This is a genomic window from Bowdeniella massiliensis, assembly GCF_023634005.1.
GTDB classification, from domain to species: domain Bacteria; phylum Actinomycetota; class Actinomycetes; order Actinomycetales; family Actinomycetaceae; genus Bowdeniella; species Bowdeniella massiliensis.
In genome coordinates this window covers 56,206-111,081 of sequence record NZ_JALIQR010000002.1, presented here as the reverse complement: position 1 = coordinate 111,081, position 54,876 = coordinate 56,206, and the positions used below count along the sequence as shown (strand labels likewise).

Below are 54,876 nucleotides of genomic sequence, written 5' to 3'. Positions count from 1 at the left end.
TCGACGGCTCGAAACCCGTCATCGCCTATGACTCCGAGGGCGGCATCTTTGCGGCGCGACTCGTATGGATGCTGCGTACCCTCGGCCTCGAAGCCGCGGTGCTCGATGGTGGCCTGGCCGACGTCGATGTCGAACTTGAAACCGGATGGCCCACGCATGAGCCCGCCCATTTCGCGCCGCGACCGTGGCCGGGCGACGCGATCGTCAGCACGCAGCAGGTCCTCGCGGCCGCCAACGACGATGCCACGATTCTGATCGATGCTCGGCCCACAAGCCGTTTCGAGGGCGATGACGATGTCGATGCTCGGGCCGGCCACATTCCTAGCGCTGCCTCGGTGCCGTGCCGCGACCACGTGAGCGAATCGGGCCATTTAAAGGACGATGACGAACTGAGATCAACGTTCGCGCGGGCCGGCATTACGGCTGAGTCCCAGGCCCCGGTCGTGTCCTATTGCGGCTCGGGAGTGACCGGCTGCCACAACATTTTGGTGATGGAACACCTGGGCCTGGGAACGCCGAAACTCTATCCGGGCTCGTTTTCGGCCTGGGCGGCCGATGAGCGCCTCCCCGTCGAGGTGGGGCCCGGCCGACGCTAGTTCGGCTGCGCGATTCCTTCGACTTCGACGTACTCGATGTCCCTCACACCTTGGAGCGCCTCGGCGAGCAGACCCAGTCACCCTCATCGCTCGGGTTGGAATCACGACCGTTGCATCGCGAGCGATATCGGATCCGGCACTTGCCAGGCTCGGGGAAAGGGTGAGTGCGAGCGATGCGGAGAGCACCTCTACGGAGGTTTTCTTCTTCATGAAGGTCCTTCCGACATGGGTACCGCATGTGGCACTCCCGGGTGGGATGGCGCGGATTTCGCTCACACTGATGGCACGCTCGTCGCACAATCAAGCGATTCTTGTGACTCACACCTCCTGACTAGCAAAAAGTATACGTTTTGCTACGAAATTTCCCACCACTATTAGATTTCCGACAAATGTTCTCCACTGCCGGAAAGGATCCCAATCTCAAGGCGCAGTTTCGTTCGGAGTTCGCGTGCCCGATCCGCAAGCGCCCGCTGCCGGAAGACGTGCTCGGCTTTGCCCTCGGGGGTCTCGATCGCGATGTTCGGTAGGCCGAGCGACGTCGTGTCGTACGGGGAGGAGGCCATGTCTAACTCCCGTGCTTTGATGGCGTGTCGGAAACACTCAACGAGCAGGTCTGATGAGATGCCCGGCGAGAGTTTGAAGGCCCAGCGATACAGGTCCATGGAACCGGCGTGGATGCAGCCCGGCTGTTCGGTTTCGAGCTGGTTGTGGTACGTGGGCCGGCCAAGGTTCTTTGGTGCCGCAGCCGCGGTAAAAAAGCGGTAGGCATCGGCGTGGGTACACCGCAGCTCGTGGGCCTCAACGACAGCGTCGGTGCCGACTTGGCCTAAGCGAAGCGGGAGCGGGTGGCGGTGTTCGCCCTGGCGGTAGACCATCGCCCACTCGTGCAGACCGAAACAGGAAAACTGCGCGGGACGGGAATCGATATTGGCAAGGAGCTGGCCGATGAAGGCGAGAGCTCCCTTGCGCTTCGACCGATACGCGGCAAGATCCAGCTGGGCACCCTCCTGGCTGGTTTGGTACAGCGGCCAGTTCTCGCGCTCGTTGCACCCTTGTAGGAGGACACCGGCACCTGGATGCCAGCGGCGCATTTTGCCCGGCGTAAACCCGTAGTACTCAAACAAGAAATCCATCACCGGGTGTTTCTCGCCGCGCGAGCGCCGGAGCAGATGCTCCGATGTCAGCTCGTCGATAACGCGGTGGTGCGCCTGTTGGTGGCTGAGCCATTGGTCGCGGGTTAGTCGCTGCACCCTCCCAGCTTAGGTTTATCTCCTGGCCCGCCACCGCCCGGCCCCCTAGGCTTTCACCATGGGTCAACGCATGTTTGTTGGTATTAGGCCGCCCCACTCGATCGTTTCCGAGATCTCTGAGTTCTTGGCCGCCCGGCCCGATATGCCCTGGATCAACGAAGAGCAGTGGCACATCACGTTGGCGTTCATGAATTCGGTGCCGCACGCCCGCACCGATGAGCTCGTCGAGCGCCTGCGGGACGGCTTTGCTCGGCACGAGGCGCCGATGATCGCCATCCATGGTGCGGGGTGTTTTCCGAATCCTTCCCGGGCCAAGGTGTTATGGCTACGGATCGCGGAGCTGACGGGAGATCTAGGAGCGTTGTCAGTCACCGCCCGCAATGCCGCGAACCACAGCGGGGCGAGCCCCGATGGCAAGAAATTCGTGCCGCATCTCAGTGTCGCCCGACTCAAAAACCCGATCGAAGCCACCCGCTGGCTCCGGATCCTTGACACGTTCGCGACGGATCCATGGGAGGTCAGCGAAGTCGAGCTCATTGCTTCCTACCTTGGTGAGGGCCCGGCTGGTCGGCCGCGATACGAGACGATCGCGAGGCTGCCGCTTGCTTGACGGCGAGGGTAGCGTGGGATGTGGAGGGATCCGCAATGTCGCACGTACGCCCACCCGCGGTCGCGGGGTTGTTTTATCCAGCTGACGCTCGCGAGCTCGCCGACTCGGTTGATCGAATGCTCGCGGCTGCCCCCGAGCCCGATGCCTACTCGCGCGTGGTGATCGCGCCGCACGCCGGCCACATGTATTCCGGCGAGATTGCCGCCTTCGCTTATCACCAGCTTGACCCTGCCACCTCCCGGATCGCGGTGCTTGGCCCATGTCATCGAGTGGGGATCGACGCGATGGCGCTTACCGGGGCGAGCGCGCAGCGAACGCCGCTAGGTGAGCTGCCTACCGATACCGAGTTGACACAGCGGATCGCAGCAATGAGCGATGTCATTGAAGCGCCTGTCGTCCACGCCCAGGAGCATTCGATCGAGGTCCATCTGCCCTTTATTCAGCGTCGCTTTGGCACCGATACGCGGGTGTTACCGATCGCGGTGGGACAGACCGATCCCACGTTTGTCGCCGATGTCATCGAGGAGATCCTCGCCGAGGACGACACGGCGATCATCATCTCAACGGACCTGTCACATTACCTTCCCGAAGCCGACGCACACCAGGTTGATGCGGCGACGATCGGTCAGATCCTCGAGATGTCCGGCACCATCACGGGGTTTCAGGCGTGTGGTTGTTACCCGGTGAACGGACTGTTGGCCTATGGCCGGCGAGTCGGACTTCGCGGCAGTGTGCTCGCCGCCGGCACCTCGGCCGATACATCCGGCGACTCCTCCCGCGTCGTTGGTTATGTCGCGATGGCGTTCTCGTCCTCGCCGGCAGACTCGGCCCTTCCGGCGCTGGCGTATAACGCCATTGCACGCCAGCTGTCTGCGCCCGAGATCGACGTGGTAGGAAGCATTCCGGAGGGACTCGGGACGAGTTTCGTGACGCTCAGCGCCTTGGGTCGATTGCGCGGGTGCATGGGCGGCCTCGTGGCGGCACGAGAGCTTTCCGAGGACATCGCCGCCCATGCCGTGGCGGCCGCATTTTCTGATCCGCGCTTTCCCCCGCTGTCCAAGGATGAGCTTGCCACGCTCGATATTGACGTCTCGATCCTGTCCCCACCGAACCCGCCTCGCACGTTTGAAAGTGCGACCGAAGCGTGCGCAGCACTGCGCCCGGGAGTTGACGGCGTCATCATCTCCTACGGGCCGCATCGCGCGACGTTCCTTCCCCAGGTGTGGCACCAACTGCCGCAACCCGAAGATTTCCTGCGCCACCTTTTGGCCAAAGCCGGTATGGATCCCGAGTCCTGGCACCACGACATTGAGGTCTCAACGTATACGGTGACCTCCCACGAGCTGAAGGCCAGTGAGCGATGAGTGCGCCAGCGAAATGGTGGTCCAGATCGGATGATGGGCGCGTCCGATGCGAGGTTTGCCCGCGGTACTGCACGTTGCGGGATGGCCAGCGCGGGTACTGCTTCGTCCGAATGAACGTCGGCGGCCAGCTGGTCTTAGATACCTACGGCCGCTCCTCCGGCTTTGCGATCGACCCCATCGAAAAAAAGCCGCTCAACCACTTCCTGCCGGGAAGCCGAATCCTGTCCTTCGGGACCGCCGGGTGCAACCTTGGCTGCAAGTTCTGCCAAAACTGGACGATCTCGACCTCACGGCACTTTGATTCCCTCGCCTCCGTGGCAAGCCCGAGCGACATCGCCGAGGCTGCGCTCGCGCACGGCTGTACCGCTGTCGCGTTTACCTACAACGATCCCGTCATCTTCGCCGAATACGCGATCGACACGGCAGCCGCCTGTCGCGAACGCGGAATCCGTCCCGTCGCCGTGACCGCCGGCTACGTCTGTGACCCACCGCGCGAGGAGTTCTTCGCCGCGATGGATGCCACCAACATTGACCTCAAGGGCTTCACCGACGACTTCTACCGCAAGATCACCGGTGGCCGCCTCGCCACCGTTTTGGAGACGCTCGAGCACGTGGCAGCGACCTCATGCCACCTGGAGATCACGACCCTCGTCATCGAAGGCCACAATGATTCAGATACGGAACTCGCCGCCATGTCGCGCTGGATCGTGGAGCACCTCGGGCCAGACATCCCGCACCATTTTTCAGCCTTCCACCCCGACCACCGGATGCGAGACGTTCCGCCCACGTCGCCGGCGACATTGTCCCGCGCACGCCAGATCGCGATGGATGGCGGCGAGCGTTTCGTCTACACCGGTAACGTCTATGACCCACGCGGCCAGTCCACGTTCTGCCCGGCCTGCGATCACCTCGTGATCGAACGAAACCGCTACCGTCTGGGCAGGATCGACCTGTCGATCGCCCCCGACGGCAGCGGTTCGTGCGCCGCGTGCTCGACTCCCATCCCGGTAGTCTTCGCGTGAGTTAGTTCAGCGCCGCCAGTGCCGCGTCATAATCGGGTTCCTCGCCGATTTCTTTGCTGAGATTGGTGTAGCGCACGATCCCGTTCTCATCGACCACGACGACGGCGCGGGCACACAGCCCGGCGAGCGGGCCATCGACCTGCTCGACGCCATAGTCCTTAGCAAAGGAGGAGCGGAAGGTCGAGCCCGTCACGACGTTGTCGATCCCTTCGGCGCCACAAAAGCGCCCGAGCGCGAACGGCAGGTCCGCCGAAACGCACAGCACGACCGCGTTATCGAGGCCGGCCGCGCGCTCGTTAAACGTGCGGACCGAGGCAGCGCACACCCCGGTATCGACCGACGGGAAGATGTTGAGCACGACGCGCTTGCCGGCGAAGTCTGAGAGCGTAATCGATTGCAGGTCGGTGCCGACGACCTCGAATGCGGGGGCAGGAGAGCCGACGGCGGGAAGCTCGCCAGAGGTCTGGACGGGGTCACCTTTGAAAGCAGTTGTAGCCATGTGGCCACGGTAACAGTCACCGCACCGCGGCGGTAGGTGGGCGCAGTCCACGCTCACCGCATACAGTGTCCCTAAGCGGCATTTTCGTCGCCTTTCCTGAGGACCGATAAGGGGTATCCCATGAGCGGCGGACTCGTTGCGCTTCTAGATGACATTGCCACCCTCGCGCGTGCCGCGGCCGCGAGCATCGACGACGTTGCGGCCGCCGCGGGCCGTGCAAGCGCCAAAGCTGCGGGCGTCGTCGTCGACGATACGGCTGTCACCCCGCAATACCTCGAGGGTATCAAACCCGAGCGAGAGCTGCCGATCATCAAGCGCATCACGATCGGCTCGCTGCGCAATAAGCTCCTCATCATCCTGCCCATCGCCCTCCTGCTCTCGCAGTTTGCGCCATGGGCCCTGACCCCGATCCTCATGCTCGGCGGCTCCTACCTGTGTTTTGAGGGAATGGAAAAAGTCTGGGAAAAGATCTCCGGAAACGGCGACGATTACGCGACTCCGGTGATCGCGCGCGGGCCCGAGGCCGAGGACCAGATGGTGAAATCGGCGGTCCTGACGGATTTGATCCTGTCCGCCGAGATCATGGTCATCGCGCTGAACGAGGTGGCAAACGAACGCTTCGTGGCCCGCACCTTCATCCTCATCGCCGTCGCCATCTTCATTACTTTCCTCGTCTACGGCGTCGTCGCCCTCATCGTGAAAATGGACGATATCGGCCTGGCGCTGACGAAGCGCGAGTCGCCTCGCACCCAGAAGTTTGGCCACTTCCTCGTCGCCGCCATGCCGAAGCTGCTCACGACGATCGGCATTATCGGCACGTTCGCCATGATCTGGGTGGGCGGCCACATCATCTTGGTCGGACTGAACGATCTAGGCTTCACGCCCCCGCACGACTTCGTCCACCACATGGAGGGCTACGTCTCCGGGATCGCGGGCGTCGGCGGCTTCCTCGCGTGGGTCGTCAACACGATCTTCTCCCTGCTCCTCGGAGCGATCTGGGGCGCGATCCTCGTGGCCGTCATGCACGTCATGCCGTTCGGCCGGAAAGAACCCCCGTCAGCTGATGACCAGCTCCACCAGCCACACGGCGACGGCAGCGCCGAGCGCCACGGTGATCAAGGAGCGTCGAGCGAGCGCGAGACTCACCGCGACGACGAGTCCGAGGCTCGCTGACAGCGGGGATTGGGTCGCGAAGAATATCGCGGGAATCGTCATCGCCGTCAACACCGCCCACGGGACGTAAAACAGGAATGATCGAATCCACGCCGAATCGATCTGTTTGCGCATGAGAACGAGTGGGGTTGCGCGCAGCAAGTAGGTCACTCCCCCGGTGACCGCGATCGCAAGGGCGAGATAGCTCATGCGTGCCCCTCCGATACGGGCCGGATAGTGGCGCCGATGGCTGCGGCTACGCACGTCGCGATAATGATGCGCCAGCCGACCTCCAGCTCACGCAGCCCGGGGAGGAAGGCGAGCGCAATCGAGGCGGCGGCAGCGATCGCCATGACGATGCGGACGTCCCCAGAGGCTCTTGCTGGCGGCACGACGATCGCAATGAACATCGCGTAGAGCAAGATGCCCGCGGCGCTTTGCACGCTGGCAGGAATCACCTCACCGACGTAGGCGCCCGTGAGCGTTCCGCCCGTCCAGCCCAGGATCGGCAACACCATGGAGCCGAGGAAGTACGCGGCGGTGATCGGCGTGCGGGAAATATTCAGCGCGTAGATCTCGTCCGTCACGCCCGCGGCCATGAGGAGCCGCGTGCCCGTGGAGACCTTGGCCGGCAGGCGCTGGGCCAGTGACACGCTCATGAGCAAATAGCGCAGGTTCACGATGAGTGTCGTCGCGGCAAGCTCAACGAGGCCACCCCTGGCCGCGATGATCGTGATCCCCGCGAACTGGCTCGTCGAGGACATCGACGTCGCAGAAAAGATCGCCGAGGATAGCGGCGGCAGCTGGCCTTGCGCCCAATACAGCCCGATCGCGAGCGAGACCGCGAAATAGCCGAGCCCAATCGGCAGTCCCCCGCGTAGCCCGCGCCGCAACTCGGCTCCCCGCATTCGCTCACCCACGCCGCCAGTTTACGGCGATTATTCCCGCATCTAGGCCAGTCCAGTTGGCGGACAGCTGCGGCCAAAAATCCGCGCACAGGATCCAGCCTTGAGCGCCGGCTCCCAGCAGGCGAGGCCAGCGGTGGCCGTCTACGGTGGAGGTATGCCGTATGAGAAGAACACGGAACTGCCCGATGGCGTGCAGAACGTCCTACCGGCGCACGCCCAGACCATCTACCGCGAGGCCTACAACAGCGCCTTCGATCAATACTCCTCCCCCGACGATCGCGACGGGGATGACTCCCGCGAAGAAGTCGCGCACAAGGTCGCCTGGTCTGCCGTCAAGCAGACATACACGAAGGGCGACGACGACAAGTGGCACAAGAAATAAGGAGCCGCCATGACTGACCTGACCGGAAAAACTATCGCCTTCCTCCTGACCGACGGCTACGAAGACTCCGAACTGACGAGCCCGTGGGACGCCGTCGTTGAGGCCGGCGGCAAGGCCGTCCTCATCGCCCCCGAATCGGGCGAACTCGAAGGCAAGAAGGGGCACAAGGCGAGCGTCGATATCGTCACCTCCGATGCCAACGCCACCGATTATGACGCGCTCATGCTGCCGGGCGGCGTCGTGAACGCGGACCACCTGCGGATGGATGAGGCTGCGGTCGATTTCGTCCGCGGCTTCGTCTCGGACGCCAAGCCGATCGGCGTAATCTGCCATGGCGGATGGATCCTCACCGACGCCGAGGCCGTCGACGGCAAGAAGATGACGAGCTATGCCTCGCTCAAGACGGACCTGAAGAACGCTGGAGCCTCCTGGGTCGATGAGGAGGTCGTCGTCGATGGCGGCCTCGTCTCCTCCCGCACGCCCGACGATCTGCCGGCCTTCAACCGCGAGTTCGTTGCGGCTGTAGCCAAGGCTTAACCCCCTCAAGCTGTCCGCCGCGCCCGAGGCTTGGGCCGCGGCGGACAGTGCTGTGTGGCAGCGGTCCCGGCGCGTAGGGTGACACCCAAGGAGCCCACGGATTGAGGAGCAGGCAATGACACAGCAGGAAACGATCCGCGTCGCAATCGCTGGATACGGCAATCTCGGCCGCAGCGTGGAGGCCATCGTCGGCGCCCAGCCGGACATGGAGCTCGTCGCGATTTTTTCGCGCCGCGACTCCCTGGAGACTGCGAGCCGGGTGATCCCGGCGGCGGATGCGCCCGCCCACGCCGGTGAGATCGACGTGCTGTTCTTGTGCCTGGGCTCGGCCACAGATATCCCCGAGCAGGCGCCCGGCTTCGCCGAGCATTTCACGACGGTTGATACCTACGACAACCACCACCTCATTCCCGCCCACCGCGCTGCGATGGATGCGGCGGCCCGCCGCGGCGGCAGGCTCGCGGTCGTGGCAACGGGCTGGGACCCCGGGATGTTCTCCCTCAACCGAGTCCTCGCCGGGGCGCTATTTCCCGCGCCCCAGCAGCACACGTTTTGGGGCAGGGGCGTCTCGCAGGGGCATTCGGATGCGGTGCGGCGGATCGCCGGGGTGCGCAAGGCCGTGCAGTACACGATCCCCAGCGGCGAGGCGATCGAGGCCGCGAAGCGGGGCGAGGCCGCCGAGCTACGCCCCACCGACGCGCATATTCGCGATGTCTACGTCGTCGCAGACCCGGGTGAAGAAGAGCGGATCGAGCGCGAGATTCGGACGCTGCCCGACTACTTCGTCGGATACGACACGCGCGTGAGCTTCATCGACGACGCTGAGTTCGCCGCGCGCCACACCGGAATGCCGCACGGCGGCCACGTCATCACCTCCGGCGACCTCAACGGTTCCCACAGCGCCATCGAGTTCTCGCTGGAGCTCGGGCGCAACCCGGATTTCACCGCAGCGTGCCAGGTCGCCTATGGCCGGGCGGCGGCGCGGCTGGCTGCCGCTGGCGAAACCGGGGCACGCACCGTGCTGGAAATCCCACCCTACCTGCTTTCCCCCACCAGCCTCGATGACCTCATCAAGGGTTACGTCTAATGCGCTTTCCCACCTATCAGGACCTCGACGAGTTTGTTAAGCGCCCCTCGATCACCCGGCGCGTGATGAACCTGTGGCCGCCGTTTGCGGGCGCCTCGATCTCGGTTCGCCATATCTCCGAGGACGTTCGCCACGTCAGGGTACGCCTCGCGCTGCGCAAGCTGACGGCGAACTACCTCGGGACGCTGTATGGCGCCTCGCTGCTGTCGATGACGGATCCCTGGTGGGTGATGATGCTGGCTCGCAACCTTGGGCGCGGCTACCAGGTGTGGGATAAGTCGGCGCAGATCGACTTCATTGCCAAGGGCAGGGGCAACGTCTATGCGGAGTTTCGCCTCAGCGAGCAGACCCTGGCCGAGATCCGGGAGGAGACGCGCGATGGCGCGAAGCACCTGCGCTGGTTTACCACCGAGATTCGCTCGGCGAGCGGCGAGCTCATCGCGCGGGTGAACAAAGAGGTCTACGTCCGCGAGCGCCTACCCTAGCGCGCGCGTGACCTCGACGGCGATGAGGACGCGGTTGTCGACCTGGAGCTTGTCCTGGATTGCCGACAGGTGCGTCTTGACCGTCGAGGCGCTGAGGTAGAGCTCGCCCGCAATCTCGGCGTTCGAGAGTCCGCCGGCGACGAGTTTGGCGACGTCCAGTTCGCGGCCGGTCAACTGGGCCAGGGCACGCTGGGCGGCCTGGCGCCGGGCCCCCGTTTCGTCCGCACCGATGTAGTGCATGAGTTGCCGGGACGTGCGCGGGGACAGGGTTCCCTCGCCAGCCGCGACGTCCCGAATGCCCTGGATGTAGCGCTCCGGATCCTCGGATTTCAGCAAAAAGCCGATGGCGCCGGCGGCCGCGGCCCGCACGGGCTCGTCAGCGGTTTCCACCGTCGTGAGAATGAGGACCTGCGGCGGATCGGGCAGCGCTCGAATGTGCTTGGTTGCGGTGATGCCATCCATCTGCGGCATTTGGATATCCATGAGGACGACGTCGATGCGGTGAGACTGGACGGCGGTAATTGCCTCGGCCCCGTTATGAGCGGTGGCGACGACCTCGATCTCGCCGCGGGCGGCGTGTTTCAAGATGAAGGCGAGGCCGCTGCAGACGGCCGGATCGTCGTCGACAATGAGGACTCGGATCGGGGCACGCATACCGCATAGGCTACCCCTGCCACGGCAGGAATACCCGCACCGCAAAGCGCTTGTCGCCTCGGTCCATGGTGGCCCAGCCGCCCAGTAGCTCGGCGCGTTCGGCCACCCCGCGCAGGCCCGAGCCGGGACCTGCGGGCGCGGCGCTTTCGACGACATCATTCGTGACGTCGATCGTCACGCCCTGGCCCGGCCCGCCCTTGACGCTCAGCCACACTCTGGAGCCGGGCGCGTGGCGCGCGGCGTTAGTGAGGAGTTCTTGCACGATTCGGTAGGCGGCGCGTACGAGGGTGGCGCTTGCCTTGTCCGGGTCCGAGATGCTGACCGAGGAACTGCACTGCTGTGACGCGGCCAGCTGCTCATCGGCCAGGTGCGCAATGTCCGAAAGGGAGCGCGGCGCGGTAGCCGCCGAGTTGGCAGCAAAGGAGCCGGGCTGTCGCATCAGGCGCACGAGCGAGCGCAAATCGTCGACCGTTTTCTGCGTCTCGGTACGCACCAGCGTCGCATTCTCCGCGAGCTCCGGATCCGCCTCCTTCGCTGCCAGCTCCAGACCGCTCGCGTACAGGTGGATCATGGACAGCCGATGGCCGATCGCGTCGTGGACCTCGCGGGCGATCGCTTCGCGTTCATCCTTCAGCTCAAGTTCGGATACCACCCGTTCGGCGTGAGCCCGCTCTTGGCGCAGTTCACCCGAACGCGCGGCGAGCTCTCGGGTGGTCGCGGCGTTGCGTCCGAGCGCGATCGGGGTGACCGTGAAGAGCGCGAAGATGAGGACGGCGGAGGCGAGCGAGAACGGCACCGGAGCCGTCGGCGCGAAATCCGGCGATGATGCGGCGAGCATCCGGGTCACCGACGATCCGTGCAGCGTGCCAAGTGAATCGCGCACGATCCAGCCGAGCGTTCCGATGACGTGTAGCGCCGCAGCCTTCAGGCCATCGGCGCGGCTCGTGCGGCGCAGATATGCGGGCAGCACAAAGGCCATCACCGGACCAACGGGAAGCACGAGCTGGAACAGTCCGATGAGCCAGACCACGCGATCGCTGCGGTGCCGCCACCACACCATGACCGGCAGCACGAAGACGAGGACGAAGGAGCACACAAAGCTGATCGTCGCAAGCCACTGGATACTCGCCGGCCAGGCGGTTGCTTCCCACCGGCCCTGCGCCGCGCTCACGGCAAGGACGGTCGTCACGACGGTGCCCGCGGTCACGGCAACGGACCACATCACCGCATTCGTGCGGGAGCGGGTGGGAGACTCGGCAACCATCGACATACCGAGAGGGTATCGCGAGCTGCGGCGAGCCCCATCGGCCGATTGGCCAACCGGTTATGTCCACTCGGCTGATCCCCCAGCGCTGCCGGCAGCCAATGATGAGAAGCGTCAATTCCTGCGAAACCAAAGGAGCGCTCCATGAGCACGCCACAAGCCCCCGCCCCCGCGACCGAAGCGAAGAAGCAGAACTGGTTCGCGCGGCACAAGATCCTCACGGCGATCCTCGCCGTCATTGTCCTCGCGATCATCGGCAGCCAGCTGACCGGTACAAACGAGGCCGCCACGACTCCCGCGAGCACGACCGCCCCGGCGGCTACGAGCGCGGGTGGTGAGGCGGGCTCGTCGGATAACTCGCAGGAAACGACCGACGAGCCCGCCGAAGCGGAGGCCGCACCCGGAATCGGCGATACGATCACGGCCGGTGCCTTCGAGATCACAATTACCAAGATCGAGCCGGGCATCAGCAAGGTCGGGCCCTCCGGCTTTGAAGAAAAGGCCCAGGGCCAGTTCGTGAAGGTCTTCGCGAACGTGAAGAACACCTCCAACGAAGCGGAGTACTTCGTCGAAGGCGAACAAAAGCTCATCGATGATTCCGACCGCCAGCACTCGGCCTCTTCCTCGTCCATCTACCTGGACGAATCGCACCTGCTGTTCACCGAGATCAACCCCGGAAACACGGCTGAAGGTGTCATGCTCTTCGATATCCCGACCGACGCTAAGCCGGTCGCGATCGATCTGAAGGGCGGAATCTTCGGCTCCGCGACGCGGGTGTCGCTGCAACCGTAACCGCGCACCCGTTACGCGCCCGGACCTTTAAGCGAGGTCCGGGCGCGTTTATGGTTGAGGTATGACGAGCCGGGACCCTGTAAGCACGCGCCTGTTGGATGCGGCCGATTCCATCCTGTTCATCAACGGCCCCGTCTCTACCCGGGTCGAGGAAATTCTGCAGGAGGCGGCGGCATCGCCGGCGAGCCTTTACGCCCACTTTGGTTCCAAGGATGGACTCATCGTCGCGGCCCTGCAGCGGCGGCTGGAGGTATGGGATCGCGCGTGGAGCGAAGCGATCATTGCGGCGCCCGCCCCAGAGGACAAGCTCCTCGCGATCTTTCCCGCGCTCGCCACGTATCAGCGCGAGTACCTGCGTGAACGCTGGTGCGCCTTTTGCGCCACGACGGCAACCTACCCGCATCCCGGCGCCGACCTCGAAGAGGTCCTGGCCGCCGAAGACGCGCTGTTGACCGGGCGGCTGCGCGAGCTCGCCCAGCCGATCGCGGGCGATAGCGCCGCCGATCTCGCCGAGCTCATCGAGGTCGCCTACTGCGGAACCCTCACGCTTATGCTGCGCGGTAGCGACGAGGTGGCCGTCGAGCGGGGATGGCGCGCCGCTCGGCTCTTGCTTCAGTCTTTCAATGCCTCCCAGGCGCGGTAGCTGCCCTTCAACTCGGTCACGTCAAAGCCCGCCCGCCGCAGGGCCGCGGCAGCGACTGCGTTGCGTACGCCGGTTTGACAGTAGGTAACAATGCGGCCGGTGCGCGGGAGTTCCGCCGTCTGCCACAACACCCGCGCGGCACTGAGCTGCTTGGCGCCGGGAATATGCCCTGCGGCGTATTCCGTTTTGTTTCGCACATCCAGCAGTAGGTCATAAGAAGCGTCGTCCAGGTCCTTGGGGTCAAGAATCTCAGGCCTCACCTGTGGTAGTCCCGCAAGGCTTGTCACATATCCTGCGACGTTATCGACTCCGACTCGCACCGTGTGGTCCCACAACCGCTGGGCCTCCTCCTGGTCGGCGGCGAGGAGGATGAGCGCTGCGTCATCGGCTTCCGGGTCGAAGGCCCAGCCTGCGTAGGTGGCAGGTTTTGTGGCCGGGATATTGAGGGAGCCTTTCACCGTGGCCTGATGGACGGCATCGGCGCTTCGCGTGTCGACGAAGACATGGCTGCCGTCCTGCAGTGCGTCGGCGGCCTCCTGGGAACCAAACTCCCGAAGCGGCGCACGCTGACCAAGGATGGCGGGACCAGACCGGTTCTGCCGCTTCATCCGGCCAAAATAGGCGTGGGCATCGGGTTGTCCCTCGAGCAGCTCGGCGACGAAACCCGCTTCGTCGTCGTTCTTCACGTAGTGAGCCCACCAGGCGAAGGTCTTCTCGTAGCCGACAGTCGTAAAGGGCACCGAACCGAGCGCCTTGCCGCAGGCGGAGCCGGACCCGTGGGCGGGATAGACCTGCACGTAGTCAGGCAGGGTCACAAACGAGCGCTGCAGCGAGGCAAAGACCTGCCTAGCGCCAGCAAACCTCGTGTCGATGCCTCCGGCAGCTTCATCCAGCAAATCGGGACGACCGAGGTCTCCAGCAAAGACGAAGTCACCCGTAAAGAAGTAGGCCGGCTCATCAGCAAACGCGCCATCGGTGAGAAGGAAGGAAAGGTGTTCGGGAGTGTGCCCCGGGGTGTGGACAGCCTTGAGCGTGAGGTTGCCGATGGAAATCTCATCGCCATCAAAAATCCGGGTGCCCTCGAACTCGTACTGCCAGTCCCGACCGCCTTCCCCCGAAACCAGCACCTGCGCGCCGGTGGCCGCGGCGAGTTCACGAGTGCCGGACAAATAGTCGGCGTGGATGTGGGTTTCGGTGACATGCGTGATGCGCATGCCATTGCTTTCAGCGAGCTTGAGGTAGTCCGCGATGTCGCGGCGGGGATCGATGACGAGGGCCCCGCCCTTGGCTTGGCAGCCAATGAAGTAGCTCGCCTGCGCGAGATCCTCATCGTAGAGACGTTCTAACAGCATGACTTCTCCTTGGGGTAGCTCAATACCCTCACGATACCCCAGGGGGTATAAACATGCTAGCGTCGTGCCGCGCTATGACCCGTGGAAACTGCTGTTAGTCGTCCAGCCCGTAGGCAAGCTCGTGGTGTGGTTCGTAGATCACCATCGGGCGTGATCCTGGGACGTCGACCATCGCCACCCGCCCATAAGACGCCTCCCAGACATCTCCGATAAAGGTCGCGCCCTTCGAGGTCAGCTCGGCGACGGTCAGGTGAATGTCGTCGCACATGAAGCAGATCTGATGCCCGTCGCCCGCGGCGGGTTGGCCCGGGCGGACACCAAGTTCGCTTGGGCCGGTGGAGAAGATCAACCAGTCGTCCCCTTCGGCAACGAACGGCATCTCAAGCACGTCTCTAAAGAACGCCCGGGTCGCGGGCGGGTCGGCGGAATAAATCATGGTATGAACCGCTGCGATCACTTGGTCACCTTACCCGCAATTCGCGCGCACCCGTAGCCAGTTCCAACATTCGTCGGAAAATCCTCGTTAAAAGAGGATTCGTAGCAGGACCAAGGTGAGTGCAGAAACAGCTGCCGCCGCCGGAAGCGTCACGACCCAGGCCATTCCGATCGGCTTCATGAGGCGCCAGTTGGTCGCCTTGTTTGCCAGGCCGATGCCCAGGACAGCTCCGATCAAGATGTGTGTGGAGGAGACGGGCAGTCCCAGCACCGATGCCAGCATGACGACGACTGCCGCCGACAGCTCGGCCGAGAAACCGGAAGAGGGGTGCATCTTGGTCAGCGAGGTCCCCACGGTGCGGATAACATTTCGGCCGATGAACCACAGTCCGACGACGAGCGCGATACCGAAGGTCACGAGAGCCGGCGTCGGCACAGCTGCGGTTGACTCGATCTGACCTGTGCGCAGGACATCCAGGATTGCGGCGAACGGGCCGAGCGCGTTAGCGATGTCATTCGAGCCGTGGGAGAAGGCGAATCCCGCAGCAGTGAAAACTTGCATCCAGGAGAAGATGAGGAACGTCGTGCGCGAGAGCGATTTGCGCTTCATCGAGCGCACGAAGATCAGCACCGCCATCCATACGGCGGCCCCGACCATCCCCATGATGAGGACGTAATTCATCGAGGAAATCTCGAGCTCAATGTTCTCCAGCCCCTTGAACAGCAGCATGGCCGCAAGGACGAGCGCGCCGACCGCCGCAAGGACAGGCACCCAGGTTTCCAGTGCGCGATGAGCATCGATGCTCTTGGCTTCACGGTCGAGTTGCTCCAGCTCGCGGTAGTAGTCGGACTCGAGATCCTCGATGTCGTAATCGTCGTGACGCACGACGGCCGCGTCGCGCGCGAGGGCGCCGGTGTAGGCCACCTGCTGAATTTCCGTCAGGCGCTCGAAGGCCTGCTTGTGTCGATTGCGGTGATCCTTACGCGCCTGCCGTAGCCGCGCGAGCGCCTCGTCGGCTTCGTCGTTGTACTGCAGGATTGACTTCTTCACCCACCGGTAGAGCAGGTAGGACACGAGGCCACCCAGCGCAGGCGAGAGCACCCAGGAGATGGCAATCTGGCCGACCTGGCTCCACTGCACCATTTCAAGCGGATTGTCCTGGCCCGTGACGAACCCCAGGGCCACCGCAGACCCGACGATGCCACCAATGATCGAGTGGGTCGTGGAGACCGGGTAGCCCATTTTCGAGGCAAACATCAGCCAGACGGCGGCAGCAAAAAGCGCCGCCATCATGATGAGCATGAAATCGTGCGGCGCTACGTCAATGACCGACAGGTCTACGATGCCGCTTCGCACCGTGTCAGTAACGGAACCGCCGGCAATAACGGCGCCGCTGACCTCGAAGACCGCAGCCACCAACAGTGCCTGCTTGATCGTGAGTGTTCCGGCGCCGACGGAGGTTCCGAAGGAGTTGGCAACATCGTTACCGCCGATATTGAACGCCATGAAGACGCCGAAGGCGGTGGCCAGCAGGAGCATGGGGGTGCTTGCTTCCACCCCGATGTATCCCAGGCCCCACCACACGAAAAGGATCGCGGTGAGGATACCGATGAGCGCGAACGATAGGTTCCAAACTCTGTTGGAACCCTCGTCGTCGATCTGGGTCGCCTTTTCAGCCGAAAATGGCCTGGGCGATCGACTAGCCATGTCACTCCTTGGCAAGGTCCGCTGGTCGTCTCTTGCACACTAACGCAGCGTGCCGAGGTGGTGCCAGGAAGTTCGTCCTCATCGCTTAATGGATTAACCACATTGCCAAACGATGAATGACCGAAAGGTTAACGGCAGGTTAACGGCCCGCGCTTCTGGCACGGCTGCTACCCGCCCGGTCGACCACAGAATTGAAGCGTCCCGTCGTTAAGCCAGCGATCACTCGAGGCATACTCAATGACCGCGACGGCCGAGGTCACCATCCGCGCGGCCTGACCCGTCAGCTGCGTCGCGAGATCTTCCAACGCCGGGTTGTGACCAACGACAAGGACTGAGCCCGCCTCGGCGATGCCTGCAATGGCGCGTTTAAGGCTCGTACGCGAAAACGTGTAGAGCTCTTCGTAGGTGCGCACTGGAGCTGACGCGTCCCACTGAGTGGCGATGAGTCGCCACGTTTCTTGCGCGCGCACCGCTGGTGAGAGGGCGACAAGGTCGACGTCAAACGCCTGCTCTGCAAGCCACTTCCCCGTGCGGGGAGCTTGCCTGCGTCCCCTGGATGCCAGCGGCCGATCGATGTCGGGGACGACGATGTCCCAATCGGATTTCGCGTGGCGCACGAGAATCAGTTTGCTTGCTTCCATACCCCTAGCGTAGGAAAAGTCGGCGAAGCCTGAAGGTCGTCAGCACGAGGCCAGCGAGAGTCATGATGACGAAATAGCCGATGTGCAGTGGCGTTTGGGCAGTAAAGACGCCAACCGACAGCTGGCGCATGAGCTCGACGCCGTGCCACAGCGGGAGCAGCTTGATCACTGTTTGCACTCCCTCGGGGTAGACCGAGATCGGGTAGAGCGTTGCGGACAGCAGGAACATCGGCAGCAGGATGAAGTTGATGAGATCCATCTGCTGGAACGTTTTCATGAAGGAGGTGACGCCCATGCCGAAGCTGGCAAATCCAAAGGCCACCAGTACCGCTGCCGGGATCATGAGCAGCGGCCAGAAGCCGCTGACGATACCCATCGCGTACAGCACACCCATGAACCCGATCGAATAGAGGAAGCCGCGAAACAGTGCCATGACGATCTCACCGATGGCGACGTCGAGCGGCCCGAGCGAGGTGGAGACCATTGCCTGGTAGAGCTTGGCGTAGTGGAGCTTAAAGAACACGTTCCACGTTGAGTCGAAAATCGCGCCATTCATCGCGCTCGTGGCCAGGAGCGCGGGAGCGATGTAGGCGACGTAGGGCACCTGCACTCCCCCGGGACCATCGACGGTGCCCACGAGAGAGCCGAGGCCATAGCCCATGGCTAGCAGGTAGAAGACGGGCTCGAAGAATCCGGAGATCAAGATGAACCAGTTGGAGGTCATGATGACCTTGAACCCGCGCTCCAGCACGGCACGGGCATTTCCGGAATAGAGCCCCCGCAAGGGGCGCGGGCGCTGCAGTCGTTTCACGATGAGGTTGGTTGGCGTCGTCATGAGGTCAGTCGTTTCGAATACGAGCGGGCGGCGGCAACGATCCCCACGCCGATACAGGCCACCAAGAACATCATGTGGATGGCGAGCAGCCAGCCGGAGATCTCCTTACCGTAGGCAGCGAAGCGCGCGAGTTCGGCGCCATGCCAAATCGGCGACAGCCACCCAATCCACTGCAGGTAGCTCGGCATGACTGCCAGCGGAAAGAACGTGCCGGAGAACAGGAACAGCGGCATGACAACGAAGCGCTGGATCGTGGAGAACTCGGTGCCCTCGCTCTTCAGGGTCGCGGCATAGGCCTGTAGGGGCGCGCCAAAGGCGAGCCCGGCAAGCGGCCCAATAATGAGCAGCAGCGGCCAGGTCGCGGCGAAGTTGTAGCCGAAGAGCCACATGAGGCTCGTCGTGATCGCCGCCTGGAGCACGAAGCGGAACGCTACCGCGAGCAGGTGACCAAACGAGACGTGCCACGCGGCCAAAGGCCCGGCATGCGGCGCAAAATAGTACCGCTGCCAGTTAAAGCCCGACATCACGGGATAGGTCAGCTCGGTAGCGCTGGATTGCACGGAAATCGACACGAGCAGCGCAGGCGCGACGAAGGTCAGGTAGGCAACGCCCTCGACGGTGCCGGAGGAGGCGTCCACGAGTTTGCCAAGGCCGATCCCCATTGCGATGAGGTAGAGCAGCGGCTGCCCGATGTCGGAGACGATGATCGGCCAACCATAGCGACGCATTTGCCGCAGGTAGTGCTCGGTGAAGTACCACCAGCCGAATCTCTTTGCGCGGCGCGCGGCCTCCATCGCGGAATGCGGCCGGCCCGTGTAGACGGTGTCAGTCAATGAGGCTCCGACCGGTCAGGCGCAAGAAGACGTCTTCGAGCGATGAGCGGCGCACGAGCGATGTCGTGGGCGACAGACCGCGAGCCGAGACCGCCTCGAGGACATCGTCACCGGAGTCGGCGTAGATGAGGATGCGGTCGGGCAGTACTTCGATGCGCTCGCCGATGCCGACAACCTGGTCGATGATCTGGTCGGAACGGCCCGCACCGAAGCGCAGTTCGGCGACTTCGCGCGAGGCGTAGGTGCGGATCAGTTCACGCGGGGAGCCTTCCGCCATGATGGCTCCGCGGTCGATGACGATCAGCCGGTCGCACAGCTGCTCGGCCTCGTCCATGAAGTGGGTCGTCACGATAAGGGTGACGCCCTCTTCCTTGAGCCGAAAGAGGCGATCCCACAGGATATGGCGCGCTTGCGGATCCAGGCCCGTCGTCGGCTCATCCAGCAGCAGCATGCGAGGCTCATTAATGAGCGACCGGGCGATCGTCAGGCGCCGCTTCATGCCGCCCGACAACTCGGAGATCTTCTTGTTCTTGCGGTCGGTCAGCTGCGCGAAGTCCAGCAACTCCTCGGCTCGCGGCTTCAGGTAGGAATACGGCAGCCCGAAGTACCGGCCGTAGATCACGATGTTCTCCCCCACCCGCAGCTCCTCATCGAGGTTGTCCTGCTGGGGAATGACGCCGAGGTGAGCGCGTACCTCGGGCCCGTGGGTTTCCGGGTCGAGGCCCATGACGGTTAGGTCACCGCCACTGCGCTGCAGCGTGCCGCCGATCATGCGCATCGTCGTCGACTTGCCGGCACCATTAGGGCCGAGCAGGCCAAAGGATTCGCCGGCGGCGACATCGAAATCGATGCCGTCGACCGCAGTGAAACCGCCGTAGGCCTTGGTGAGGTTGCGTGCTCGGATCACGGGAGCAGCGGAGGGAAGGGTCACCTACGAAGACTAACCAGGACCTCGTTGCCACGCTAGGTTTTTTTAGCGGCTTAGCAGTCTGAGGCGGGCGTGCCCTGATGGAAAATGCATTGAGCGCTGTCCTTGCTGACCCGCCGCAGCGATGAATGCCGGCTGTGCGGCTGTCCGAGTTACAGGCCGTAGGAGAGCAGCACGATGTCGTGGGCGATCACCTGAGCCTCAGGCTCACTCAGGACAGCATCGGTCAGCGAGCTTTCTTCAGTCACCAGTTCGGCGATGATCTCGTCTCGGTTCCACCTTCTACCGGACCGTCCGATCTCGTAAAAGTCATCCGCCAGAAACTGGCGGAAAAGCTCCGAGTCACGACGCACGCGAGGAGACAGTAGCTCTTCCTCGCCTCGCCAGGCGAGGGTGATGAGGCGATGGGTTCACATCGCGTATCCCTCGAGCGGCCCGCGGTGTTCTACTTCCAGCCCGGGGGCGGAGCCACGCGCTCGGCGAAGGACTGCAGAATGTGCGGGTACAACAACATCACTTGTAGTTGTCGCGTCGATGCCCGATTTCGATCGCGAGCACGATAAGTTCAGACTCGCGAATCTCACAGAGCACGCGGTAATCGCCCACGCGATAACGCCATTTTCCCGACAAACCCGTAGTAAGGCTCTTACCCTGCGAGCGCGGGTTGTCGCAGCCGTCGATGTTCTTATTTAGCCATGCCACGATGACGCGGCGGACACCTGGATCCAGCTTGCTTAGCTGTTTGTCAGCTCGTTGAGAATAGAACAGTCGCCACATTTACAGGTATTTCGCCGCAACCTCGTCGGCTGTCAACGTTTGGGGGTCAGCGTCGAATTCGCGCTTTGCATCTTCCCACGCGACCAGATCCAGCTCATCTTCGATGCGAGAGAGCGCCGCGGTGCGCACAAACTCAGAAATGCTCATGCCGAAGGTCTTTGCATAGTCAGCGAGCAATTGCTTCTCTGACTCTGCAAGACGCAGGGTGACGGTTGTAGTAGCCATGAATCCTCCTGTGTTACAGCGTAACACAGGAGCTCGAATTGCCTAGGAGGGCGGAACAACACGACGAGATCGTTACGATCTATGACTTCCCGGTAAACGACCTTCCGTCATAAAGAGACGTTCAGTTGATTGCGTATCCCTCGACTGGCCCCTCGGTGTTCGGCTTCCAGCCCAGCGCCGGAGCCACGTGCTCGGCGAAGGACTGCAGGATGTGCAGGTTGTAATCGACCCCGAGCTGGTTCGGGATCGTGAGCATGAGGGTATCGGCGCTCGAGCGCCAGCGAAATGTCCGACACGGCTACTGCTTGCCACTCTGGCGTACAGGTGGAGCAGCAGACCGACTCCCAGGTGAACACCGGTCGGGCTGATGCGGAGGCTGTGCGTCAGAGTCACGGCGGCGCGAAGCGTCGTCGTGGCAGCGGCGGGCGGCTCGATACCCGCTTCGATGACGCCACACTCGGGGCGCTTCGCACTCGTGCGACGCGGCTCGGGCTGGCTCCGAGCACGTGGGTGCGGACCGTCGTCCGGGATGCCCTCCACGCCTCTCGGAGCGAGGAGTTGGACGCCGCCGTGGCCGCGCACCTGCTCGGGGTCGAGGCGCGGGTGCAGGCGTCGGCGGATGCTCGCGAGCTGGCCGCGCAGATTCGCCCTCTGGCGATCAACGTCAACGACCTCGACAGCCGGGCGCGGGCTGGTGAGTCAGTGGCGCTGTCGGCGGAGGTGCCCGAGCTGATCGAGTTGCTGCGCGAGGTCCGCGCTCTGCTCGGGGATCGGGCGGCCTCATGAGCACCACGCACTACAGCCCGAGCGCCAGCGCCGCCGACACGGAGCGCTACATCCGAGGCAAGGAGGACGAGCGCGGGGCCGCGGTCACGTGCGACGTGCCGGGAGGCCCCGGCGCATTCTCGGCCCGCGCCCGCGCGCTCACGCAAAACACGAAGCGCGGCGTCGAGGCGCTGCACTACCGGCAGTCGTTCAGCGACGAGGAGTTCGACCCGAAGAGTCCGGAGGACGTGCAGCGCGTGAACGATCTCGGTTATCAGCTCGCGAAGAAGATGCACCCGGATTCCGACTGCCTCGTGGTGACGCATGTGGAGCGGGGCAAGAAGCCGCACAACCACATCTTGGTCATCAACCACAACAACCGGACGGGGAAGGCGCTCTCGGACTATCGCACGTTCCACGACCGCAAGGCCGGGAATCAGCGGGGCGTCCAGTCGGCGAACGACCAGCTGATGCGAGAACACGGGCTCTCGGTCGTGAAGCGGCTGGAGCACGCACCGAAGGACTGGGAGCTGCGCCGCGAGGACTTCGCCGAGGGATCGCTCGACCGCGAGATGGGCGACCGGATGAGCGCGGCGCTGGCCGATCCCCGGGCGGTGGACAAGGCCGGTCTGGTCTCGGTGATCGAGGAGCAGAACCAGCGGCTCGGCGATGACGGGGAGCGGGTGCCGCGGATGCGGTTGCACAGCCCCGTCAGCAAGAAGGGCAAGCGCGCCGGGCAAGAGACCTGGACGCTCTACATCGAGGATCGCCGCGGCGAGTCCGGCCGCGCCGAGCGCCGTAAGCGCGCGAGCGCCCTCTCGGCGGACTTCACCCCGGAGGGCGCGCAGGCGTTCTTCGACTATCACCAGCAGCAGCAGGAGAAGGAACATGAGCGCAGCGCTCGACAGGCTGAAGCAGCAGAACGCGCAGGACGAGCAGCGGCAGCAGCTCGGCAGTCCGGAGACGATGGAGCTGTTGACCTCGATCCTCGCCGCCGTCGAGGCGCAGAACACGAGGATCGCCACGCTGACCGAACAGCAGAAGAAGCTCGCGCGGTTCGTGAAGGTCATGGACGAGGAGACGACGAGGCGGCTGGAGCGGATCACGGCCCCGGCGTCGACCTCCTCGCCCTCCAGCGACGTGTCCGCGAGGATCGCGAGTATCGAGAGCAGGCAGAACGAGATCGAGAGCACGCTCGGCGAGTTCGCGCAGAGTCTCAACGGCGAGAGCTTGAACGCCGCGTCGCGGAGCTTGGTCGCGGAGGCGCAGAAGAATCGCGCGGCTACGGCCTCGGCGATTGAGGGTCTGAAGGCGCAGGTCACAGCGAACCAGAAACTCGTGAGCCAGGTCGGCGGCGCGGTCCAGCGGATCGAGAAGCGCACCGAGGAACGGGTCGAGAAGGCTGTCGAGCAGGTCGCCGGGGAGGCTTCGGCCACGATGACGGCGAACCTCGACGCGTCCAACGAGCGCGCCGAGCGGATCATCGCCGCGACGGCGAAGCTGGAGGCGCGACAGCTCTGGTCGGCTGCCGCTGCGATGTGCCTCGCCCTCTTGCCGGTGGTCGTGGTCGTCGCTGGGCTCTGGATGGGCATCGCTGGGCTCATCACAGGCGCTCAGTGGGCCCTCGACGTGGACGGGAGCCTGTGGCTCGGCATCGGGCGCTGGCTCGTGGTTGCCGTGGGCCTCACCGGGGCCGACTACGGGCTCTTCGCGTCCGTCCGTTGGGTCGCGTGCCTCGTCGAGACCTGGAGGGGCCGCGGGATGCCGAAGTGGCCCCGCTGGCGCAAGTAGGTGAACCCGGTTCCCGAGGGCAAGCGCGCGGAGCGCCTGCGGCAGCCCTGACGAGTCGACAATGAGTCAGCACACGCTGTATAGTTCAGTGCATGCTGACCATTGCTTTACGCCTCGACGTCATGAACCGGCTGGGCCGGGCCATGGCGGACCCGACGCGATCCCGCATCCTGATGACCCTGCTCGACGGCCCAAGCTACCCGGCCGTGCTTTCGCGCGAGCTGGAGCTGACGCGCTCGAACGTCTCGAACCATCTGACCTGCCTGCGCGACTGCGGGATCGTGGTCGCCGAGCCCGAGGGTCGGCAGACGCGCTACGAGATCGCTGATCCGCATCTCGCGGCGGCGCTCACGGCGCTCGTGGACGTGACGCTGGCCGTCGATGAGCACGCGCCGTGCGTCGACGCCGAGTGCGCCGTGCCCGGCTGCTGCGGGACGGGGGCGGGCGAGTGAGCGCGGCGTGCGGATGCGACGAGCCGGAGACCCGGGTCGGCGAGGAGGCCGAGGAGGAGCGGGAGCGTCCGTGGTGGCGTGACCGCGGGATCATGGTCCCGGTGCTCTCCGGCGTCGCCTTCGGCACGGGCCTGGTCCTGGAATGGACAGGGGCTGAGGTCCCGGCGCTGGTGGCGTTCTGGATCGGCCTGCTGCTGGGCGCGTCGACGTTCACGCCCGGCGCGATCCGCAAGCTGTTCAAGGGCAAGCTGGGCATCGGCCTGCTGATGACGATCAGCGCGGTCGGCGCGGTGATTCTCGGCTACGTCGAGGAGGCCGCCGCCTTGGCGTTCCTGTACTCCATCGCCGAAGCGCTGGAGGACAAGGCCATGGACCGCGCCCGCGGCGGGCTGAGGGCTCTCCTCAAGCTCGTCCCGGAGACCGCGACCATCCGGCGGGACGGCGCGCCCGCGGAGGTCGCCGCGAAGGACCTCCAGGTCGGGCTGCTCATGCTGGTGCGCCCCGGTGAGCGGATCGCGACCGACGGCATCGTCCGCACGGGCCGGTCGAGCCTGGACACCTCCGCGATCACCGGCGAGTCGATCCCGGTCGAGGTCGAGCCCGGCGACGCAGTGTCGGCCGGGGCGATCAACACTGCCGGTGCCCTGGAGGTCGAGACGACCGCGGTGGGCACGGACAACTCGCTGACCACGATCGTGGAGCTGGTCGAGCAGGCGCAGGCCGAGAAGGGCGACCGCGCCCGCCTGGCCGACCGCATCGCCCGGCCGCTCGTGCCTGGCGTGCTGATCCTCGCCGCTCTTGTCGCGGTCATCGGCTCGCTGCTGGGCGACCCCGAGCTGTGGATCACCCGCGCCCTCGTGGTGCTCGTCGCCGCGTCGCCGTGCGCGCTGGCGATCTCCGTCCCGCTCACCGTCGTCGCCGCGATCGGCTCGGCGAGCCGGTTCGGCGTGATCATCAAGTCCGGTGCCGTGTTCGAGCGCTTCGGCGTGATCCGCCACGTCGCCGTCGACAAGACCGGCACCCTCACCCGCAACGAGCCCGCCGTCACCGCCGTCCTCACCGCCGACGGCGTGACCGAGGCGCAGGCCCTGGCCTGGGCGGTATCCCTGGAGCAGCACAGCACCCACCCGCTGGCCGCCGCGATCACCGCCGCCGCACCCGGAGCTCCCGCCGCCCTGGAGGTCACCGAGCAGGCCGGGCACGGCATCGAAGGCACCCTCGACGGGGCCCGGGTCACCGTCGGCAGCCCTCGCTGGCTGGACGCGGGGACGCTTAAGGACCAGGTCGCGGGACTGGAGGAGCAGGGCATGACCGTCGTGATCGTGCACCGCGACGGGGTCCCGGTCGCCGCGATCGGGGTCCGTGACGAGCTGCGCCCCGAGGTTCCCGAGGTCGTGCGCACCCTCGCGGCCCAGGGCGTCGGGGTGACCATGCTCACCGGCGACAACGCCCGCACCGCCCGCGCGCTGGCCGCGCAGGCAGGGATCGAAGACGTGCGCGCGGAGCTGCGTCCCGAGGACAAGGCCGCCGCCATCAGCGAGCTGAGCAGGCACGGCTCGGTCGCGATGATCGGCGACGGCATCAACGACGCCCCCGCCCTGGCCGCCGCGGACATCGGCATCGCCATGGGCGCGACCGGCTCCGACGCCGCGATCGAGTCCGCCGACGTCGCCTTCACCGGCCACGACCTGCGACTCCTCCCGCGCGCGTTCGACCACGCCCGCCGCGGCAGGCACATCATCAACCAGAACATCATCCTGTCCCTGCTGATCATCACCGCGCTGCTGCCGCTGGCCCTGTTCGGCGTACTCGGCCTCGCAGCGGTGGTGCTCGTGCACGAGATCGCCGAGGTGATAGTGATCCTCAACGGGCTCCGCGCCGCCAGGACGAGGAAGTAGGAAGGATCATCGAGTGCTATAACTCCGACATGTGCTATCGCAAGTCGATCACGCCGGTGCCGACCTCGATGCGCTCGGTGCGCGCTGCGATCGCCGCCAGCAATGGCATGGGCAAGGCCGCCTGTCGCGCGAAGTGATGGACGCGGAAATAGGCGCCATTGACGCCAATCTCGTCTGCTGCGACGGACAGTTCAATCGCCTCGTGCAGCGCTGCACGTGCGTCCGGACCGCCATGGCCGCCGTAATGGCCAAAACTTAAGAAACCGAAACCTCTCATACGTTTACCTTACGGGATGGGCATCCAGATACACCCAGTTGCGCCCCCGGCGAACGAAGTGCGAGAGCTCGTGGAGTTCACCGGGTAGGCCGCGGTCGGTGAAGTGCGCGCGGAACTCCACGAGGCCCTCTTCATCGTCGGCTCCCCCGTCGCTCGTCGAGAGGATCTCAAGACCAGTGAACGTGGGGCCGTCCTCGTCAATCGTGGCGGGCCGGGTGCGCGGATGCCAGGTGCGAAAAACGTAGTTGGGGTCGCGCCTGGCGTAGGCGCTGTAACGCGAGCGCATGAGCTCTTCTGCGGTCTCGGCGGCGCGGGCACCATCGTGCAGGGGTTCACAGCACTCGGCGTAGCGTTCGCCTCCGCAGGGGCAGGGACGGGTATCAGTGGTGGGCATAGGCACAGCCTAAGCTGGGCGCTCCCAGGAGGCGATCGGGCCGGCAACGATGTCAAACATGTCGTGCGGTCGAGGCTCCAAAGCTGACACACGCCGCCAGAGCTCGGGGCTACGAGCAGCGAGCTTGGCCAACAGGTGCTGCCACTCGTAGGCGAGTTGACCGTCGGTCACCGTCAGGCGGAGATCGCCTGCGGGCAGGCGGATTCGTTCGCGCGCGAAGTGGTAGCCGCGATGATCGGCCTCGTCGGCCACGAAATGCAAATACGTCGCAATCGCGCTGCGAGGGTCGGGACAGCCGCAAAAGCGCTGAAGCTGCGGATGGCTGCGGTAGCCACGAGTCTCGTCGGCGAGGACTTTTTGGGCCAGCAGACCTTCCCGCCACAGGGCAAGCAAACCCTGGCGGTCGAGCAGGCTGGGGTGCAGCGACCATAGCCTCATCACGTCCTCCGTTCTTGGTTCTGGCTTGTCACGCTATCGAAGGCCCAGTGACCGGGCGAGTTCACCACCGCGCGGCAGCCCGATCACGGTGTGCCGGAACCCGCTACCGGCTAGCGGGTGGGTCGGGTAAATATCGGCGTCGAGATTGATGTCGCGGTAGTCGATTCGTAGCTCAGATACAGCAAAGCCCCGGATCGCTCCGGGGCTTGTGTGTCGTGCGGGTTAGGGCAGCAACAAGACGCCGGATGCTTCCGGCGTCGTCGTCACCTTTACTGAACGCATGGCGTCGCACTAGCAGCGAGACCGCGCGATCAGCCAAGGACTGCTTTCAACTGCCCGGCGCTCAGCTCGCGATCGGCATAGATGAGACGCACTGCTTCGCAAGGCCCGCGCGTTCTGCGACTTTAGCGGAGCCGACGTTGTGCTCGAGGAGCGAGGCGACGACTGGCCGATCGGGATCGGCCGCGAGCGCCCGCTGAACCGAATAGGCGGCAACCGTGCTCACGATGCCATGTCCGACGGCCTGCGGTGCGAGCCGGTAACCGAGATTCCAGAATGCGCCTCGTCCCATCATCGCGCCACAGTTGCCTAGCAGGTCGTTCGTGGTGGGATCGGTGATGAGCCACGAACTCAAAGTCCCTTTCCCAGCCATCGATCCAGCTGCGCACCAGGGTTTCTGACTCGCTGGGGAACAAAAAACACCCGCTCGGGTAGTGCCGCCAGGTTCGTGGGTCACTGTAGATTGCGTGGACCTTCGGCACATCCTCAAGCGTAGGGCGGTTCAGCTGGAGATCTCCCAGGAGCACGAGAAATCCTCTTAGTAGTAGTACGCCATCGGGCCCTTCGGTCCCTGCAGGATATCGACCTTGGTGTTGAAGACTCGGGTCAAGACGTCCTCACGCATGATGGCTTCCGGGGTGCCGAACTCGACGACCTTGCCGTCCTTCATCGCACAAATCCAATCGGAGTACGCGGCCGCGAAGTTGATGTCGTGCAGGACGATGAGGATGGTGCGGTTGAGTTCGGTCGCGGCGCGCTTCAGGTGCTGCATCATGAGGACCGAGTGCTGCATGTCGAGGTTGTTCAGCGGCTCATCAAGCAGGACATAGTCGGTGTCTTGCGCAAGAATCATCGCGACGTAGGCTCGCTGGCGCTGGCCACCGGAAAGCTCATCGAGGTAGCGGTTTTCTAACGCTCCGAGCTCAAGGAAGTCGATCGAGCGCGAAATGATCTGCTCGTCCTCGCGTGTGAGTCGCCCCTGGCTGTAGGGGAAGCGACCAAAGCCGACGAGCTGACGAACCGTTAGCCGGGTGACGTAGGAGTTTTCTTGCCGCAGGATCGACACGATCCGCGCGAGCTCCTTCGATGACGTGCACGAGACGTCCTTACCGGCGACTTTGATCGCACCCTCATCCATTCCCATGAGGCGCCCGATCATCGTGAGCATCGTCGACTTGCCGGCGCCATTGGGTCCCACCAGCGCGGTAATACCGCCCTGCGGGATCGTCAGGTCGACCGGGCCGATGCAGACCTCATCGGAGTAGTTCCGAGTAACGGTATCGAGCGTGATCATGTCAGAGCCTCCCCTTGCGAAGGATGTAGAACAGGAAGAATGCACCGCCGACGAGTTCGATGATGATCCCGACGGATCCCTGCGCATAGAACAGGTGACGCAGCACGAAGTGGGCGCTCGTCATGAGCACAAAGCCAACGAGCCAGGCCATCGGGAAGATATAGCGGTGATCGTAGGTGTCGGCGAGCTGGTAGGCGATCATCGCCACAAGGAAGCCGAGGAAGGTCATCGGGCCGATGAGCGCCGTCGAGACTGCCATGAGCACGGCGGTCAGGACGAGGACATAAAGCGTTTGGCGGCGGTGATTGATGCCGAGGTTGACCGCCGTATCCTTGCCGAGCGAGAGCACGTTCAGCTGGCGCGAATGCCACCACAATGCGCCGCCGGCGAGCGCGACGATGATGATCGAGGGAACGATGTACTCGTCGCGCGCCTGCGCGACCGATCCGATGAGGCGCGCAGTCAGCAGATCGAATTCGCTCGGGGTCAGCAGGCGTTGCAGGAAGGTGGCGAGCGCCCCCAGTCCCCCACCAATGACGATGCCGATGAGCAGCGTGACCTGCAGGTTTCCCCGCTTGCCGCCAAAGAGCCAGCCGTACAGCAGCGCAGCAAAGCCGACCATCAGCGCGATCTGCGCCAGGAACTGCGTCAGCCCCGTGACAAACGTGATCCCCGCGGCGCCAAGGAAGAAGACCGCCGCGGTCTGGATGAGCCGGTAGAGCGATTCGAAGCCCATAATGCCAGGCGTCAGAATCCGGTTGTGCGTGACGGTTTGGAAACTCACGGTCGCGATCGACTGCGCTGCCGTGACGATCGCGATGACGACGAGCGTCTTGACTCGCAACTGCGCGATCGTCCAGAAGCCCTCAGAGCCAATCGGCATCGGGTTGTCATAGGCCAGCGTCAGGCCCGCGCCCGCGATCGCAAGAACGATGAGCACCCCGAGGATCGCGAAGTAGCGCGAGGTGACCAGCCGGTTCGGCAGCGGACCGGAGGAGCGCTCCCGGCCCGGATCGTGGCTGGCGTACAGCTCGGGGGTGATCGGGGGCGTCACGCGGTCAACCTCGCTCCTTGCCGGTTCGGCGAATTTCACACTAGCCACGGCGACGAATCCTTAGCAGCAAGACGACGAAGACCACCGCGCCCACGAACGCGAGAATGATCGAGACCGGAACCTCGAAGGGCATAATGACCACGCGCGCGATGATGTCGCAGATCGTGACGATCCAAATCCCGGTGAACGCTACCCATGGCAGGTTCGAGCGCAGGTTATCGCCGCGAAACAGCGAGACGATGTTCGGGACGATGAGGCCAAGGAACGGCAGCTGGCCGACCACGACGGTCACAATGCCCGTCGCGAGCGCGATGAGTCCGGTTCCCAGCAGCACGACCATGCGGTAGTTCAGCCCGATATTTGTCGCGAATTCCTCGCCCAACCCGGCCGCGGTGAAGCGGTCGGCCGCGATAAAGACGATGACGACGACGATGAGGACCGCCCACATGGGCTCGTACTGGCCCTTGATCGCGGAGGTAAAGGAGCCTTGGAACCATACGCCCATCGACTGCAGCATGTTGGTTTCGAGCGCGATGTACGTCGACAGCGCCCCGACGACGGCGGCGAGCATCATCCCAACGATCGGCACGATGACGGAGGACTTCAGCGTCACCCGCTGCAGGAAGGCGAAAAAGACGAGGGTGCCGATGAATGCCGCCGCCACGGCGACGATCATCTTGGTCAGTAGTGAGGCTCCCGGCGCGACGATGAGCACGAGCAACAGCCCGAGTCCCGCCCACTCGGTCGTCCCGGTCGTCGTCGGCTCGACGAACCGGTTTTGCGTGATCATCTGCATGACGAGGCCACACATCGCCATCACGGCGCCGGACAGCACGAGCGCGACAGTGCGCGGGATGCGCGTGATGGCAAACATTTGCGCGCCATCATCGGAGCCGAGGATGTCATAGACCCCGACGGACAGGGACAGCGCGATGAGGCCGAGTGTCAGCACCACCGCGCCGATAAGCGGCCACGGCCGGGCAGGCCCCCGGGATCTCCCGGGAGCCTGCGCAGGCGCGGTCGCTAGGCTCACGCCTTCGCCTTCTCCATAGCGTCGGCGATCGCGTTGAAGAACTCGGTGTACGTCGTGAGCCCCTCATCGATGTAGGTGTACTGCGGCATGTAGACGATCTGCCCCTTCTTCACGGCGGTGACGTTTTGCAGCGCCGCGGAGCTCTTGAGCAGTTCGTTGGCCGGCTTGTAGGTCTCCCCGCTGTTGGCGGCAACGGCCGCGTCACGGTCGAGCACGAGGATCCAGTCGGGGTTGGCTTCGGCGATTGCCTCGACGGAGACGTCATCGCCCTCGTGGTTGGTCGAGGAGCCCTCGACCTTGAGCGCCGGGGTCAGTCCAAGAACGTCAAAGGCCGGGCCCACGCTGCGGCCCTGCGTCGGTGCCGCGAAGTTGATCTCGCCACCGGAGGTGATGACACCGAGGACCTTCTGGCCCGGGTCGTAAGCGGCCTTGGCGCGCGCCACCGCTGCATCGAAGTCCTCGACGAGCTTGGTCGCCTCGGCCTCCTTCGCGAAAATCCGGCCCATCTCGGTGACCTGGCGCTTGAGCTCGGCCGCGAAATCCTCGCCATCGCGTGGCGAGAGATCGATGACTTCGGCGTTCGGGACGAGCTTTTTGATCTCGTCATTGAACTGTGTGAAGCGCTGGCCGGAGATTACGACGTCCGGCTGCGCGGCAACGATGAGTTCGAGGTTCGGCTCGCGGTGATTGCCGATATCGGTCGTGCCGTCCTTCTTATAGGACAGGTCCGGGCGCATAAGCTTGACCGCGCCGGCCTTGACCTTCACTCCCCAGGAGTCGAGCAGCGAGAAGGTGCGGTTATCCAAGGCGACGACGCTCTGCGGCGGCGCCGTAATCGAGTGCTTGCCGAGGTTGGATTCCACCTCGATGGTGCTTGCGCTGGCGGAGCCGCTCGGTGCGGCAGAAGTCGCGGGAGCAGAACCAGATCCACCGCAGGCGGCGAGACTCAGGGCGAGAGCGCCCGAGGCCGCGGCGGCGGCGATCGTCTTGAAGCGACGAAGTGACATAGTGAAAGTCTCCATTAGGTCTAGCAGTGGAAGGTCCTGATCCCTTCCACCATGGCCGCGCTGGTTAGCTTAGCCGAGCCTAACTTTATGGGCGTCAACATCATTAAGCAAACATATCGTTTCGAAAATAAGGCTCAGTGCCCCTGGCCCAGCCGCGGCATTACGCGCGCTTAGAGCGCCCGATCTAGGCGATTGCGCTGTTTGCGATAAGTAAGCCCTATCGAAATTCGCGAGGCCATAGCGTGCACCTAAGACGCTATCAAAAATGTGATGTGCCACCTAGCAGAAAAAACGGCGGGCAGGACGTCTCCTGCCCGCCGCCTTGCCGGTTGCTAGCTTTCGCGCGGCAGCAGCGCGCACCCCGGCGACCTTATTCGCGGCGATTGCGGTGCCGAGTCCCGTACCGCACACGAGGGTGGCGCGATCGACCTCCCCGGAGACGACCCGCTGCGCGGCATCGATGGAGACGGCTGGATAGGTGATGCCTTCAGCAGAAAGGTCGATGACGCTTTCCACTCGTGGGTCGTTTTGAGGTAGGACCGGGCGTGATGTCCTTTGGATCACGCCCGATCCCAGCGCTTGAGCTAGCCCTTGACGCAGAGAACCGTCTGCAGCCGCGCGACGACGTCAACGAGGTCACGCTGCGCGTCGATCACGTCGTTGATGTCCTTATATGCGGCCGGAATCTCGTCCACGACTCCGGCGTCCTTCCGGCACTCGATACCCTCGGTCTGAGCAGCAAGATCGGCCGCGGTATAGCGCTTGCGCGCCGCATTCCGTGACATCTTGCGGCCAGCTCCGTGGGAGGCCGACTGGTAGGACGCGGGATTGCCCAGGCCTCGCACGATATAGGAACCCGTCCCCATCGAGCCTGGGATGACTCCCATATCTCCGCGGCCCGCCCGAATCGCACCCTTGCGGGTGACGATGAGCTCCTCGCCGTCGTAGTGCTCTACTGCCACATAGTTGTGGTGGCAGCGGATCGGTTCTTCAAACGCGATGCCGTCGATCTGATGCGAGAGTTCGTCGCAGACCGCCTGGAGCATGACGTCCCGGTTGAGCAGCGCGTAGGACTGCGCCCAGTACAGATCGTGCAGGTAGGCCTCCATCTGGGGCGTTCCTGCAAGGAAGACCGCGAGGTCGCGGTCGACGAGGTTCTGGTTATGGGCAAGTTCCTGCGCCGCTTCGATGTGGACGCGGGCCAGCTGGTTGCCGGTCCCCCGCGAGCCGGAGTGCAGTGTCACCCAGACCCGGTCGTCGTCACCCGTGCACAGCTCGATGAAGTGGTTACCACCGCCAAGCGTGCCGACCTGAGTCATGGCCTTGCTCTCGGCCTTCTGGCGCCGCGTGCGCACGATCTCGTGCGCCTTCAGCTCGCCGAATTCGTTCATGAGTGCGCGGTAGCGCTCCCCCAGCGCCGCGTGCGTGCGCACGGTGCGCGGCTCGTCGCGGTGCGAGGCAAAGCCGACCGGCACCGCCCGCTCGATCCCCTGGCGCAGCTTCGCGAGCGAGTCGGGCAGCTGGCCGGGCCGCAGGTTGGTGCGCACGGCCGTCATGCCGCAGCCGATATCGACGCCGACCGCGGCCGGCGCAACGGCCTGCTTCATCGCGATGACGGATCCGACGGTCGCGCCGAGCCCAAAGTGGACGTCGGGCATGACGCGCACGCCGTGGGTCCACGGCAGCGACGCTACGTTACGGAGCTGAGTGAGCGTCTGCTCTTCGATCTCGGCCTCGTGGGCCCACATCTCGGTATTGTCGGTGCCCGACAGTGGCACCGGGAAAGCGGTCATGAAAATTCCTCCTGGTTGGTTTTCTTCACACAGGGGGTAACCGACGCACCGTCAACGACGACGGAAAAAACTTTTATACAAAAGATCGGTGAAGGCGAGAGGGCTACCCCGCAGCTTAGCGTTGTTCCGCGAAGCTGGGCTTGAGCTGGAGACCGCCCACAGGGCACAGCAAAGCCATCGCGCTGAGGCGACGGAGCTGCATTGTTGCCATGGGTTAGCCCTCTCATTACCGGTGCGCCACACTGGCGCTCCGGCCAGTATGGCACGGCACATGCGGTTGGCGCCACGATTATTTCGCGCGCCTGGCGCTACGAGTCCGCGAGTTCCTCGCGCCGCTGCGTCAACCACTGCACGGCTTCCGCAACTGCCCCGTCGATCGTCGACGCGACGTCCAGCAGGCCTTCGATGAGCGGTATTTCGCCGGATGGCATGGCCTGCGCACGCAGGAACGTCCGGAAATTCGCGCCCTGCTCAAAGACGGACCGTCGCAGCGGGCGTTCCGCGACCGGCACGCAGGTAGGCGAGCGCGCCGGCAGGTCGGTACTTTTCGAGGGTCTGAGCCACGTCATAACGGAACGACCAGGAGCGCTGTTTTTCCGCTTGCGCTAGCACGGACTCGAATCGCTCGTCATTGGGCTCGTGCAGCGCGGCAAGCAGCGCCGCGCTGGGATTGGTGCAGCAGCCTGACTTCGGCGCCGGTGGGGGACATGTCCGCCATGCCGTCGTCGGCGAGCGAGGTGGTCATGGTGGGGTGTCCCGGCATTGGAGGCCGGGCCACGTGGAGCCCTCCGCACTGACAACCTGGGCTAAGCTGCACTGACCTCTTCCGGAACGCTACGTGCATACATCAGTGGCACATCGCTTTTGCGGTGTGCCACTGGTTTTTGTCTACGACGCAGGAAACCACCTCGGGGCCCCGAACTTGATGTGGGGCGTGAAAAGACACGCTACTCGTCAATCGACATGCTGAAGGACGAACATCTGGGCCTGACATACACCGATTGATCTGGAGGTAGGTCTCCTCCACGTTGTAGGTCATTCAAAATCCGGCTCGTCCGCATCGGTCACGAGGGCACGCTCTTCGGCAACGACGAGCACCTCAGCTCCTTCGAGAACTTCACCGAGAACCTCGTTAACCGCCCATTCGAGGGAATCGAGCGCGTCCTCTCCCCCGCTAATAGCTTCAGCTTCCCGGTCGTTTACCCGTATGAGCGCTGCGCCACCGATCGGTACAACACCGGCTTCGTCAGCGCCGTGTTCATCAACGATTCGTGCCCATGCGGCGTCCAATGCACCTGGCGTCATGACCCGCACCCGGACGCGATAGGTGAGATCTTGGGTTGTGTGTCGATCGAACCAGTCGTTCGATAACGTCCAAATTGTCATATCTCAAGTATCAGGCTACGTCGCTGACGCCGCAAACAATACACGACACATTATTGTGGCGCTGGGCGCAGACACCCAACGGTACGAGCTGAGCCCGACCGTTGAGGCGACTTCGAACGGTTTGATCGTGGCAACCTGTTGCCGTGGCGCACGACGACCTTTTTCGAAGCGGCCTTCTCCGGCCGCGATCCCGAGGACCGAGTATTCGCCCGGCGTGAGCCATGAGTAGAACTACCCCCGCAACCTGAACTCGCCAACGAAAGAGACGAGTCGCACCCCGTCCTCCGTTGGCGACGCTACACGTCAGCGCGGAACGGCTCATGGAAGCCCACGGACGCTGCGCGTTGAGGGCTTCAACTCGCCCTAGAAAACAAGAAAACCTGGTCACAGGGGTTAGGCTGCGACGGCGGGTCTTATCAAATCCGGGGTCTTTGGCTCGGGAAAGGTCGCCAGAACCGCGTCGCGGACCTGCGGGTCATGGATGCTTCGTCGTCCCACGCTTTCGAATCGACCAGGTGAGCTGCCGCCGCCGCGATAGTCGCCCTGTCGCCGTCCACGGGAGGGGGTGCGACCTCGTCGGTCCCGTCTCCAGCGACTCCCGGTAGCGTGATCACAAAGGCGCGATCGTCGTGTAGGGCCGTGAGCGCGAGGAGGAACTGCGCTCTGTGCGTTGTCGCCACGCTCTCGATGTTACTACTGGCTGCACACGACGATGGGGCCGCCAGATGGCGACCCCAGGCGTCTAGCGAGCGGCGTTAGTGCTCGCAGTTCGGGCAGGCACAGTCCTTGCAGTCACAGCTTTCACACACGTCAGTGCAGTCGTCGCATTCGCAGTGGTTGCAGGTCTTGCACTCGCAGTCCTTGCAGTCACACGTGGCGCAGGCGTCATCGCAGTGCGGACATTCGCAGGCTTGAGGCTCGTTAATGGTCGCAGTCATGATTGTGCTCCTTCATATGAGTCAGGGCGTCGAGGTAGATATGGGCGACGTGGTCATCGACCAAGGAATAGACGCTCCGGCGTCCCTCTTTCGATGCCTCAACGAGGTGCGCGTCGCGCAGGATCTTGAGGTGATGAGAGACGAGCGGTTGCGTCACGGACAGCCATTCAACGAGCTCGTTGACGCTCGCCGGAGCGCTCGTCAACCGATGCACGATGCTGGCGCGGATGGGATTAGCAAGAGCAGAAAACAGGGCCACCACGGGATGGCCTGCTGTTAACGGCAGCTCTTCCATAAACTAGAGTTTATATAAATTTTTCTTCATGTCAACTGGTGGGGGCGACCAAAGATGGATTGCCGTCCCCAACGTCCCAGGCCTACGCTGCACAAGACCCCAGGGAGGACGCACCATGGCGACTCGCACTGATGAGCACGGACGCCCCGAGCCTGAATTCGCGGCTGCAGTGGAAGACGTGCAATCTTGGCGAGACAGGGCTGCGGCAACCGCTACCGCCCTCGGCGATGACGCTCGGCGGACTGTTGAGCCATCTCGCATACGTCGAGGACCACTGGTTCGGCGCGGTCGCCGCCAAGTCGGAGCCCAGCGAGCCGTGGGCATCGACCGACTGGGAAGCGGACATGGACGCCGACTGGAATCGCGGAAAGACGAAGCCGATGCCGTCGCGTCGACTCACGCCGGTCACGATGGCGGCGCGGCCTATCAGGTCACTCATCGCTCCTCCTTGGCCTCGGCACCATCGTGCCGTCCTCCGTAGACTGGCGGCCATGAGAAAAAGCATCGCCGCGACCGCCCTTGCCTGTGCCGCAGCCCTTGCGCTCTCCGCCTGTGCGGGGCAGGCCGACAACCCCCGCTCACTGGAGTCCACGACCGCCTCACTTCCAACCGAGAGCGCCACGACTGACGTTGACCCCGACCAGAAGTTTCCCGACGTTGTAGAGGCCGAACTTAAACCGTCGGGCGATCAGTTCTCGATTGCCGTCACGATCTCCTCGCCCTATGACACCCCGGAACGCTATGCCGACGGCTGGCGCGTCATGACCGAGGACGGCGAGGTGCTGGCCGAGCACGACCTCGCGCACGACCATGCGAACGAGCAGCCATTCACTCGCGAGCGCGGCCCGTTCACGATTCCCGACGACGTCGCTAAGGTCGTCGTCGAAGGCCGTGACCAGGCAAACGGCTACGGAGGAAAGACGGTGACGATCGACGTGCCACGCTAGCCGCGTTCTCGAACAATTAACACAGGACGGCACACTCACGCCGCCAGCTGAGGACCCCACACCCTGGCCAGGGAAGGCTCGCGGAGAGAAATACTCCACCGAGGAGATTGCTGCGCTGCTCGAAGAATCTCGCGGTGATCGCTAACTGAAAGGCATCATTGCCTTCGAGTCACACCTCCCAGCGCACGTCTTTTATGTCTTTGTCCTGTCGCAAGCCACGCCACGCGGCCTGGCGAACGCGGCCGTGGCGGGTGCGACCCGCGAGCGCCACCTCGGCGACGAGTTTGGGCGTCACCCACCAGGCATCGGAGCTGTCCTCAGCAGGCACATCATCGATCGGCGGCGTCTTGCGTTCGATGCGCCGCAGAGTTGTTTCGATTTCGGCTAGCTGAGAATCGGTAAACCCCGTTCCGACGCGGCCCGCATAACGCAGTTCGCCGCTCTCGTCGGGAACGGCGACGAGGAGAGAGCCGATCGAGCCAGAGCGCGAGCCCTTCCCCTCGCGGACACCGATAACGATGACCTCCTGATGCTGCCGCGTCTTGAGTTTCAGCCAGGCGCTGGCGCGCTTGCCGGGCAGGTAGGTCGAGTCCATCCGCTTTGCAACGACCCCCTCCAGCCCGAGCTGGCTACTCGCCTTGGTCGCGGCGGCAAGGCTGCCGGTGTAGTTCGGGGGCACGACGACGTTCTCGCCTTCGGCGAGGTGCTCGGCAAGGATCTTTCGTCGCTCCTCATACGTTTCCTTGGTAAGCGAGCGGTCGCCCAGGCGCAGGATGTCGAAGACCATATACCGCAGTTCGGCGTCCTCGCTGACCTCGTCGTCGCCCTTGAGGACGGCCTGCAGGAGGCTGAAGTCTGGGCGGCCGTCCTCATCGAGGGCGACGAGCTCGCCGTCGAGGACAGCTTCGTCATCGATGAGCTCGGTAAGCTCGCAAGCCTGCGGGAAGAGGTCCGTGAGGTCCTTGCCGTTGCGGCTCGATAGCACGACAGTGTTCTTCCCGACCCCGGCGATGACGCGGTAGCCGTCCCACTTCATCTCGAAGGCCCACGTCTCGCCGTCCTTCTTCCCGAGGGTGACATCGGCGGGTTTGCCGACGCTGCATAGCATGGGCCCCGGCAGGTCGGCGACGCTCAGTGCTTCCTCGGGCTCGGGATCGGCGTGATCGTCGGGCTGGTCTTTCATGAGCTGCATGAGCCAGCTGTCATCGCCCATCCCCTTGGTGCGGATGAGCGCGAACCGGCGCGGCACTCCGCCGAGCCCGCCGTCGTCCCGACCGTGCAGGGTCGCGATGACTTCCTTGCCATCGCGCCATTTCTCTCGCTCATAGGTGCCCGTATCCCAGATCGAGACCTCGCCCGCCCCGTACTCGCCCTTGGCGATCGTGCCTTCGAATGTGCCGTATTCGAGCGGATGGTCCTCGGTCTGGACGGCGAGCCGGTTGAGGTTCTTCTTGAGCGGGACGCCCTTGGGCACGGCCCAGCTCACGAGGACGCCCGCGTATTCGAGGCGGAAATCCCAGTGCAGGCTGCTCGCGTGATGCTCTTGGATGACGAAGCTCGGCTGGTCCTCGTCTCCTCCGCTCGGGCGCTGCGCGGGGACTGGCTCGGCGGTTTTCGACGCGTCACGCATCGAGCGGTACGTATCGAGCCGGTCGGCACCAAGGTCAGAGATGGGGTCAATCCCTTGTTCGACCCGCTCGAGCACTTCCTCGTAGGTCAACTGCCGCAGATCTCTTGCCTCGAGCTCCTCCCATGTCCGGGGCGCGGCGATCATGGGTGTGAGCCGGCCGCGCAACGAGTACGGACTGACCGTCGTTTTCGCGGCGCTGTTTTGTGACCAGTCAAGAAAAACTTTTCCGGCACGGTCCGCCCGCTTCATGGTCGAGATGACCTCGTCCGGGTGGTCGGCTTCGAGAGCCTTGGCGAGTTCGTGCGCGACCTTCGAAACCTGTTCAGAGTTATATGTGCCGTCCAAGCCGGCGTAAAGGTGAATGCCCTTCGAACCCGACGTGACTGGGAAGGTCGCCATCCCCATGTCGTCGAGGATCTCGCGACACCAGAACGCCACCTCGGCGCATTCGGCGAGGCCGACACCCTCACCCGGGTCGAGGTCGAGAACGAGCCGGTCGGGATTGCGGGGCTGGCCGTTACGTCCGAAGCGCCACTGCGGCGTGTGCAGCTCGAGCGCGGCGACCTGCGCGAACCAGGCGAGGACCGCGGGCTCATCAGCGATCGGGTAGGTATTCGTCCTGCTCTTGTGCTCGATACTCCCGGTCGGAATCCATTCGGGCGCCGAGTCCTCGAGGTCCTTGCGGAAGAAGACCTCGCCCGGCTTCTTCTCGGTCCCTACCCCATCGACCCAGCGTTTGCGCGTCACGGGTCGGCGCGTGATTTGTGGGATGAGGACGTCCGCGACAGAAAGGTAGTAATGGATGACGTCGGCCTTCGTCGTTCCCGTTTCCGGATAGAGCACCTTGTCCAGTTTCGTGACCGATAACGTTCGGTCGCCGACCTGAAATGATTTGCCTTGTCGCGCCATTGTCGAGCCTTCCTCTGTAGGCTCATGCTATGCGAGCAATATGGACCGGAGCCATCACATTCGGCCTGGTGAACGTCCCCGTCAAGGCCTACAGCGCCGTGGAAGATCACGATATTTCCTTCCACCAGGTCCATGACGCCGACGGTGGCCGCATCCGCTACGAGCGACGCTGCGAAGTGTGTGGAAAGAAAGTCGAATACAAAAATATCGACAAGGCATATGAAGAAGACGACAAGACGGTCATCATGACCGATGAGGATTTCGAGTCACTACCCGAATCCGACAACGACGAGATCGAAGTCGTCCAGTTCGTTCCCTCCAATCAGGTCGACCCGATCATGCTCGAAAACACCTATTACCTCGAGCCCGCAGGAAAGTCTCCGAAGTCCTACCTGCTGCTGCGCCAAACCCTGGAAAAGACGGACCGCACCGCGATTGTCACGTTTGCCCTGCGGCACAAGACACGGCTTGGTGCCCTGCGCGTGCGCGGCAAAGTCCTCGTCCTGCAGGGGCTGCTGTGGGCCGACGAGGTCCGCGACGTTGACTTCAAGGGCACGAAATCGCGCACGAAGATCAGCGACAAGGAACTCGAGCTCGCCGGCGCCCTCGTTGACCAATTCGCCTCCGATTTCACGCCCGAAAAGTTCGAGGACGATTACCAGATCGAGTTGCGCAAACTCATTGACGCGAAGCTCGAAGCCGGGGACACCATCGACACCGAGGCCACGTTCGGCGAGCATCCCGAAGACGAATCGGCGGACGAGGCCGAGGTCGTCGACCTCATGGAAGCCCTGAAGGCCTCGCTCGATAAGAAACGCGGCACGAAAAAGCCCGCAAAGAAGTCGAGCACCAAGAAGAGCTCCAAGAGCGCCTAACAATCCCGCACCGTTCGTCATCGACGACGGTCCGAACTCGCTCAGCTGTCAGTGGCCCACATGGCCTCGTCACCGTCTCAGTCTCCCCTCGGGGGTGATCACTCGACACGAGTTCTTCGACGATGAGGTGTTTCGCCTTCGTCGATCGTGCCCACCGGGACCTGAACACCGGCGATCTCGAGGGGGATGTCATCGTGGGTGAAGACCAGGAGTAGCGATCAGCAAGCTAGACCTTGCCAGCCTGGAGAAAAACCTCAACGAGGTCGCCGATTGCGACGAAAATTTCGGAACGCTCAAAGTCGTCGGCAACCACGTGATCGAGAGTGTCGGATGTGGGCGTTACGGCCAATCCAGCAGCCGGATCGACGGGGAACCGGTCGCCGCCACGCCCGCCGGAGACCTCACTGCAGCGGTCCGACAACTCCGCGAGGACGCGGCCTTGCTCGATGCTCGTGAGATCGACGAAACAGCCTTCGGTATCACGAGCAACCAGATATGAACCCGAGTCCAGGTGGTGACGCCGGACGTTCCCGCTAGCGGCGGCGGAGACTGTGCGACCGTCCTGTTCCGCTCCGCCGGGTCTTTCGGAGTCTCCTGCGAGGAGGCCAAAGGCACGACACCGCTTTCCGCTATCGACGCGGCTGTCATCACGAGGATCTGGGAGGCCGAGGGCCAACCGGGAGCAGGCTGGGAGCTCCAGCTAGTCGGTGGCGAGCAGCCGCACTGGCGAGCAACGATCGACCACACCACGCGGAGCTACACCCTCGAGGGCGACCAGCTCGAGCGCTAGGCTCCCCGCTTCTGAAGGATCGCCAGGTCACGCTTGATGTCGCGCAGGTGTGCCCATTCCTCTTCGAGGATCGTGCGTATGCAGTCGCCAACGGTGGGTTTCCAGTCATCGCCCCCACGGATTGGGACGTTATTCGGCCAGCTGCTCCTGTGCCACCTCAGCGAGGAAATCGGTCACCAGCTGTTGGTGCTCCGCGCGAACCTCGAGAACCTCGTCGAAGGTCGCATCTTCGCGAAAGATTGACGTATCGAAGCCCATCTCCTTGGCGCCCGTGAAGATCTTGCCGATCTCATGAAAGAGCTGCTCGATGCCGTAGATGCCCACCGAGGACTCCGTGGTGCTGCTCAGCTTCGTCAAAGCCACGCCCCGACCTACGCCTTAAGGACGTAGCGCAAGATCTCGACGACCTGGTCCGTCGTCCGGCACCAGGCCTGCGCAGCCGCGTCAACCTCTTTGAGCGGATGGACGATGTCCTCGTCGTGGAGCGTCACATAGGGCTTACCGAGGGCGGCGCAGTAGCCGGCATCGAAGGCCGCGTTCCACTGTTTGTACTGATCACCAAACCGCACGACGACCAAGTCGGCCTGCTCGATCAGCGTCCGTGTCCGGATGGCATTGACATTCGCTGACTGGTGATCGCGCCAAAAGGAGCTTGGCGTCTCACCGAGATGATCGCCTGCGGCGTCGCTCGCGGGGTGATCGGTCACCGGGGAAGTAAAGACGACATCGAGCCCAGCCTCGCTGGCGCCCCGCTCAATCTCCTCGCGCCAATCGGTGTGGATCTCGCCGGAAAGATACACCTGAAAACTCATTGGTGATTCCTCCTCGATAGTCAGCAAACGGTTCTGGTCACACGATAACGCGAATGCATGATACCACTCTGGTATCATACCACCCATGGCTATGACGTTGCGGACAGACCCCGCCCTCGAGCAAGCCCTCGCACGCCTTGCCAAAAGGCAGGGCATTTCCAAACACGAAGCAGTTCGGCGCGCAATCTTGCGCGAGGACGCGCAGACCCGTCTTGAAGACGATACTTGGGCTGCCTATGAACGAGTGCGTTCAGCGTACCGTCCTGCGCTGGATCGTCTCGGATCGGTCTAGCCCCGCCGTGAGTGCATCCACCCGCCCACTGCCGCTTAGCGTCGTTGTGCACATCATCGAGGCGGAAGGCATCGGGCCGGTGCGAGATATCGGCCTTTTGCAATCGTCGCTCGATCGCCCTTTGACGACGATCATGGGGACCGATGCCTACCCAGGCGTTCCCCGTAAAGCAGCAGCCCTCCTGCATTCCGTTTGCAACAACCATCCACTCGTGGATGGAAACAAGCGGCTCGCTGCCATCGCCTCGTTAGTGTTCGCTGAGACCAATAACCACCGATGCGATCTCACCAACGACGAGCTATTTGACCTCATCATGGAGGTCGCCTCGGGGGCACTTTCCGACGTTGAGCAGATCTCCGAACGCCTAGGCTTGATCAACGTAGCCAGCACCTAAGCATCAGGTCCCGCAAAAAGTCACGTGGCGCGGGGTATCTGGTGGCGGCGGTTCGGCAAGGTCGGCGAGCTCTGAGCGCTCGCGGTAAGGATCGGTAAGAGCGCTCACCAGCCGCTCGAGGGATGCAAGGTTTCCATCACTTGCCTCAGTCAGCGCCCGGTCGACGTGGTGGTTTCGCGGAATATAGAGCGGATTAACACTCGCCATGCGTCGGCGCGCCTCGGGATCGACCTCGCTCTCCCAGCGCGCGTACCATGCGGCAAAGTCTGGCGAATCTGCCACCAGTGATGGGGCCTCCCCTGCGCCGAGCGCGCGGAAGAAGGTCGTGAAATCGACCTGGTTTCGCTCCATCAAGTCCAGTCCCTCATCTATCAGCGATGAGCAAGGATCGTCGAGCCCGAATTTGGCGGCCATCCGCGCGCCGATTTCGCGCTCGTAGCTGGTGACGAACCCAGTCAAGATCTCACCGAGTTTGGCGACCGCAACGTTGGTGTCCGGCTCGATTAGCGGGAGAATGCTCTCGGCAAATCGTGCGAGATTCCACTGGGCGATGGCGGGCTGATTGCCGTACGCGTATCTGCCGGCATGGTCGATGGAGCTGAAGACCGCCCGGCGGTCAAAAATGTCGAGGAATGCGCACGGCCCGAAGTCGATGGACTCCCCCGCAATCACCATGTTGTCGGTATTCATGACGCCGTGGATAAATCCCACCGCCATCCAGTCGGCGATGAGGGACGCTTGGTTGTCACACACCGCTTGAAATAGCGCGACATACGGTTCGTTGACGCCACGAAGCTCCGGGTAGTACCGTTCGATGACGTAGTCGGCGAGTCGGCGAGACACATCGCCGTCGCGGGTAGCCGCGTACTGGAACGTCCCGACGCGAACCAGACCCGTGGCAACGCGGACGAGAATCGCGCCCCGCTCCGGCCCCCGATCGCGCCAAACGTGCTCGCCCGTAGTGAGGACTGCAAGGGCTCGCGTCGTCGGGATGCTGACCGCGTGGAGAAACTCTCCGATGACGTACTCCCGCAGCATGGGCCCAAGTGCGGCTTTCCCGTCGCCGCCCCGGGAGAACGGCGTGGGACCGGATCCCTTGAGGTGGATGTCGCGCGACGTGCCGGAGCGGTCAGTGCGCTCGGCGAGGAGCAACGCCCGGCCGTCGCCCAGTCGCGGCACGTACTTCCCGAATTGGTGCCCCGCATAGGCTTGCGCGGTGGTTGGCTCTTCGCTCTGGCCCGTGAGCCACGCCCTGCCTTCGCTGCTCCGGAGCCAATCCGGATCGAAGTCGAGTTCCTTAGAGAGGTCCTCGTTCAGGATCACGAGCTGTGGATCTCCTACCGGGTCAGCGCGCGAGACTGCGACCAGTTCGGGCAAGACATCGGCGTAGCTCATGGTGTGAGTCTAAACCCGGCTCACCCGTCGTCCGGCCCCTTGACTTCGCTCGCGAGTTGCATCATTTCGCGACGGTAGTTCGGGTTCGGATCAGCGCTCGGACCCGTTTGAGTGTCGAATACTCTCCGAGCCGGACGGTTAGGCTCCCGATGCCGGGAACAGCCGCCGGAGCAGCAACAGTAGAGTCCTCAACCGCCACGGCCTCAGCTTCGATGAGTGTCACACGGTTCTCAACAAACCACTCACGCGGCTGGAACTGAATCTGCTCGCGTGTCTTAGTGCCCAGCAGATAATCTTTCGACAACGGCGGCCGATCATACGGCAACCCCTGCGGCTCCATCATCGTGATCTCACCATCGAAGCCACGCGAACGCAGCTCTTGCGCGACGGTGAAACCATCCACGCCAGCGCTGACTGATGGCGACAGACTCAACCGCCATCAGTCAGCGTCAGTAGCGGGAACACCCGGCTACAGAACCACGGTGTCGCCCTCAACCTCATGCGGCGGGCAGTCTAGATGCCGCAGACGATACAGTGGCAGCGACCACCGATGCGGCACCCGCCACCATGGTCAGTTGCGGCGCTCCACTAGGTTGCGGCGCTCAAGACGCAACGTGACATCCGCAGCCTTCGCAAGTTGCTTCGAGTGTGTCACCACGATGACGCACTTATTCTGCAGATGCGCGGCATCACGCAAAATATCGATCACGCCGTCCGCGGTTTCTTCATCCAGGTTACCCGTAGGCTCATCTGCCAGGATCACAGGAGCAGAAGAGACGAGCGCCCGGCCGATCGCGACCCGCTGCTGCTGCCCACCCGACAAAGCCAACACATTCCGTTTAGCTGCCGCCGCATCGAGCCCCAGTTGGGTGAGGTCCTCAACCGTTGCCTTCGAGTTCACCAGACGCAAGTTCTCGAGAGGCGTGAGGTAGTCGATGAGATTGTAGTTCTGGAACACCAACGCGATCTGGTCGCGGCGGTGACGTGTGTAGCCGGTGGATGCGATGTCTTTGCCGTCAAAACGAACAACGCCCTCGGTAGGTGCATCCAAGCCGGCGAGCAGGCTCAGCATCGTGGTCTTACCGGCACCGGAAGAACCCACAATCGCGTAAAACGTTCCGACCTCAAAGTCATAGCTCACGTTCTTCAAGACGCGCTGAGCGGCGCTGCCGTACGTGAAGTCAACCTGATCAAGCTGCATAATGGACATTGTTTTTTCCTAACTAAGTTTCGAAAGAATGCGTTTTGGACGCTGCATGATGAGAGGCAAAACCCCCACCGAGACGCCCATCAATACGATGATGAATCCCCACGCGAGAGCCGCAGCAATACCGCCGGCGTTGGTCGCGAGGTGGATCGAGGAAAGAGTTTCCTCACCGGCCTGGGCTACAACCGCACGCCCGAGGAAACCCGAAAGAACAGACCCGATCACCGCTGAGATGGCTGCGGCGACGGCAGCGAAAATGGTTGCTTCAAGCGCGAATTGCGAAAGGACGTTGCCTTTGCTTTTCCCGAGCGAAAGCAACACTCCCACCTCATGAATCCGGCCGCGCGCCCAGAACGTGCTCACCAACGCGAGCACCAAAGCACCAGCAATGCTCAAACCCCGCAGCATGGTCGCCAAAAGCTTGTCCACACCGGCGATAGCCTGAAGCACCGGCGCGAACTGAGCCGAGTTGTCTTCCAACGTAAGCTCCGGCGCGATCTTCTTAGCCGCGGCGAGCGCCTCCGGAAGTTCCTCCGCGTTATGCGTGAAATAGCGGCCTGCCGTGATCGGCGCGCCGAGCTGCTGAGCTGAAGCCAGGTCCACAAACACGTTGTTTTCTGAGGCATCAGCCGGGAGCCCACTAGGGTTTTCCGTTTTCCCCTCAAAGATACCCGCGACCGTCACGGTAACCTTCGCATCGGCCTGTGTGAGGGTCAGTTTGTCCCCCAGCTTGAGATTGTTCTGCTGAGCGAAGTCCCGATGGATCACAGCCTGCGATGCGGTTGCACCCACGTGGCTGCCCTCAAGCAGCTGATACAACTTGCCCTGGAACGCTGGGTTGAGCGCGGAATCACTCGCGCCTGTCACACTGACCCCGCCAGCAAACTCAGGGTCCAGCTGGACCCCGCGGCCACTCGTCACAGGCTTAGCACCCTCAGGTTGGGCGATCGTCGCCGCCTCCAAACTGTTCTTAGCTACCTGCGAAATGCCTGCCAAACGCTCAGCTATCGATTCATCGATGCCACCCTGGTCAGCGGGTGATTGCTGAGCAGAGTGCTGTTGCTGCGCATCCGAGCCCTTCGCCCCATCGGAATCAACCCCAGGGCCGGCCTGCACATCGGGGCCGGGTGCCGCATCCATCGTTGCACTTGCGGTAAAGCCAGCCCCAACGTTGGCGCTGATCGCGTCCTTGACCTCAGCCATGGAGGAACGCACACCAGACTGCGCAACAAGCGCGGTGAACACCACGGCCATGATGAGGATCATCAGGACACTGCGCCGCGGTTTACGCACAACGCTACGAATTGCTCGTGGCCACGGGCTCGTCATTTGTTGTCCACCAGGATCTCGCGAGGGCTCTTACGCAACATCGGGATCGACGTCACCGCAACGACCACCGCAATCACAGCCACACAAATGATCACCGCTTGGATCACCGAACCGCTAGTCAAACCAACAGCGAGGCTGTCCAACGTCTGAAGAGACGCAGAAGACTCCATGTCTGCACCAAACTGACCCGCCTGCGTCATCTGCTGCTCAGCGGACTTATTCACGCTCGCCAGCGTCACACTACCCATCCACTGGGCGACAGCACTCGAAGCGAAATAAGCAAGGATGAACGCAGGAATCGCAATCAGGATAAGCTCCGCGAAATACTGGGCCGTGATGTTTCCCTTCCGAGCACCGATCGCGAGCAGAGTACCGGTTTCTTTCTTACGTTCGTTCAGCCACAAGAAAAGAACCAACGCCACCACAGCGGCCGCGAACATCGTGGCCCCCACCGTCGTGTTCGTCATGATGCTCTTGACACCATCGACTGCCCCAGTGATGCCTGCCAGGTACTCAGCGGAACGCGAAAGCTGGTAGTTATTCCAGTCGACCCCCTGAGCCGCGGCGGCCTTCACAACATCTTCGAAATTGGCGTCTTTCGCGACAAAGAAGTTCGCGTCCTGATAAATCTCCGTCTGCGGTGTGAACTGATACAACGTACGCGTCGTATCCAAATCAGTGAACACCGTGTTCGCGTACAACTCGCTACGCACAGCAACCGGCCGAGTATTCTTACCCGAAACGATGCCCACTACCTCAGTCTTTACCTCTTTGGTGGACTGCTTCTCATTGTCAGCATCGTACTTATTGCCCTTCAACGTGAGGGTGCTACCGAGTTTGAGGTTGTTAGCTTTCGCGAGATCCTCATGAATCACTGCCTTGTTCTTGTCCTCAGCCGTCAGGTGGCGCCCCTCAACAAGCTTCAACGAGCCGCTACGGAACGCGTTAGCCATATCGCTACGGTTCACGCCCCACACGTTCACAGCGTTACCGAACTGCGCCTCACGCTGCTTGTCATAGTCGTCGTGATCCGGCTTCAAAACCTGCGCGTCCACAAGGTCTGCGGTCACGTTCTGCCGGGCCACATGCGACGTAACACCGTCCAGCCCCGCGAGCTTTTCAATATCGGCAGGCTTCACGTTGCCCGCGCCACGCGGCGTGCCCATGTTGTACTGCGGATTATTCTCGAGCACGAAACCACTACCGGTTTTCGCGTCCACCTCCTGCGCCACCTTATCCGCAGCACGCGTCACAGCCCCGGCGGACATCACCACAGTAGCCATCACGGCAAGTACAACAAAAATAATCAGAGTCTTGACGGGCTTGCGGACACAATAGCGCCAAGCCCTTCCTAGAAACGACAAAGTTCCCCTTTCAAGGTACAACGGTTGGCGCGTCCATGGCGCTGATCGCAAGACTCGTCGCGAGGCTACCCACAGTTGCATACATCGGGGAGAGCCAAAACTCTTTCGCAGGATGCAGCGCGCCGTAAAGGTTCGTAACGAAGGTATGACCTCATTCTGAATTGATCCTGAAAACCCGCTAGAGCCTCACTGAAAGAACACATATGGATTCCCGGGAGTGCTGGTTAGGGGCGAAGAAGGGGCAGTGCCGGGTTGGCGCAGAAAGCGAGTTGGCGGCGGGGTTCAGGGTGCTGATCTCTCGAGCCGCTTGCCGCATCGGCTCCCCTGTTCCAACCCGCTGAAAATACGCGGGAACAACGTCCGGCAACACCTCCGCAGCACGCTCAACCGCTGCGGAGGCCATGTCGTGCGAAAAAGAGATAGTGATGTGCGGGGTCTGATTCCGACGTGGGAAACCACGGGCTTCGAGCGCACCAAAAATCTCGCGCACCTGCCGTTGCTGCTCAGTAGGCAAATACAACAAGATATTCTGCGGTGACGCCACGAACTCTCCTCACACTTGCGTTTTGAAATCTCTACCGGTGTTGAAAATCTAGCCGCACAGCACCCGCGGTCGCCATCAAACGCCCATACGCGCCGGTACGAACCATTCATGACTTCCACGAGCTGTTGAGCACTCGGCGGGGTCAGGTAGCCAACAATGGACCTCTCCATCCGCACGCCGAGCTCATGTGACCCTTACTCTTGACGAAAACCGGCCGAAGAATCTGAACGGGAATCTGGTTCCTTACGCATCTCTTTGCACGGCGCCTTGTGGGAAGTCGTAGTGTCCGCGGAGTTGTGGCGCTCACCCCTGGTGCCTGCCGGGGTGGGGGCGAGGGGGTCGAAGTCGTCGTCGAAGGTGCTCATCAGGGGATCACCGCCATGAACTGCTCGGCCCACGCCGCCAACTCCTCCCGCGACAGCGAATCGAACTGGTTCATCACCGCCCAGACACGCCCCGTCGTCCCGTTCCCCATGCACGTGTCATGAAGGTCCGCTTCGAAACACCAGATCCCGGGAAGCGACTCCTCGTACTCATAGGGCATGTACTCCAACCACTGCCGAACGGGTTTCACCTGCAGATGGTCGCGCACGCCGATGCGGTCATCTTCACCCCGGTCATAGGCCGAGGCCCCCATGAACCGCACCAACGTGAACCCCTCAACCTCTTCTGGGTATTCCTCTTCCGGCACCGGCTGAACGTCCCGGGGCTCGAACGACTGCGTCGGCCCCACGCTGACTGGGGCTCCGGTTGCTGTTGGGACCTCAGGAGAGGCCGGGCCCGTCGGCGAGTGTGTAGGACCCGACTCGACCGGCGTACACGCCGAAACGGAGATGCTCACGGCAACGGCGGCCAGGATCTGTGTGAAGCGGTTGATGCTCACTACTCGTTCCTCCCGATTCCGTCGCGTGGGTTGGAAGCAGATTGGGTGCTCGGGTCGTCGACCCGCATGCCCTCATCGGGATCTGGGACCGTGTCGGTGGCTGCCGGAGCGGTGCCCGCTTGGGCTCCGCCAGTCGGCCATGAATCCGGTCGCAGCAACTGCGGAGAGGCCAGGCAGTCATCCACCAGTGACTGCAACTGACTGGTGGCGGCCGCCTGCACCATGCTCCGGCGGGTATAGCCCCCGCTCGCCGCTCCAGACCAACCGGGGATCTGTTGCATCGCGGCGATCCGCTTTCGGATATCGTCGATCCGTTCAGCGGCACCTCGCCAGTCTGCGGCCCCTGCCTCCAGCTGAGCAGGCGCCTTGCCCGCGTCGGTTTTCACAGACTCGACAATCTTGCGCACCGACGTCACCTGTTTGCGCAGACTGTGGACGATGTCCGCACCCCGCTGCTCGAAGTCGCGCCACTCCCGGCGCTTGCCTCGTACGGTCTTCACGGGTTCGGCCTTCTGAGCCTCAAGCTCGGCCTTCTTCTCGGCGTTGGCCTGCTTGGCGCGCTTCCGATCCCTGATGTCGGTGTAGACCGAGAACCCCGCGTAGCGGGGGTTCCAAAGGATGCCCAACACGGTCGACTCCGCCCAGGGCCGCCCTTGCGAGGCGCGCTGGACGTGTGCGCGCCTCTGACGGGCACTCTTGCGCTCCATCTCGGCTCGGGCGACCGCTGCCTTGATCCTGGCGTACATCCTGCCGCCGTCGGTGCCCAGGTCCGCGTCGCCGTTGGCTGTGACTAACTGGAGCCCGCGTTCCTCGGCCCAGTCGAGCCAGTCTTCGAGCTGGCGCTCGATCGCAAGTCCGTCCATCTCGCGGTCCTGCGAGATTCGCAGGTAGATCGCTGCCCGGCCGGCTTGGTCGGTCGTGGCGATGGAGGCATTGGAACTCATGCCTCCAGGGTTGTCAGCGTGATGCTAATCCGCTGCGGAACTCGGACCGGGCCGTGTTCGACGAGGACGACGTCGCCGACGAGCCTGCGCGCGCGGCCGGGCCCGCGGAACCAGACCTCGACGAGGGCTTCGACGAGCCCCTCGACGACTTCTCCGACTGGGGCACCGAGCGCACCGAACTGGTCGAGCAGGTGCCACGGATCGGCGCCGCCCGCCGAGGCACCGCGGCCACCGACTCCCGATTCCTGCGCGTCCTCGACGTCGACGAGCTCGACGACGCCCCCGTCGGCGCCTACGCCGTCTGCGAGTACTCCTTCGGACGCACGCTCGCGGACAAGAAGGTCGAGTACAAGAACATCGACAAAGCGTTCGAAGAGGACGATAAGACCGTCATCATGACGGATGAGGATTTCGAATCACCACCCGAATCCGAAAACGACGAAATCGAGGTCGTCCAATTCGTGCCATCGGACCAGGTCGATCCGATCATGCTCGAAAACACCTATTACCTCGAGCCAGCCGGCAAATCCCCAAAGTCCTACCTCTTGCTGCGCCAAACCCTGGAAAAGACGGACCGTACTGCAATTGTCACGTTCGCGCTGCGGCACAAAACTCGCCTCGGCGCCCTGCGGGTGCGCGGAAAGGTGCTCGTGCTCCAGGGATTGCTCTGGGCCGATGAGGTTCGCGAAGTTGATTTCAAGGGCACGAAGTCACGCGCGAAGATCTCCGATAAGGAACTCGAGCTCGCGGGTGCGCTCGTCGACCAATTCGCCTCAGACTTCACTCCCGAGAAGTTCGAAGACGAATACCAGATCGAGCTGCGCAAGCTCATCGACGCCAAACTCGAAGCCGGCGACACCATCGATACCGAAGCGACCTTCGGTGAGCGCCCCGACGACGAGTCGGCGGATGACGCCGAAGTCGTCGATCTGATGGAGGCGCTGAAGGCTTCGCTCGACAAGAAGCGCAAGAAGCCCGCCAAAAAATCGACGAAGAAGAGCTCCAAGACTGCCTAATACCGCGAGGAAGTCGTGAGTAGCGCTGATCGATGGGAGCGGTTCGATTTGTCCCATGCCGCTTCGCTCGCCCCCGTGTTCCGAGCCCGCGGAGCCGGCATCTACGTCCAGCACTTTCGATGATGTGCTGCCCGTTGTCGAACAGCATCATTGGGCACTCGGCAATGCTTCGTACGATCTGGCTGAGCTAGTTGTCGCCTCGAAGAGGGACACTGAACGCCCAACAAAACTCACGAATTCGACTCTCGGCTCCACTCAGTTCTATCCCGGTCTACGGGTTGCGGAAGCTGTGCTCCTCGACCTTGCAAGTGTCATCGAAAGCGGCATTCCCGAAGTCGTGAGCACCGAGCGAACCTACTGGACGATTACGGACTACCCCGCGACATCAGGTGGTCGGTTCGCCACCTTGAATGTCGGTGATATGGAAATCCTCTTCTTTCCTCGTTCGCGTGGGGATCATTCGGGATTGGCAGCCATCCTTAACGTCGCACCCGATGACCGTCTGCCATGGCGCATCGCCGGAGGATACACGGCTCCAAATTTCACCAGTTACCGCGCGTCCGGCCCGGTGACTCACCTCATCGTCCCCCTAGGTCGTGTGCATGACGCGCTCCAACACCCCACAGTTCTAGCGTCGCTGCGGAAGCTAGTACTCATGCTGATGAGGTCCTCGACATCTGCCAAGTTCGCACGATGGCATAGTGCTGAACTTGCTCGCAGGGCCTTTGCGATCATCGCAGACGAGCAATCGCAATAACCCCTACATTGCCGCTGAAGCGCGCCACCCTGCGCGTCAGCGAGCCGTTAGCCTTGTCAGGTGAGGACTGTTTATCCCCTTCGCACTGATCGGCTCCTCCTGCGACGCCTGGTCGAGGAGGACATCGATGTCATCACCGAGTATCGCAATGACCCAAAAATCGCAGAATTTCAGGATTGGGAGCTTCCGGTAACGCGCGAAAGAGTCGATCGTCAGGTCGCCAGAATGTCGACTTGGACCGATATCGTTCCCGGCGAACCATGCAATATCGGCATCGAATACGACGGCGAGCTCATCGGTGATCTGTATGTCGGGCTCGACGAACACGGTGGCGTGGCAGAAATCGGCTTCACATTGCGAGCGGGATACCAGGGCAGAGGCTTTGCGCATGAAGCGGCGCACGCACTCATCACCGATCTCATCGAACGTCTCGGCTGCCATCGGATTTTTGGCCAGCTCTCCCCCAAAAATGCCCGATCCGCCGCTCTGCTCGCAAAACTTGGCATGCATCTCGAATGCCTGTCTCCAAAGTCCTTCTGGTGCCGCGGCGCCTGGGACGACAACATGGTCTACGCCATGAGCGATTCCGAGTGGCGCGACAGAAAGCGGACCTCGCCTGCCAATGAGTCCTGACATCCGCGAAGGGACCCCGCTGCGAACCACGGAAAAGTCACGCCACTGCCGGTAACGTTACGTATGCCACAACGGAAGGACATGACAGTGAGTGCTACGAAGCGCGTCGGAATCCTTACAGCGGGCGGAGACGCTCCAGGGCTCAATGCGGCAATTCGCGGATTCGGGAAATCTGCGATCAGCGAGTTCGGCTGGGAGCTCATCGGTTTCCGCGACGGGATCCGCGGCTTGGCCGAAAACCGTTTCATCACTCTCGACTCCGATTCCCTGGCAGGCATCCTCACCGTGGGTGGCACCATCCTTGGAACTTCGCGGGACAAACCACACAAGATGGAGCTCGACGGCGAGATCCGCGACATGGTCCCGACGATCGTCGACAACGTCGAGAAGAATCAGCTCGACGGGCTCATCATGCTGGGTGGTGGCGGAACCGCGAAGAACGCTCTTCGATTGGCCGACGCCGGAATCAACGTCATCACACTTCCCAAAACGATCGACAACGACATCTGGGGAACGGATTCCAGCTTTGGTTTCGCGACTGCGCTTGAGATCGCAACCGAAGCCATTGACCGCCTGCACTCCACCGCCCACTCTCACCACCGGATCATCGTGGCCGAAGTGATGGGTCACAAGGCTGGTTGGCTCGCACTCGGCGCCGGGATCGCCGGTGGCGCCGACGTGATCCTCATTCCCGAGATTCCTTACTCGATGGAGTCCATCACGGACATGATCAAGGAGCGGATGAAGAGCGGCCGCAACTTCTCGGTGGTCGCGGTAGCTGAGGGGGCGATGGAACTCGACGAAGCCGCTGCCTTCCAAGCGGCGCAAACCCTCGTGAAAGACGCGAAGACTCCCGAGACAAAGGCCCAGGCTAAGCGCCACGTGGCGTCCTTGGAAGCCGGCCATCGCGAGAACACCCTGCGGCTCGCCCACAAGCTCGAGGAAGCGACGGGGCTAGAATCGCGCGTCTCGATCCTCGGGTACATGCAGCGTGGCGGCACCCCGTGCGCCGTGGACCGGCTGCTCGCCACGCGGCTCGGAGCGGCAGCCGCCGATCTCGTTGCTGCAGGAAAGTACGGCTACATGGTCGCGGCTCGCGGCGAGGGCGTGGAGCCGGTCCGGATCAGCGACGTCGCCGGCAAGCTGAAGCTCGTCCCCACCGATCATTCGTGGGTCGCCGCCGCACGCGAAGTCGGCACCGCCCTCGGCGACTAGGGCTGGCCACTTTCTCTTGCCGCCCTCGCCGAGCGGATTCACGCGCGAGGGCTTTGCTCGAAAGAGCAGCTCACTTGAGAGAAAGGACTCATCACGCCTGAAGCCTGCACACACATCAGCCTTCAGCTTCGACCTCGATCTGATCGACCTCCACCTCGACATCAACACCACTCACGGCGAGTCATCCCGACTCACGCTGGAACCCATGAGCGTCAAGGACTTCCACGCCACGGTGATGTCCATGCTCGACAAGCTAGACCTCCACACCCAGATCAGGCCGATGCCGGTTGAGCTGCCCGATGCCATTTCGTTCACCGATGACGCCACTCACTCCTCGTATGACGCCGAAAGCGTCAACGCATTCTGGCGGACCATGGTCGAACCGAGCGTGTCTTCGATATCTTCCAAGCTCGCTTCACGGGCAAAGCCAGTCCTGTGCACCTGTTCTGGGAAGCTCTCGATTTGGCCGTTACCCGCTTCTCGGGTCGTGCCGCCCCGCCGCACCCGGGCGGCGCACCTAACTGCGGCCCGCAAGTCATGCACGAGGCCTACTCCCATGAGGTCAGCAGTGCCGACTACTGGCCAGGCAGGGACGGAGAAGGAATCTTCTATTCCTACGCCTACCCCGAGCCCGAGGGCTATCGGGATCGCCCCGCTGGTCCCCCGCAGGCCCGATGGGATGACGATCTAGGGGAGTTCGTCCTCCCCTACACCGCCGTTCGCACAGCTGACGATCCGGACGCAGTCTTGCTTGAGTTCCTGCAGACAACGTACGTCGCCGCCGCAGAAACAGCTCAGTGGGACCGTGCAGCGTTGGAGCGTAACCCGCAGGCTAGCGACACGACAGCATAGGTCCGTTCGACCGTC

Annotated in this window: 63 protein-coding genes and 3 pseudogenes (1 of these 66 only partly in view); 24 read left to right on the top strand and 42 right to left on the bottom strand. The window is 63.1% G+C overall.

Annotated elements, in window-relative coordinates; all coding sequences use genetic code 11:
• Positions 1-596, top strand: the 3' portion of a protein-coding gene (locus tag MUN85_RS01820; protein ID WP_250505130.1) for a sulfurtransferase. The gene continues 238 nt to the left of window position 1, outside the view; the window shows 596 of its 834 coding nt (coding positions 239-834); the start codon falls outside the window, past its left edge; the stop codon is at positions 594-596.
• A 374-nt stretch (positions 597-970) separates the two neighbouring features.
• Here MUN85_RS01820 and MUN85_RS01815 read toward each other — a convergent pair whose 3' ends face one another.
• Positions 971-1,846, bottom strand: a complete 876-nt coding sequence (locus tag MUN85_RS01815; protein ID WP_250505129.1) for a 3-methyladenine DNA glycosylase — start codon at positions 1,844-1,846, stop codon at positions 971-973.
• A gap of 58 nt (positions 1,847-1,904) precedes the next feature.
• On the opposite strand from MUN85_RS01815, the gene thpR reads away from it, so the two are divergent.
• Genes thpR through amrS form a run of 3 tightly spaced genes read left to right on the top strand, consistent with a single transcriptional unit; the run spans position 1,905 to position 4,842 of the window.
• Complete coding sequence (gene thpR / locus MUN85_RS01810; RefSeq protein WP_250505128.1) at positions 1,905-2,456, top strand: RNA 2',3'-cyclic phosphodiesterase; 552 nt, start codon at positions 1,905-1,907, stop codon at positions 2,454-2,456.
• 35 nt (positions 2,457-2,491) lie between these two features.
• Positions 2,492-3,820: an AmmeMemoRadiSam system protein B gene (amrB, locus tag MUN85_RS01805; RefSeq protein ID WP_250505127.1), complete on the top strand. Its 1,329-nt coding sequence runs from the start codon at positions 2,492-2,494 to the stop codon at positions 3,818-3,820.
• Positions 3,817-4,842, top strand: a complete 1,026-nt coding sequence (amrS, locus tag MUN85_RS01800) for an AmmeMemoRadiSam system radical SAM enzyme (protein WP_250505126.1) — start codon at positions 3,817-3,819, stop codon at positions 4,840-4,842. The genes amrB and amrS overlap by 4 nt, the downstream gene beginning before the upstream one ends.
• Before the next feature lies 1 nt (position 4,843).
• Here amrS and tpx read toward each other — a convergent pair whose 3' ends face one another.
• Entirely contained in the window at positions 4,844-5,341 is a 498-nt protein-coding gene (gene tpx, locus MUN85_RS01795) for a thiol peroxidase (protein WP_250505125.1), read from the bottom strand.
• Positions 5,342-5,461: 120 nt separating this feature from the next.
• Between tpx and MUN85_RS01790 the strand changes: the two genes are divergently transcribed.
• Positions 5,462-6,514 (top strand): DUF808 domain-containing protein, encoded by a 1,053-nt coding sequence (locus MUN85_RS01790; protein WP_250505124.1) that lies wholly within the window; start codon positions 5,462-5,464, stop codon positions 6,512-6,514.
• Here MUN85_RS01790 and MUN85_RS01785 read toward each other — a convergent pair.
• Together MUN85_RS01785 and MUN85_RS01780 are read right to left on the bottom strand one after the other, a co-directional pair.
• A complete protein-coding gene (locus tag MUN85_RS01785; protein ID WP_250505123.1) occupies positions 6,398-6,703 on the bottom strand; it encodes an AzlD domain-containing protein in 306 nt (101 codons plus the stop codon). The two genes, MUN85_RS01790 and MUN85_RS01785, sit on opposite strands and share 117 nt — an antisense overlap.
• Positions 6,700-7,413 carry an AzlC family ABC transporter permease gene (locus MUN85_RS01780; protein ID WP_250505122.1) on the bottom strand — a complete coding sequence of 238 codons (714 nt, stop codon included), beginning with the start codon at positions 7,411-7,413 and terminating at the stop codon, positions 6,700-6,702. The genes MUN85_RS01785 and MUN85_RS01780 overlap by 4 nt, the downstream gene beginning before the upstream one ends.
• Positions 7,414-7,555: 142 nt before the next feature.
• On the opposite strand from MUN85_RS01780, the gene chaB reads away from it, so the two are divergent.
• The 4 genes from chaB (at position 7,556) to MUN85_RS01760 (ending at position 9,892) form a co-directional block, all read left to right on the top strand.
• Entirely contained in the window at positions 7,556-7,783 is a 228-nt protein-coding gene (chaB, locus tag MUN85_RS01775) for a putative cation transport regulator ChaB (RefSeq protein WP_092560803.1), read from the top strand.
• A gap of 9 nt (positions 7,784-7,792) precedes the next feature.
• Positions 7,793-8,320, top strand: coding sequence for a type 1 glutamine amidotransferase domain-containing protein (locus MUN85_RS01770; RefSeq protein WP_250505121.1), 528 nt, complete (start codon positions 7,793-7,795; stop codon positions 8,318-8,320).
• A gap of 115 nt (positions 8,321-8,435) precedes the next feature.
• Positions 8,436-9,407, top strand: coding sequence for a diaminopimelate dehydrogenase (locus MUN85_RS01765; protein WP_250505120.1), 972 nt, complete (start codon positions 8,436-8,438; stop codon positions 9,405-9,407).
• A complete protein-coding gene (locus tag MUN85_RS01760; protein WP_250505119.1) occupies positions 9,407-9,892 on the top strand; it encodes a DUF4442 domain-containing protein in 486 nt (161 codons plus the stop codon). The genes MUN85_RS01765 and MUN85_RS01760 overlap by 1 nt, the downstream gene beginning before the upstream one ends.
• Here the strand turns inward: MUN85_RS01760 and MUN85_RS01755 are convergent.
• Together MUN85_RS01755 and MUN85_RS01750 are read right to left on the bottom strand one after the other, a co-directional pair.
• Positions 9,884-10,546: a response regulator gene (locus tag MUN85_RS01755; protein ID WP_250505118.1), complete on the bottom strand. Its 663-nt coding sequence runs from the start codon at positions 10,544-10,546 to the stop codon at positions 9,884-9,886. The two genes, MUN85_RS01760 and MUN85_RS01755, sit on opposite strands and share 9 nt — an antisense overlap.
• A gap of 10 nt (positions 10,547-10,556) precedes the next feature.
• Entirely contained in the window at positions 10,557-11,816 is a 1,260-nt protein-coding gene (locus tag MUN85_RS01750; protein WP_250505117.1) for a sensor histidine kinase, read from the bottom strand.
• 138 nt (positions 11,817-11,954) lie between these two features.
• Between MUN85_RS01750 and MUN85_RS01745 the strand changes: the two genes are divergently transcribed.
• The gene (locus MUN85_RS01745) at positions 11,955-12,602 is read left to right on the top strand and encodes a DUF4352 domain-containing protein (RefSeq protein WP_250505116.1); all 648 of its coding nucleotides are present in this window, start codon (positions 11,955-11,957) and stop codon (positions 12,600-12,602) included.
• Positions 12,603-12,663: 61 nt separating this feature from the next.
• Positions 12,664-13,245, top strand: a complete 582-nt coding sequence (locus MUN85_RS01740; protein WP_250505115.1) for a TetR/AcrR family transcriptional regulator — start codon at positions 12,664-12,666, stop codon at positions 13,243-13,245.
• Here the strand turns inward: MUN85_RS01740 and MUN85_RS01735 are convergent.
• The 11 genes and pseudogenes from MUN85_RS01735 to MUN85_RS01685 all read right to left on the bottom strand — a co-directional run.
• Positions 13,215-14,597 (bottom strand): MBL fold metallo-hydrolase, encoded by a 1,383-nt coding sequence (locus MUN85_RS01735; protein ID WP_250505114.1) that lies wholly within the window; start codon positions 14,595-14,597, stop codon positions 13,215-13,217. The genes MUN85_RS01740 and MUN85_RS01735 overlap by 31 nt on opposite strands.
• Before the next feature lie 94 nt (positions 14,598-14,691).
• Positions 14,692-15,054 (bottom strand): VOC family protein, encoded by a 363-nt coding sequence (locus tag MUN85_RS01730; protein ID WP_250505113.1) that lies wholly within the window; start codon positions 15,052-15,054, stop codon positions 14,692-14,694.
• Positions 15,055-15,120: 66 nt separating this feature from the next.
• The gene (locus tag MUN85_RS01725; RefSeq protein ID WP_250505112.1) at positions 15,121-16,740 is read right to left on the bottom strand and encodes an inorganic phosphate transporter; all 1,620 of its coding nucleotides are present in this window, start codon (positions 16,738-16,740) and stop codon (positions 15,121-15,123) included.
• A 167-nt stretch (positions 16,741-16,907) separates the two neighbouring features.
• Positions 16,908-17,381, bottom strand: coding sequence for a SixA phosphatase family protein (locus MUN85_RS01720; protein WP_250505111.1), 474 nt, complete (start codon positions 17,379-17,381; stop codon positions 16,908-16,910).
• 4 nt (positions 17,382-17,385) lie between these two features.
• Positions 17,386-18,216 (bottom strand): ABC transporter permease, encoded by an 831-nt coding sequence (locus tag MUN85_RS01715; RefSeq protein ID WP_250505110.1) that lies wholly within the window; start codon positions 18,214-18,216, stop codon positions 17,386-17,388.
• Positions 18,213-19,049 (bottom strand): ABC transporter permease, encoded by an 837-nt coding sequence (locus MUN85_RS01710; protein WP_250505109.1) that lies wholly within the window; start codon positions 19,047-19,049, stop codon positions 18,213-18,215. The genes MUN85_RS01715 and MUN85_RS01710 overlap by 4 nt, the downstream gene beginning before the upstream one ends.
• Entirely contained in the window at positions 19,042-19,980 is a 939-nt protein-coding gene (locus MUN85_RS01705) for an ABC transporter ATP-binding protein (RefSeq protein WP_250505108.1), read from the bottom strand. Before MUN85_RS01705 ends, MUN85_RS01710 begins: the two co-directional genes overlap by 8 nt.
• A gap of 149 nt (positions 19,981-20,129) precedes the next feature.
• Positions 20,130-20,342, bottom strand: coding sequence for a nuclear transport factor 2 family protein (locus MUN85_RS01700; protein WP_284500830.1), 213 nt, complete (start codon positions 20,340-20,342; stop codon positions 20,130-20,132).
• Positions 20,343-20,490: 148 nt separating this feature from the next.
• Positions 20,491-20,754, bottom strand: coding sequence for a type II toxin-antitoxin system RelE family toxin (locus MUN85_RS01695; RefSeq protein WP_250505106.1), 264 nt, complete (start codon positions 20,752-20,754; stop codon positions 20,491-20,493).
• The gene (relB, locus tag MUN85_RS01690) at positions 20,755-20,979 is read right to left on the bottom strand and encodes a type II toxin-antitoxin system RelB family antitoxin (protein ID WP_250505105.1); all 225 of its coding nucleotides are present in this window, start codon (positions 20,977-20,979) and stop codon (positions 20,755-20,757) included. It lies immediately after the preceding gene.
• A 121-nt stretch (positions 20,980-21,100) separates the two neighbouring features.
• A pseudogene (locus MUN85_RS01685) lies at positions 21,101-21,250 on the bottom strand (LLM class flavin-dependent oxidoreductase); the annotation flags it as partial.
• Between the two features lie 107 nt (positions 21,251-21,357).
• On the opposite strand from MUN85_RS01685, the gene MUN85_RS01680 reads away from it, so the two are divergent.
• The 5 genes from MUN85_RS01680 to MUN85_RS01660 all read left to right on the top strand — a co-directional run bounded on the left by MUN85_RS01680 (position 21,358) and on the right by MUN85_RS01660 (position 25,885).
• A complete protein-coding gene (locus MUN85_RS01680) occupies positions 21,358-21,765 on the top strand; it encodes a hypothetical protein (protein ID WP_250505104.1) in 408 nt (135 codons plus the stop codon).
• Positions 21,762-23,045 (top strand): relaxase/mobilization nuclease domain-containing protein, encoded by a 1,284-nt coding sequence (locus tag MUN85_RS01675; protein ID WP_250505103.1) that lies wholly within the window; start codon positions 21,762-21,764, stop codon positions 23,043-23,045. The genes MUN85_RS01680 and MUN85_RS01675 overlap by 4 nt, the downstream gene beginning before the upstream one ends.
• Before the next feature lie 37 nt (positions 23,046-23,082).
• Positions 23,083-23,535 carry a hypothetical protein gene (locus tag MUN85_RS01670; RefSeq protein ID WP_250505102.1) on the top strand — a complete coding sequence of 151 codons (453 nt, stop codon included), beginning with the start codon at positions 23,083-23,085 and terminating at the stop codon, positions 23,533-23,535.
• A gap of 92 nt (positions 23,536-23,627) precedes the next feature.
• The gene (gene cmtR, locus MUN85_RS01665; RefSeq protein ID WP_250505101.1) at positions 23,628-23,987 is read left to right on the top strand and encodes a Cd(II)/Pb(II)-sensing metalloregulatory transcriptional regulator CmtR; all 360 of its coding nucleotides are present in this window, start codon (positions 23,628-23,630) and stop codon (positions 23,985-23,987) included.
• The gene (locus MUN85_RS01660) at positions 23,984-25,885 is read left to right on the top strand and encodes a heavy metal translocating P-type ATPase (RefSeq protein ID WP_250505100.1); all 1,902 of its coding nucleotides are present in this window, start codon (positions 23,984-23,986) and stop codon (positions 25,883-25,885) included. Before cmtR ends, MUN85_RS01660 begins: the two co-directional genes overlap by 4 nt.
• Positions 25,886-25,922: 37 nt before the next feature.
• Here the strand turns inward: MUN85_RS01660 and MUN85_RS01655 are convergent.
• The 13 genes and pseudogenes from MUN85_RS01655 to MUN85_RS01595 all read right to left on the bottom strand — a co-directional run.
• Positions 25,923-26,162: pseudogene (locus tag MUN85_RS01655) on the bottom strand (LLM class flavin-dependent oxidoreductase); the annotation flags it as partial.
• 4 nt (positions 26,163-26,166) lie between these two features.
• Positions 26,167-26,556, bottom strand: a complete 390-nt coding sequence (locus MUN85_RS01650) for a YchJ family protein (protein WP_250505099.1) — start codon at positions 26,554-26,556, stop codon at positions 26,167-26,169.
• A gap of 9 nt (positions 26,557-26,565) precedes the next feature.
• Positions 26,566-26,994, bottom strand: coding sequence for a pyrimidine dimer DNA glycosylase/endonuclease V (locus MUN85_RS01645; protein WP_250505098.1), 429 nt, complete (start codon positions 26,992-26,994; stop codon positions 26,566-26,568).
• 343 nt (positions 26,995-27,337) lie between these two features.
• The gene (locus MUN85_RS01640; protein WP_348647926.1) at positions 27,338-27,757 is read right to left on the bottom strand and encodes a GNAT family N-acetyltransferase; all 420 of its coding nucleotides are present in this window, start codon (positions 27,755-27,757) and stop codon (positions 27,338-27,340) included.
• A gap of 54 nt (positions 27,758-27,811) precedes the next feature.
• A complete protein-coding gene (locus tag MUN85_RS01635; RefSeq protein ID WP_250505096.1) occupies positions 27,812-28,567 on the bottom strand; it encodes an iron ABC transporter ATP-binding protein in 756 nt (251 codons plus the stop codon).
• A gap of 1 nt (position 28,568) precedes the next feature.
• Positions 28,569-29,669 carry an iron chelate uptake ABC transporter family permease subunit gene (locus MUN85_RS01630; protein WP_250505095.1) on the bottom strand — a complete coding sequence of 367 codons (1,101 nt, stop codon included), beginning with the start codon at positions 29,667-29,669 and terminating at the stop codon, positions 28,569-28,571.
• Positions 29,662-30,654, bottom strand: coding sequence for an ABC transporter permease (locus MUN85_RS01625; RefSeq protein ID WP_348647925.1), 993 nt, complete (start codon positions 30,652-30,654; stop codon positions 29,662-29,664). The genes MUN85_RS01630 and MUN85_RS01625 overlap by 8 nt, the downstream gene beginning before the upstream one ends.
• Positions 30,651-31,661, bottom strand: a complete 1,011-nt coding sequence (locus tag MUN85_RS01620; RefSeq protein ID WP_250505094.1) for a siderophore ABC transporter substrate-binding protein — start codon at positions 31,659-31,661, stop codon at positions 30,651-30,653. Before MUN85_RS01620 ends, MUN85_RS01625 begins: the two co-directional genes overlap by 4 nt.
• Before the next feature lie 279 nt (positions 31,662-31,940).
• Positions 31,941-32,177: an RpiB/LacA/LacB family sugar-phosphate isomerase gene (locus MUN85_RS12620; protein ID WP_348647924.1), complete on the bottom strand. Its 237-nt coding sequence runs from the start codon at positions 32,175-32,177 to the stop codon at positions 31,941-31,943.
• 68 nt (positions 32,178-32,245) lie between these two features.
• Positions 32,246-33,454, bottom strand: coding sequence for an RtcB family protein (locus MUN85_RS01610; RefSeq protein ID WP_250505093.1), 1,209 nt, complete (start codon positions 33,452-33,454; stop codon positions 32,246-32,248).
• A 308-nt stretch (positions 33,455-33,762) separates the two neighbouring features.
• Positions 33,763-33,966: a hypothetical protein gene (locus MUN85_RS01605; RefSeq protein ID WP_250505092.1), complete on the bottom strand. Its 204-nt coding sequence runs from the start codon at positions 33,964-33,966 to the stop codon at positions 33,763-33,765.
• A gap of 523 nt (positions 33,967-34,489) precedes the next feature.
• Positions 34,490-34,840: an XRE family transcriptional regulator gene (locus MUN85_RS01600; RefSeq protein ID WP_250505091.1), complete on the bottom strand. Its 351-nt coding sequence runs from the start codon at positions 34,838-34,840 to the stop codon at positions 34,490-34,492.
• Between the two features lie 921 nt (positions 34,841-35,761).
• Positions 35,762-36,073, bottom strand: coding sequence for an ArsR/SmtB family transcription factor (locus tag MUN85_RS01595; RefSeq protein WP_073717555.1), 312 nt, complete (start codon positions 36,071-36,073; stop codon positions 35,762-35,764).
• Between the two features lie 131 nt (positions 36,074-36,204).
• On the opposite strand from MUN85_RS01595, the gene MUN85_RS01590 reads away from it, so the two are divergent.
• Positions 36,205-37,020: a mycothiol transferase gene (locus tag MUN85_RS01590; RefSeq protein WP_250505090.1), complete on the top strand. Its 816-nt coding sequence runs from the start codon at positions 36,205-36,207 to the stop codon at positions 37,018-37,020.
• Positions 37,021-37,189: 169 nt separating this feature from the next.
• On the opposite strand, the gene MUN85_RS01585 is transcribed toward MUN85_RS01590, so the two are convergent.
• Positions 37,190-39,559, bottom strand: coding sequence for an ATP-dependent DNA ligase (locus MUN85_RS01585; protein WP_250505089.1), 2,370 nt, complete (start codon positions 39,557-39,559; stop codon positions 37,190-37,192).
• A 29-nt stretch (positions 39,560-39,588) separates the two neighbouring features.
• On the opposite strand from MUN85_RS01585, the gene ku (MUN85_RS01580) reads away from it, so the two are divergent.
• Entirely contained in the window at positions 39,589-40,434 is an 846-nt protein-coding gene (gene ku, locus MUN85_RS01580) for a non-homologous end joining protein Ku (protein WP_250505088.1), read from the top strand.
• A gap of 226 nt (positions 40,435-40,660) precedes the next feature.
• Here the strand turns inward: ku (MUN85_RS01580) and MUN85_RS01575 are convergent, their stop codons facing one another.
• The 3 genes from MUN85_RS01575 to MUN85_RS01565 form a co-directional block, all read right to left on the bottom strand.
• Positions 40,661-41,110 carry a hypothetical protein gene (locus MUN85_RS01575; RefSeq protein ID WP_250505087.1) on the bottom strand — a complete coding sequence of 150 codons (450 nt, stop codon included), beginning with the start codon at positions 41,108-41,110 and terminating at the stop codon, positions 40,661-40,663.
• Between the two features lie 243 nt (positions 41,111-41,353).
• Positions 41,354-41,587, bottom strand: coding sequence for a hypothetical protein (locus tag MUN85_RS01570; protein WP_250505086.1), 234 nt, complete (start codon positions 41,585-41,587; stop codon positions 41,354-41,356).
• Positions 41,588-41,595: 8 nt separating this feature from the next.
• Positions 41,596-42,036, bottom strand: coding sequence for a YtoQ family protein (locus tag MUN85_RS01565; protein ID WP_250505085.1), 441 nt, complete (start codon positions 42,034-42,036; stop codon positions 41,596-41,598).
• 236 nt (positions 42,037-42,272) lie between these two features.
• Here MUN85_RS01565 and MUN85_RS01560 point away from each other — a divergent pair, with 236 nt between their 5' ends.
• Complete coding sequence (locus MUN85_RS01560) at positions 42,273-42,722, top strand: type II toxin-antitoxin system death-on-curing family toxin (RefSeq protein WP_250505084.1); 450 nt, start codon at positions 42,273-42,275, stop codon at positions 42,720-42,722.
• A gap of 3 nt (positions 42,723-42,725) precedes the next feature.
• On the opposite strand, the gene MUN85_RS01555 is transcribed toward MUN85_RS01560, so the two are convergent.
• The 8 genes from MUN85_RS01555 to MUN85_RS01520 form a co-directional block, all read right to left on the bottom strand.
• Positions 42,726-44,117, bottom strand: coding sequence for a protein adenylyltransferase SelO (locus MUN85_RS01555; protein ID WP_250505083.1), 1,392 nt, complete (start codon positions 44,115-44,117; stop codon positions 42,726-42,728).
• Between the two features lie 61 nt (positions 44,118-44,178).
• On the bottom strand, positions 44,179-44,520 hold the full coding sequence (locus tag MUN85_RS01550; protein ID WP_250505082.1) for a hypothetical protein: 342 nt from the start codon (positions 44,518-44,520) through the stop codon (positions 44,179-44,181).
• A 168-nt stretch (positions 44,521-44,688) separates the two neighbouring features.
• Positions 44,689-45,327: an ABC transporter ATP-binding protein gene (locus MUN85_RS01545; protein ID WP_250505081.1), complete on the bottom strand. Its 639-nt coding sequence runs from the start codon at positions 45,325-45,327 to the stop codon at positions 44,689-44,691.
• A gap of 9 nt (positions 45,328-45,336) precedes the next feature.
• Positions 45,337-46,590 (bottom strand): ABC transporter permease, encoded by a 1,254-nt coding sequence (locus tag MUN85_RS01540; protein ID WP_250505080.1) that lies wholly within the window; start codon positions 46,588-46,590, stop codon positions 45,337-45,339.
• Positions 46,591-46,649: 59 nt separating this feature from the next.
• On the bottom strand, positions 46,650-48,017 hold the full coding sequence (locus MUN85_RS01535; protein ID WP_348647923.1) for an ABC transporter permease: 1,368 nt from the start codon (positions 48,015-48,017) through the stop codon (positions 46,650-46,652).
• Positions 48,018-48,195: 178 nt separating this feature from the next.
• Complete coding sequence (locus MUN85_RS01530) at positions 48,196-48,561, bottom strand: 2'-5' RNA ligase family protein (RefSeq protein ID WP_250505078.1); 366 nt, start codon at positions 48,559-48,561, stop codon at positions 48,196-48,198.
• 364 nt (positions 48,562-48,925) lie between these two features.
• Positions 48,926-49,444, bottom strand: coding sequence for a hypothetical protein (locus MUN85_RS01525; RefSeq protein WP_250505077.1), 519 nt, complete (start codon positions 49,442-49,444; stop codon positions 48,926-48,928).
• Positions 49,444-50,388 carry a recombinase family protein gene (locus MUN85_RS01520; RefSeq protein ID WP_250505076.1) on the bottom strand — a complete coding sequence of 315 codons (945 nt, stop codon included), beginning with the start codon at positions 50,386-50,388 and terminating at the stop codon, positions 49,444-49,446. Before MUN85_RS01520 ends, MUN85_RS01525 begins: the two co-directional genes overlap by 1 nt.
• Before the next feature lie 53 nt (positions 50,389-50,441).
• On the opposite strand from MUN85_RS01520, the gene ku (MUN85_RS01515) reads away from it, so the two are divergent.
• The 5 genes and pseudogenes from ku (MUN85_RS01515) (at position 50,442) to MUN85_RS13010 (ending at position 54,861) form a co-directional block, all read left to right on the top strand.
• Positions 50,442-51,404: a non-homologous end joining protein Ku gene (gene ku, locus MUN85_RS01515; RefSeq protein ID WP_250505075.1), complete on the top strand. Its 963-nt coding sequence runs from the start codon at positions 50,442-50,444 to the stop codon at positions 51,402-51,404.
• Between the two features lie 124 nt (positions 51,405-51,528).
• Positions 51,529-52,161: a hypothetical protein gene (locus tag MUN85_RS01510; protein WP_250505074.1), complete on the top strand. Its 633-nt coding sequence runs from the start codon at positions 51,529-51,531 to the stop codon at positions 52,159-52,161.
• Positions 52,162-52,221: 60 nt separating this feature from the next.
• Positions 52,222-52,794, top strand: a complete 573-nt coding sequence (locus MUN85_RS01505; RefSeq protein WP_250505073.1) for a GNAT family N-acetyltransferase — start codon at positions 52,222-52,224, stop codon at positions 52,792-52,794.
• Positions 52,795-52,875: 81 nt separating this feature from the next.
• Positions 52,876-54,009, top strand: a complete 1,134-nt coding sequence (locus tag MUN85_RS01500; RefSeq protein ID WP_431603531.1) for a 6-phosphofructokinase — start codon at positions 52,876-52,878, stop codon at positions 54,007-54,009.
• Positions 54,010-54,025: 16 nt separating this feature from the next.
• A pseudogene (locus MUN85_RS13010) lies at positions 54,026-54,861 on the top strand (DUF5996 family protein).
• Positions 54,862-54,876: the final 15 nt, after the last annotated feature.

Bases quoted from the DNA above. Each gene is read 5' to 3' on its own strand.
- MUN85_RS01785 (WP_250505123.1), bottom strand. From the start codon at position 6,703: ATGAGCTATCTCGCCCTTGCGATCGCGGTCACCGGGGGAGTGACCTAC.
- amrB (WP_250505127.1), top strand. From the start codon at position 2,492: ATGTCGCACGTACGCCCACCCGCGGTCGCGGGGTTGTTTTATCCAGCT.
- MUN85_RS01755 (WP_250505118.1), bottom strand. From the start codon at position 10,546: ATGCGTGCCCCGATCCGAGTCCTCATTGTCGACGACGATCCGGCCGTC.
- MUN85_RS01540 (WP_250505080.1), bottom strand. From the start codon at position 46,590: ATGATCCTCATCATGGCCGTGGTGTTCACCGCGCTTGTTGCGCAGTCT.
- amrS (WP_250505126.1), top strand. From the start codon at position 3,817: ATGAGTGCGCCAGCGAAATGGTGGTCCAGATCGGATGATGGGCGCGTC.
- relB (WP_250505105.1), bottom strand. From the start codon at position 20,979: ATGGCTACTACAACCGTCACCCTGCGTCTTGCAGAGTCAGAGAAGCAA.
- MUN85_RS01620 (WP_250505094.1), bottom strand. From the start codon at position 31,661: ATGTCACTTCGTCGCTTCAAGACGATCGCCGCCGCCGCGGCCTCGGGC.
- MUN85_RS01725 (WP_250505112.1), bottom strand. From the start codon at position 16,740: ATGGCTAGTCGATCGCCCAGGCCATTTTCGGCTGAAAAGGCGACCCAG.
- MUN85_RS01600 (WP_250505091.1), bottom strand. From the start codon at position 34,840: ATGACAATTTGGACGTTATCGAACGACTGGTTCGATCGACACACAACC.
- MUN85_RS01695 (WP_250505106.1), bottom strand. From the start codon at position 20,754: ATGTGGCGACTGTTCTATTCTCAACGAGCTGACAAACAGCTAAGCAAG.
- MUN85_RS01555 (WP_250505083.1), bottom strand. From the start codon at position 44,117: ATGAGCTACGCCGATGTCTTGCCCGAACTGGTCGCAGTCTCGCGCGCT.
- MUN85_RS01560 (WP_250505084.1), top strand. From the start codon at position 42,273: ATGAACGAGTGCGTTCAGCGTACCGTCCTGCGCTGGATCGTCTCGGAT.
- tpx (WP_250505125.1), bottom strand. From the start codon at position 5,341: ATGGCTACAACTGCTTTCAAAGGTGACCCCGTCCAGACCTCTGGCGAG.
- chaB (WP_092560803.1), top strand. From the start codon at position 7,556: ATGCCGTATGAGAAGAACACGGAACTGCCCGATGGCGTGCAGAACGTC.
- MUN85_RS01610 (WP_250505093.1), bottom strand. From the start codon at position 33,454: ATGACCGCTTTCCCGGTGCCACTGTCGGGCACCGACAATACCGAGATG.
- MUN85_RS01650 (WP_250505099.1), bottom strand. From the start codon at position 26,556: ATGCCCACCACTGATACCCGTCCCTGCCCCTGCGGAGGCGAACGCTAC.
- MUN85_RS01595 (WP_073717555.1), bottom strand. From the start codon at position 36,073: ATGGAAGAGCTGCCGTTAACAGCAGGCCATCCCGTGGTGGCCCTGTTT.
- MUN85_RS01590 (WP_250505090.1), top strand. From the start codon at position 36,205: ATGAGCACGGACGCCCCGAGCCTGAATTCGCGGCTGCAGTGGAAGACG.
- MUN85_RS01720 (WP_250505111.1), bottom strand. From the start codon at position 17,381: ATGGAAGCAAGCAAACTGATTCTCGTGCGCCACGCGAAATCCGATTGG.
- MUN85_RS01635 (WP_250505096.1), bottom strand. From the start codon at position 28,567: ATGATCACGCTCGATACCGTTACTCGGAACTACTCCGATGAGGTCTGC.
- MUN85_RS01520 (WP_250505076.1), bottom strand. From the start codon at position 50,388: ATGAGTTCCAATGCCTCCATCGCCACGACCGACCAAGCCGGCCGGGCA.
- MUN85_RS01500 (WP_431603531.1), top strand. From the start codon at position 52,876: ATGACAGTGAGTGCTACGAAGCGCGTCGGAATCCTTACAGCGGGCGGA.
- MUN85_RS01585 (WP_250505089.1), bottom strand. From the start codon at position 39,559: ATGGCGCGACAAGGCAAATCATTTCAGGTCGGCGACCGAACGTTATCG.
- MUN85_RS01770 (WP_250505121.1), top strand. From the start codon at position 7,793: ATGACTGACCTGACCGGAAAAACTATCGCCTTCCTCCTGACCGACGGC.
- MUN85_RS01750 (WP_250505117.1), bottom strand. From the start codon at position 11,816: ATGTCGATGGTTGCCGAGTCTCCCACCCGCTCCCGCACGAATGCGGTG.
- MUN85_RS01645 (WP_250505098.1), bottom strand. From the start codon at position 26,994: ATGAGGCTATGGTCGCTGCACCCCAGCCTGCTCGACCGCCAGGGTTTG.
- MUN85_RS01765 (WP_250505120.1), top strand. From the start codon at position 8,436: ATGACACAGCAGGAAACGATCCGCGTCGCAATCGCTGGATACGGCAAT.
- thpR (WP_250505128.1), top strand. From the start codon at position 1,905: ATGGGTCAACGCATGTTTGTTGGTATTAGGCCGCCCCACTCGATCGTT.
- MUN85_RS01735 (WP_250505114.1), bottom strand. From the start codon at position 14,597: ATGCTGTTAGAACGTCTCTACGATGAGGATCTCGCGCAGGCGAGCTAC.
- MUN85_RS01675 (WP_250505103.1), top strand. From the start codon at position 21,762: ATGAGCACCACGCACTACAGCCCGAGCGCCAGCGCCGCCGACACGGAG.
- MUN85_RS01790 (WP_250505124.1), top strand. From the start codon at position 5,462: ATGAGCGGCGGACTCGTTGCGCTTCTAGATGACATTGCCACCCTCGCG.
- MUN85_RS01740 (WP_250505115.1), top strand. From the start codon at position 12,664: ATGACGAGCCGGGACCCTGTAAGCACGCGCCTGTTGGATGCGGCCGAT.
- cmtR (WP_250505101.1), top strand. From the start codon at position 23,628: ATGCTGACCATTGCTTTACGCCTCGACGTCATGAACCGGCTGGGCCGG.
- MUN85_RS01640 (WP_348647926.1), bottom strand. From the start codon at position 27,757: ATGTGCCGAAGGTCCACGCAATCTACAGTGACCCACGAACCTGGCGGC.
- MUN85_RS01545 (WP_250505081.1), bottom strand. From the start codon at position 45,327: ATGTCCATTATGCAGCTTGATCAGGTTGACTTCACGTACGGCAGCGCC.
- ku (WP_250505088.1), top strand. From the start codon at position 39,589: ATGCGAGCAATATGGACCGGAGCCATCACATTCGGCCTGGTGAACGTC.
- MUN85_RS01745 (WP_250505116.1), top strand. From the start codon at position 11,955: ATGAGCACGCCACAAGCCCCCGCCCCCGCGACCGAAGCGAAGAAGCAG.
- MUN85_RS01565 (WP_250505085.1), bottom strand. From the start codon at position 42,036: ATGAGTTTTCAGGTGTATCTTTCCGGCGAGATCCACACCGATTGGCGC.
- MUN85_RS01760 (WP_250505119.1), top strand. From the start codon at position 9,407: ATGCGCTTTCCCACCTATCAGGACCTCGACGAGTTTGTTAAGCGCCCC.
- MUN85_RS01715 (WP_250505110.1), bottom strand. From the start codon at position 18,216: ATGACGACGCCAACCAACCTCATCGTGAAACGACTGCAGCGCCCGCGC.